This window comes from Streptomyces violascens (genome assembly GCF_014649955.1).
GTDB classification, from domain to species: domain Bacteria; phylum Actinomycetota; class Actinomycetes; order Streptomycetales; family Streptomycetaceae; genus Streptomyces; species Streptomyces violascens.
In genome coordinates, this window is the sequence record NZ_BMUA01000002.1 from 114,900 (window position 1) to 171,174 (window position 56,275).

The 56,275-nt window shown below is 72.3% G+C and carries 52 protein-coding genes, 1 other RNA gene and 2 pseudogenes (1 of these 55 running past the window's edge); 27 read left to right on the plus strand and 28 right to left on the minus strand.

Annotation, left to right across the window (positions count from 1 at the left end):
* The 4 genes and pseudogenes from lanKC to IE206_RS42355 all read left to right on the plus strand — a co-directional run.
* Positions 1-2,451, plus strand: partial view of a class III lanthionine synthetase LanKC gene (lanKC, locus tag IE206_RS05655; RefSeq protein WP_189960902.1) — the 3' portion only. 123 nt of this gene lie to the left of the window's left edge; the window shows 2,451 of its 2,574 coding nt (coding positions 124-2,574); its start codon lies off the left edge, out of view; the stop codon is at positions 2,449-2,451.
* 54 nt (positions 2,452-2,505) lie between these two features.
* Complete coding sequence (locus IE206_RS05660; RefSeq protein WP_189960903.1) at positions 2,506-2,649, plus strand: SapB/AmfS family lanthipeptide; 144 nt, start codon at positions 2,506-2,508, stop codon at positions 2,647-2,649.
* Between the two features lie 101 nt (positions 2,650-2,750).
* The gene (locus tag IE206_RS05665) at positions 2,751-4,406 is read left to right on the plus strand and encodes an ATP-binding cassette domain-containing protein (RefSeq protein ID WP_189960904.1); all 1,656 of its coding nucleotides are present in this window, start codon (positions 2,751-2,753) and stop codon (positions 4,404-4,406) included.
* 1,037 nt (positions 4,407-5,443) lie between these two features.
* Positions 5,444-5,740, plus strand: a pseudogene (locus IE206_RS42355) (ATP-binding cassette domain-containing protein); the annotation flags it as partial.
* A gap of 261 nt (positions 5,741-6,001) precedes the next feature.
* Here the strand turns inward: IE206_RS42355 and IE206_RS05675 are convergent.
* Both IE206_RS05675 and IE206_RS05680 read right to left on the minus strand, forming a co-directional pair.
* Positions 6,002-6,610, minus strand: a complete 609-nt coding sequence (locus tag IE206_RS05675) for a LuxR C-terminal-related transcriptional regulator (protein WP_308433908.1) — start codon at positions 6,608-6,610, stop codon at positions 6,002-6,004.
* A 414-nt stretch (positions 6,611-7,024) separates the two neighbouring features.
* Positions 7,025-7,642, minus strand: a complete 618-nt coding sequence (locus tag IE206_RS05680; protein ID WP_189960905.1) for a TetR family transcriptional regulator — start codon at positions 7,640-7,642, stop codon at positions 7,025-7,027.
* A 235-nt stretch (positions 7,643-7,877) separates the two neighbouring features.
* Here IE206_RS05680 and IE206_RS05685 point away from each other — a divergent pair, with 235 nt between their 5' ends.
* The 4 genes from IE206_RS05685 to IE206_RS05700 all read left to right on the plus strand — a co-directional run bounded on the left by IE206_RS05685 (position 7,878) and on the right by IE206_RS05700 (position 11,792).
* Positions 7,878-9,203 carry a glycosyltransferase family 4 protein gene (locus IE206_RS05685; protein ID WP_189960906.1) on the plus strand — a complete coding sequence of 442 codons (1,326 nt, stop codon included), beginning with the start codon at positions 7,878-7,880 and terminating at the stop codon, positions 9,201-9,203.
* Between the two features lie 73 nt (positions 9,204-9,276).
* Positions 9,277-10,032: a class I SAM-dependent methyltransferase gene (locus tag IE206_RS05690; RefSeq protein ID WP_189960907.1), complete on the plus strand. Its 756-nt coding sequence runs from the start codon at positions 9,277-9,279 to the stop codon at positions 10,030-10,032.
* Complete coding sequence (locus tag IE206_RS05695; protein ID WP_189960908.1) at positions 10,029-11,105, plus strand: prenyltransferase/squalene oxidase repeat-containing protein; 1,077 nt, start codon at positions 10,029-10,031, stop codon at positions 11,103-11,105. Before IE206_RS05690 ends, IE206_RS05695 begins: the two co-directional genes overlap by 4 nt.
* Positions 11,106-11,192: 87 nt before the next feature.
* Positions 11,193-11,792, plus strand: a complete 600-nt coding sequence (locus IE206_RS05700) for a hypothetical protein (RefSeq protein ID WP_189960909.1) — start codon at positions 11,193-11,195, stop codon at positions 11,790-11,792.
* A 43-nt stretch (positions 11,793-11,835) separates the two neighbouring features.
* On the opposite strand, the gene IE206_RS05705 is transcribed toward IE206_RS05700, so the two are convergent.
* The 4 genes from IE206_RS05705 to IE206_RS05720 all read right to left on the minus strand — a co-directional run bounded on the left by IE206_RS05705 (position 11,836) and on the right by IE206_RS05720 (position 15,583).
* Complete coding sequence (locus IE206_RS05705) at positions 11,836-12,846, minus strand: LLM class F420-dependent oxidoreductase (protein ID WP_189960910.1); 1,011 nt, start codon at positions 12,844-12,846, stop codon at positions 11,836-11,838.
* A 103-nt stretch (positions 12,847-12,949) separates the two neighbouring features.
* Positions 12,950-13,807, minus strand: a complete 858-nt coding sequence (locus IE206_RS05710) for a DUF5336 domain-containing protein (RefSeq protein ID WP_189960911.1) — start codon at positions 13,805-13,807, stop codon at positions 12,950-12,952.
* 144 nt (positions 13,808-13,951) lie between these two features.
* Positions 13,952-14,932: an N-acetylmuramoyl-L-alanine amidase gene (locus IE206_RS05715; RefSeq protein WP_226598793.1), complete on the minus strand. Its 981-nt coding sequence runs from the start codon at positions 14,930-14,932 to the stop codon at positions 13,952-13,954.
* Between the two features lie 57 nt (positions 14,933-14,989).
* Entirely contained in the window at positions 14,990-15,583 is a 594-nt protein-coding gene (locus IE206_RS05720) for a class I SAM-dependent methyltransferase (RefSeq protein ID WP_189961384.1), read from the minus strand.
* Between the two features lie 224 nt (positions 15,584-15,807).
* Between IE206_RS05720 and IE206_RS05725 the strand changes: the two genes are divergently transcribed.
* Positions 15,808-17,967, plus strand: coding sequence for an acyl-CoA dehydrogenase family protein (locus IE206_RS05725; protein WP_189960912.1), 2,160 nt, complete (start codon positions 15,808-15,810; stop codon positions 17,965-17,967).
* A gap of 14 nt (positions 17,968-17,981) precedes the next feature.
* Entirely contained in the window at positions 17,982-19,169 is a 1,188-nt protein-coding gene (locus tag IE206_RS05730) for a lipid-transfer protein (RefSeq protein ID WP_189960913.1), read from the plus strand.
* 272 nt (positions 19,170-19,441) lie between these two features.
* On the opposite strand, the gene IE206_RS05735 is transcribed toward IE206_RS05730, so the two are convergent.
* Complete coding sequence (locus IE206_RS05735; RefSeq protein ID WP_189960914.1) at positions 19,442-19,699, minus strand: hypothetical protein; 258 nt, start codon at positions 19,697-19,699, stop codon at positions 19,442-19,444.
* 521 nt (positions 19,700-20,220) lie between these two features.
* Here IE206_RS05735 and IE206_RS05740 point away from each other — a divergent pair.
* The gene (locus IE206_RS05740; RefSeq protein ID WP_189960915.1) at positions 20,221-21,657 is read left to right on the plus strand and encodes an MFS transporter; all 1,437 of its coding nucleotides are present in this window, start codon (positions 20,221-20,223) and stop codon (positions 21,655-21,657) included.
* Between the two features lie 3 nt (positions 21,658-21,660).
* On the opposite strand, the gene IE206_RS05745 is transcribed toward IE206_RS05740, so the two are convergent.
* From IE206_RS05745 to IE206_RS05760, 4 genes are read right to left on the minus strand one after another with little or no spacing between them, the layout of a single operon-like run.
* The gene (locus IE206_RS05745) at positions 21,661-22,293 is read right to left on the minus strand and encodes a response regulator transcription factor (protein WP_189961385.1); all 633 of its coding nucleotides are present in this window, start codon (positions 22,291-22,293) and stop codon (positions 21,661-21,663) included.
* A 35-nt stretch (positions 22,294-22,328) separates the two neighbouring features.
* Entirely contained in the window at positions 22,329-23,582 is a 1,254-nt protein-coding gene (locus tag IE206_RS05750) for a sensor histidine kinase (protein WP_189960916.1), read from the minus strand.
* Positions 23,583-23,611: 29 nt separating this feature from the next.
* Complete coding sequence (locus tag IE206_RS05755; RefSeq protein WP_189960917.1) at positions 23,612-24,337, minus strand: ABC transporter permease; 726 nt, start codon at positions 24,335-24,337, stop codon at positions 23,612-23,614.
* A complete protein-coding gene (locus IE206_RS05760; RefSeq protein WP_189960918.1) occupies positions 24,337-25,254 on the minus strand; it encodes an ABC transporter ATP-binding protein in 918 nt (305 codons plus the stop codon). The genes IE206_RS05755 and IE206_RS05760 overlap by 1 nt, the downstream gene beginning before the upstream one ends.
* Positions 25,255-25,568: 314 nt before the next feature.
* Between IE206_RS05760 and chsH3 the strand changes: the two genes are divergently transcribed.
* From chsH3 to IE206_RS05775, 3 genes are read left to right on the plus strand one after another with little or no spacing between them, the layout of a single operon-like run.
* Positions 25,569-26,423 carry an enoyl-CoA hydratase ChsH3 gene (chsH3, locus tag IE206_RS05765; RefSeq protein WP_189960919.1) on the plus strand — a complete coding sequence of 285 codons (855 nt, stop codon included), beginning with the start codon at positions 25,569-25,571 and terminating at the stop codon, positions 26,421-26,423.
* Between the two features lie 33 nt (positions 26,424-26,456).
* Entirely contained in the window at positions 26,457-27,533 is a 1,077-nt protein-coding gene (locus IE206_RS05770; protein WP_189960920.1) for a Zn-dependent alcohol dehydrogenase, read from the plus strand.
* A gap of 55 nt (positions 27,534-27,588) precedes the next feature.
* Positions 27,589-28,533 (plus strand): 3-oxoacyl-ACP reductase, encoded by a 945-nt coding sequence (locus IE206_RS05775; protein WP_189960921.1) that lies wholly within the window; start codon positions 27,589-27,591, stop codon positions 28,531-28,533.
* Between the two features lie 74 nt (positions 28,534-28,607).
* Here IE206_RS05775 and IE206_RS05780 read toward each other — a convergent pair whose 3' ends face one another.
* Complete coding sequence (locus tag IE206_RS05780; protein WP_189960922.1) at positions 28,608-28,760, minus strand: hypothetical protein; 153 nt, start codon at positions 28,758-28,760, stop codon at positions 28,608-28,610.
* A 54-nt stretch (positions 28,761-28,814) separates the two neighbouring features.
* A complete protein-coding gene (locus IE206_RS05785) occupies positions 28,815-29,948 on the minus strand; it encodes a hypothetical protein (RefSeq protein WP_189960923.1) in 1,134 nt (377 codons plus the stop codon).
* Positions 29,949-30,162: 214 nt separating this feature from the next.
* Between IE206_RS05785 and IE206_RS05790 the strand changes: the two genes are divergently transcribed.
* The 4 genes from IE206_RS05790 (at position 30,163) to IE206_RS05805 (ending at position 34,181) form a co-directional block, all read left to right on the plus strand.
* Positions 30,163-31,215 carry an ABC transporter substrate-binding protein gene (locus IE206_RS05790; RefSeq protein WP_189960924.1) on the plus strand — a complete coding sequence of 351 codons (1,053 nt, stop codon included), beginning with the start codon at positions 30,163-30,165 and terminating at the stop codon, positions 31,213-31,215.
* 93 nt (positions 31,216-31,308) lie between these two features.
* Entirely contained in the window at positions 31,309-32,172 is an 864-nt protein-coding gene (locus IE206_RS05795) for a Nif3-like dinuclear metal center hexameric protein (protein WP_189960925.1), read from the plus strand.
* A complete protein-coding gene (locus tag IE206_RS05800; RefSeq protein ID WP_189961387.1) occupies positions 32,169-32,912 on the plus strand; it encodes a zinc ribbon domain-containing protein in 744 nt (247 codons plus the stop codon). The genes IE206_RS05795 and IE206_RS05800 overlap by 4 nt, the downstream gene beginning before the upstream one ends.
* Complete coding sequence (locus IE206_RS05805; RefSeq protein ID WP_226598789.1) at positions 32,913-34,181, plus strand: bifunctional RNase H/acid phosphatase; 1,269 nt, start codon at positions 32,913-32,915, stop codon at positions 34,179-34,181.
* A gap of 250 nt (positions 34,182-34,431) precedes the next feature.
* On the opposite strand, the gene eda is transcribed toward IE206_RS05805, so the two are convergent.
* Positions 34,432-35,082 carry a bifunctional 4-hydroxy-2-oxoglutarate aldolase/2-dehydro-3-deoxy-phosphogluconate aldolase gene (gene eda, locus IE206_RS05810; RefSeq protein ID WP_189960926.1) on the minus strand — a complete coding sequence of 217 codons (651 nt, stop codon included), beginning with the start codon at positions 35,080-35,082 and terminating at the stop codon, positions 34,432-34,434.
* A gap of 72 nt (positions 35,083-35,154) precedes the next feature.
* Positions 35,155-35,955 (minus strand): peroxide stress protein YaaA, encoded by an 801-nt coding sequence (gene yaaA / locus IE206_RS05815; protein ID WP_189960927.1) that lies wholly within the window; start codon positions 35,953-35,955, stop codon positions 35,155-35,157.
* 368 nt (positions 35,956-36,323) lie between these two features.
* Here yaaA and IE206_RS05820 point away from each other — a divergent pair, with 368 nt between their 5' ends.
* Positions 36,324-37,766: an RNB domain-containing ribonuclease gene (locus tag IE206_RS05820; protein WP_189960928.1), complete on the plus strand. Its 1,443-nt coding sequence runs from the start codon at positions 36,324-36,326 to the stop codon at positions 37,764-37,766.
* Positions 37,767-37,772: 6 nt separating this feature from the next.
* Here IE206_RS05820 and IE206_RS05825 read toward each other — a convergent pair whose 3' ends face one another.
* Both IE206_RS05825 and IE206_RS05830 read right to left on the minus strand, forming a co-directional pair.
* Complete coding sequence (locus IE206_RS05825; RefSeq protein WP_189960929.1) at positions 37,773-38,375, minus strand: hypothetical protein; 603 nt, start codon at positions 38,373-38,375, stop codon at positions 37,773-37,775.
* Complete coding sequence (locus IE206_RS05830; protein WP_189960930.1) at positions 38,372-39,169, minus strand: MerR family transcriptional regulator; 798 nt, start codon at positions 39,167-39,169, stop codon at positions 38,372-38,374. Before IE206_RS05830 ends, IE206_RS05825 begins: the two co-directional genes overlap by 4 nt.
* Before the next feature lie 106 nt (positions 39,170-39,275).
* Between IE206_RS05830 and rnpB the strand changes: the two genes are divergently transcribed.
* Positions 39,276-39,696: RNase P RNA component class A (rnpB, locus tag IE206_RS05835), an RNA gene on the plus strand.
* A gap of 124 nt (positions 39,697-39,820) precedes the next feature.
* Here rnpB and IE206_RS05840 read toward each other — a convergent pair.
* Together IE206_RS05840 and IE206_RS05845 are read right to left on the minus strand one after the other, a co-directional pair.
* Positions 39,821-41,047 carry a cytochrome P450 gene (locus tag IE206_RS05840; protein WP_189960931.1) on the minus strand — a complete coding sequence of 409 codons (1,227 nt, stop codon included), beginning with the start codon at positions 41,045-41,047 and terminating at the stop codon, positions 39,821-39,823.
* A complete protein-coding gene (locus IE206_RS05845) occupies positions 41,044-41,751 on the minus strand; it encodes a cyclodityrosine synthase (protein ID WP_226598788.1) in 708 nt (235 codons plus the stop codon). The genes IE206_RS05840 and IE206_RS05845 overlap by 4 nt, the downstream gene beginning before the upstream one ends.
* 424 nt (positions 41,752-42,175) lie before the next feature.
* Here IE206_RS05845 and IE206_RS05850 point away from each other — a divergent pair, with 424 nt between their 5' ends.
* From IE206_RS05850 to IE206_RS05860, 3 genes are read left to right on the plus strand one after another with little or no spacing between them, the layout of a single operon-like run.
* Positions 42,176-42,370 (plus strand): hypothetical protein, encoded by a 195-nt coding sequence (locus tag IE206_RS05850; RefSeq protein WP_189961435.1) that lies wholly within the window; start codon positions 42,176-42,178, stop codon positions 42,368-42,370.
* Positions 42,363-43,091, plus strand: a complete 729-nt coding sequence (locus IE206_RS05855) for a hypothetical protein (protein WP_189960933.1) — start codon at positions 42,363-42,365, stop codon at positions 43,089-43,091. The genes IE206_RS05850 and IE206_RS05855 overlap by 8 nt, the downstream gene beginning before the upstream one ends.
* On the plus strand, positions 43,088-44,350 hold the full coding sequence (locus IE206_RS05860; RefSeq protein ID WP_226598787.1) for a sensor histidine kinase: 1,263 nt from the start codon (positions 43,088-43,090) through the stop codon (positions 44,348-44,350). The genes IE206_RS05855 and IE206_RS05860 overlap by 4 nt, the downstream gene beginning before the upstream one ends.
* Before the next feature lie 205 nt (positions 44,351-44,555).
* Here the strand turns inward: IE206_RS05860 and IE206_RS05865 are convergent, their stop codons facing one another.
* Complete coding sequence (locus tag IE206_RS05865) at positions 44,556-44,888, minus strand: MazG-like family protein (RefSeq protein ID WP_189960934.1); 333 nt, start codon at positions 44,886-44,888, stop codon at positions 44,556-44,558.
* Positions 44,889-44,996: 108 nt separating this feature from the next.
* Between IE206_RS05865 and IE206_RS05870 the strand changes: the two genes are divergently transcribed.
* Positions 44,997-45,320, plus strand: a complete 324-nt coding sequence (locus IE206_RS05870) for a nuclear transport factor 2-like protein (protein WP_189960935.1) — start codon at positions 44,997-44,999, stop codon at positions 45,318-45,320.
* Positions 45,321-45,376: 56 nt separating this feature from the next.
* Here IE206_RS05870 and IE206_RS05875 read toward each other — a convergent pair whose 3' ends face one another.
* Together IE206_RS05875 and IE206_RS05880 are read right to left on the minus strand one after the other, a co-directional pair.
* Positions 45,377-46,255, minus strand: coding sequence for a PhzF family phenazine biosynthesis protein (locus IE206_RS05875; protein ID WP_189960936.1), 879 nt, complete (start codon positions 46,253-46,255; stop codon positions 45,377-45,379).
* A gap of 84 nt (positions 46,256-46,339) precedes the next feature.
* Positions 46,340-47,110 (minus strand): SDR family oxidoreductase, encoded by a 771-nt coding sequence (locus IE206_RS05880; RefSeq protein WP_189960937.1) that lies wholly within the window; start codon positions 47,108-47,110, stop codon positions 46,340-46,342.
* A gap of 225 nt (positions 47,111-47,335) precedes the next feature.
* Here IE206_RS05880 and IE206_RS05885 point away from each other — a divergent pair, with 225 nt between their 5' ends.
* Positions 47,336-48,673 (plus strand): multidrug effflux MFS transporter, encoded by a 1,338-nt coding sequence (locus IE206_RS05885; protein ID WP_189960938.1) that lies wholly within the window; start codon positions 47,336-47,338, stop codon positions 48,671-48,673.
* Positions 48,674-48,691: 18 nt separating this feature from the next.
* A complete protein-coding gene (locus IE206_RS05890) occupies positions 48,692-49,711 on the plus strand; it encodes a small ribosomal subunit Rsm22 family protein (RefSeq protein ID WP_189961389.1) in 1,020 nt (339 codons plus the stop codon).
* On the opposite strand, the gene ddaH is transcribed toward IE206_RS05890, so the two are convergent.
* Positions 49,712-50,611, minus strand: a complete 900-nt coding sequence (gene ddaH, locus IE206_RS05895) for a dimethylargininase (protein WP_373300869.1) — start codon at positions 50,609-50,611, stop codon at positions 49,712-49,714.
* A gap of 258 nt (positions 50,612-50,869) precedes the next feature.
* Between ddaH and IE206_RS05900 the strand changes: the two genes are divergently transcribed.
* Positions 50,870-51,607, plus strand: coding sequence for a bifunctional DNA primase/polymerase (locus IE206_RS05900; protein ID WP_053723912.1), 738 nt, complete (start codon positions 50,870-50,872; stop codon positions 51,605-51,607).
* Between the two features lie 50 nt (positions 51,608-51,657).
* On the opposite strand, the gene IE206_RS05905 is transcribed toward IE206_RS05900, so the two are convergent.
* The 5 genes and pseudogenes from IE206_RS05905 to IE206_RS42360 all read right to left on the minus strand — a co-directional run.
* Positions 51,658-52,629, minus strand: coding sequence for an SCO2278 family lipoprotein (locus IE206_RS05905; RefSeq protein WP_189961391.1), 972 nt, complete (start codon positions 52,627-52,629; stop codon positions 51,658-51,660).
* Positions 52,517-53,491 carry an iron uptake transporter permease EfeU gene (gene efeU, locus IE206_RS05910; protein WP_189960939.1) on the minus strand — a complete coding sequence of 325 codons (975 nt, stop codon included), beginning with the start codon at positions 53,489-53,491 and terminating at the stop codon, positions 52,517-52,519. Before efeU ends, IE206_RS05905 begins: the two co-directional genes overlap by 113 nt.
* A gap of 9 nt (positions 53,492-53,500) precedes the next feature.
* Complete coding sequence (gene efeB / locus IE206_RS05915) at positions 53,501-54,763, minus strand: iron uptake transporter deferrochelatase/peroxidase subunit (protein ID WP_189960940.1); 1,263 nt, start codon at positions 54,761-54,763, stop codon at positions 53,501-53,503.
* 26 nt (positions 54,764-54,789) lie between these two features.
* The gene (gene efeO, locus IE206_RS05920; protein ID WP_189960941.1) at positions 54,790-55,935 is read right to left on the minus strand and encodes an iron uptake system protein EfeO; all 1,146 of its coding nucleotides are present in this window, start codon (positions 55,933-55,935) and stop codon (positions 54,790-54,792) included.
* Between the two features lie 119 nt (positions 55,936-56,054).
* Positions 56,055-56,270: pseudogene (locus tag IE206_RS42360) on the minus strand (hemin ABC transporter ATP-binding protein); the annotation flags it as partial.
* Between the last annotated feature and the right edge of the window lie 5 nt (positions 56,271-56,275).

Consider the following 56,275-nt stretch of genomic DNA (forward strand, 5'->3'; position numbering starts at 1 on the left):
GCGGCGCGGCGCACCGTCCCCCAGGGCTGGACGGCCCAACTCGCCGGGGACTGGCTGCACTTCAGCCCCGACGGCATACCGGGGCGCAGAGTGCGGCCCCAGCAGGGCTGGAAGATCCACGTCTCGGCCTGTCTGGACAACGCCGAGAAGACCGCGTCGTACGTGTGGGACTACTGCGTCGCACGCGCCATACCGTTCAAGTTCGTGCCCGGACGCCGGCCCCTGCACCTGCGCAACTCCAAGTACGCCGGCCGCGGCTCCAGCGGGAAGTTCGCCACGATCTACCCGGCCGACGAGGCCGAATTCCGGGTGATTCTGGAGGAGTTGGGCGCGCTCCTCGCGGGGGAGCCGGGGCCGTACATCCTGAGTGATCTGCGCTGGGGCGAGGGTCCGCTCTACGTCCGCTACGGCGGGTTCACCAAGCGGCACTGCGTGGACGCCAACGGCACCCTGGTGACCGCGATCGAGAACGGCGACGGGGTGCTCGTGCCCGACCGCCGCGACCCCGCCTTCCACCTGCCCGACTGGGTCGCGCTGCCCGAGTTCCTCGCGCCGCACCTCGCGGCCCGCAACGCGACCACCACCGGCGACCTGCCCTACCGCATCGAGCGCGCCCTGCACTTCTCCAACGGCGGCGGCGTCTACGCCGGGACCGACATCCGCACCGGCGAGAAGGTCGTCCTCAAGGAGGCCAGGCCCCACGCCGGGCTCGCCGCGGACGGCGCCGACGCGGTGACCCGCCTGGAGCGTGAGAAGGCCGCCCTGGAACAGGTCGGCGGGCTCGGCGTCGCACCCGCCGTACGCGACTGGTTCACCCTCGGCGAGCACCGCTTCCTCGTCATGGACTTCCTCGAAGGACGCACCCTCAACTCCTTCTTCGCGCACCGCCACCCGCTCATCGGCGCCGAACCGGACCCGGACGCGGTCGCCGAGTACACCGCGTGGGCGCTGCGCATCCTCGGGGCCGTCGAGGACGCGGTGGCCGCCGTGCACGGGCGGGGGATCGTCTTCAACGACCTGCACATGTTCAACATCATGGTCGACCCCGACGAACAGGGCGTACGGCTCCTCGACTTCGAGGCCGCGCTGCCCGTCGACGACCACCGCGGCCAGTCCATGGCGCACCCCGGCTTCATCGCGCCGCTCGACCGCAAGGGCTTCGACGTGGACCGCTACGCGCTGGCCTGTCTGCGGCTCGCGCTGTTCGTGCCGATGACGAGCCTCCTGGTGATCGACCGGTCCAAGGCCGCCCACCTCGCCGAGATCGCCGCCTCCCAGTTCCCCGGCCTGCCCGTGGGCTACCTCGACGAGGCGGTCCGGGTGATCGAGGGGGAGAGCGCGCCGATGGGCGGGTGCGTGCCCGTCGAGCCGGGCGACTGGCCCGCGAGCCGCGACTCCATGGCGGCGGCCATCCTCGCCTCCGCGACCCCCGGGCGCGACGACCGGCTCTTCCCCGGCGACGTGGCCCAGTTCGCCGACGGCGGCGGCCTCGGCCTCGCGCACGGCGCCGCCGGAGTCCTCTACGCGCTCGCCGAGACGGGCGCCGCCCGCTACCCCGAGGGCGAACAGTGGCTGCTCGCACACACCGCGCCGCCGCCGTCCGGCACCCCGCTCGGCCTGTACGACGGGCTCGCGGGAGTCGCCCTCGTCCTCGACCGGCTCGGCCACACCGAACGGGCCCGCGAGCTCATCGAGTCGGTCCTGGCCGAGAACTGGCAACGGCTCGCCCCCGAACTGCACGGAGGGCTGGCCGGACTGGGCCTCGTACTCGATCGACTCGGCTTCAAAGAACAGGCGTTGGAGGCCTCCGACCTGCTCGCCACCCGCACCGGGGGTGGCCGCCGGGCCGGGCTCCTGCACGGCGCCACCGGCCCCGCCCTGTTCCTGCTCCGCCTGTACGAGTCCACCGGTGATCCCGCGCTGCTGGACCGGGCCGCCGAGGAGCTGCGCCGCGACCTCGACCGCTGTGTGACGAACCCGGCCGGCACCCTCGTCGTCAACGACACCACGCGCACCCTGCCCTACCTGGGCGCAGGCAGCGTCGGCATCGCCGCCGTGCTCGACGACTTCCTCGCGCACCGCCCCGACGAGGCGTTCCGCGAGGCGCGGGACAAGATCCTGCCCGCCGCGCGCTCCCGGTACTACGGCCAGTCCGGCCTGTTCAACGGGCGCGCCGGGATGGTGCTCCACCTGGCGAGGGCCGGGGCGCCGCACGCCTGGCTCGCCGAGCAGATCGACGGACTCGCCTGGTTCGCACTGCCCTACCGAGGCCAACTCGCCTTCCCCGGCGACCAGATGATGCGGCTCTCGATGGACCTCGCGACCGGCACGGCGGGCTGCCTCCTGGCGCTCGGCGCGGCCCTCGCAGACCGGCCCGTCGGGCTGCCCTTCCTGGCGCCCGCCCCCGCCGCCCCACCGGGCGGCCCCACAGACGGCCCCACCCGGGGCTGAAGCAAACCCCGTCCCCACGGACGGCAACGCACATCGCCGACAAAGGAGAAAGCAATGTCCCTTCTGGACCTGCAGAACCTCGACGTTGAACTCGACATCGACGAGGGCGACGGCGGCGGCCACGGCGGTCACGGCGGCGGCAGCTCGCTCAGCCTGCTCCTCTGTGACAGCGTCGCCAGCCTGACGCTCTGCCTGTGATCACCGCCTGTGATCACCGCGTAGTTCCGGTGACGCAGTGAACGACGCGGCCCCGCCCGGCACCGCTCGCCGGCCGGGGCCGCCGCACGCGGGAGGCCGCCTTGCTGTTGCGTGAGACCGTCCGGCAGAGCGCCGGCCCCGGCACCCTGATCCTGCTCCTCAGCTGCGCGTCGGCCGGCGCCGGGCTCGCCCTGCCCGCGGCGCTCGGCCGGTCCCTCGACCTGGTCCTGGCCGGCCGGCAGAGTGAGGCCGGACCCTGGATCACCCTGTGTGTCGTCCTCACCGTGCTCGCCGTCCTGATCGGCGCGTACGAATCCGCCGTCACCGCGACCGCCACCGCCCGCAGCGCCGCCTGGATCCGGCGCCGGGTGCTCGGCCACGTACTGGACGCCGGTACGCAACAGGCTTGCTCCGAGGGCGAGTTGGTGGCCCGTCTCACCGGGAACGCGGTGCAGGCCGCGACCGTACCGGTGTCGATCGCAGGCACCCTCGCGGCCGTCGTCACCCCGGTCGGCGGCCTCGTCGCCCTCGCCCTCACCGACTGGTGGACCGCCCTGGTGGTGCTCGCCGGGATGCCGCTGTTCGCCCTGCTCCTGAAGGTGTTCGTGCGCGGCTCCGGCGCCAGCAGTGCCGGGTATCTGCACACCCAGGGCGAGATCGCGGGCCGCCTGCTCGAAGCGGTGCGCGGCGCCCGCACCATCGCCGCCGCCGGACACCCCGAGCGCGACGCCGAGCGCATCCTGGCCCCGCTGCCCGAACTCTCCGGCCAGGGCCACCGCATGTGGGAGGTCCTCGGCCGCTCCACCGCCCAGGCCGCGATCCTCCTGCCCCTGCTCCAGCTCGCCGTCCTCGCGGTCGCCGGACTGCGCGTCGCGCACGGCGACCTGAGCGTCGGCGGCCTCCTCGCCGCCTGGCGCTACGCGGCCCTCGCCACCGGCACCGGCGCCCTGGTCGGCATGGTCAACACCCTGACCCGCGGCCGCACCGCGACGGCCCGCCTCCAGGATGTGCTGACCGCTCCGAGCGTGACGTACGGCAGCAGTGAACTGCCCTCGGCAGGCGGCGAGTTGACCCTTCGGGGTGTCGTGCACGGGCCCCTGCGCGGAATCGATCTCACGGTGCCAGGCGGTGCCGTCGTCGCCGTCGTCGGGCGGTCCGGCAGCGGCAAGTCGGCGCTCGCGGCCGTCGCGGGCCGCCTCGCCGACCCCGAGTCGGGGACGGTGGCCCTCGACGGCGTGCCCCTGCCCTCCCTCGCGCGGGCCGAACTGCGCAGGGCGGTCGGCTACGCCTTCGCCCGTCCGGTGCTGCTCGGCGGCACGGTGGGCGGCACCATCGCGTACGGTGCCGAAGACCCGGGCGAGGCCGCGGTGCGCGCCGCCGCCCGCGCCGCCTGCGCCGACGACTTCATCCGTACGATGCCCGAGGGCTACGCCACGCCCTGCGCGAGCGCCCCGCTGTCCGGTGGCGAGGCCCAACGCCTCGGCCTGGCAAGGGCGTTCGCTCACCCCGGGCGGTTGCTGATCCTGGACGACGCCACCTCCAGCCTCGACTCCGCCACCGAGCTCAAGGTCTCCCAGGCGCTGCTGCACGGCTCCGGCACCCACCTGATCATCGCCCTGCGGGCGTCGACGGCGGCCCGCGCGGACCTCGTGGTGTGGCTGGAGGAGGGACGGGTGCGCGCGGTCGCACCCCACCAGCGGCTCTGTCGGCTCGCCGCATACCGCGCTGTGTTCGGGGAGGCCGACGCGTCGTGCTGATCGCTCTGCTGAGGCGCCACAAGCGGGTGCTGCTGCGGCTCGCCGGATGGTCGCTGCTCGAATCCGCCCAGACCTTCCTGCTCGGCTTCGCCCTCGCCCGCGCGCTCGACGACGGCTTCCTCGCGGGCCGCGCCGCCACCGGTCTCGGCTGGCTGGCGGCGGCCGCCGTCGCCGTGTTCGCCGGAGCCTGGGGGACGCGCCGGGTGTACGGGGCGGTCGCCGCGTTCGTCGAGCCCGTACGGGACGAACTCGTGCGGGCGGTGGTGACACGCGGCCTTCGCGAGGCGGACGACGCCGCCCTGTCCCGCCTCACCCAGCAGGTCGAGCTGGCCAGGGACACCCTCGCCGGGCTCGTGCTCGTCGCCCGCACCTTCGTCTTCACCGCCGCCGGGGCCCTCTTCGGCCTCTTCGCCCTCGCGCCCGTCCTGCTCCCGGTGATCGGCTGCCCGCTGCTCGTGGGGCTCGCGCTCTTCGCCGCGACGCTGGGCCCGCTCGCCCGCCGCCAGGAGGACTTCCTGGCCGCCGACGAACGCCTGGCGGCCGAACTCGGCCTGCTGGCCGGCGGGTTGAGGGACATCGAGGCATCGGGCGCCCATGATCGCGCGGCCGCGAGCGCCGGGGAACGCATCGACGACGAGTACCGCGCGGCGCGATCGCTCGCGTACTGGGGCGTGGCCCGCACCTTCGCCGTGGGCATCGGCGGGCGACTGCCCCTGGTGCTGCTCCTGGTCACCGCGCCCTGGCTGCTGCGGCACGGGGTCACGGCGGGCGGCCTGGCGGGCGCGCTCGCCTACCTCACCCAGTCGCTGCTGCCCGCCCTCCAGGCCCTGGTCCAGGGCCTTGGCACCTCGGGCGCCCGCCTCACCGTCGTACTGCGCCGGCTGACTGCGGGGGAGGGGGAGCCCCCGGCTGGGGTGCGGCACGAGAGCGGGGCCTGGCCGGTGCGGCTGCGCGGCCTCGTCTTCGCGTACGGGCCCGGCGCGGCCCCCGTCGTCGACCGGCTCGACCTGACCGTACCGGCCGGCGAGCGGCTCGCCGTGGCCGGGCCGAGCGGCATCGGCAAGTCCACCCTGCTCGGGCTGATCGCCGGGGTGCTCCGGCCGGACGCCGGAGAGGTGACGACGGGCTGCGAGCGGGTGCTCGTACCGCAGGAGGCATACGTCTTCACCGCCACCCTCCGCGAGAATCTGGGCTACTTCTCCCCCCAACTCCCCTGTGACGAGGCGCTGTCGGGGTCGGCCGAGGCGGTCGGGGCGGGGCCGCTCCTGGAGCGGCTCGGCGGGCTCGACGCGGTGCTCGACCCCGCCGCGCTCTCCGCCGCCGAGCGCCAGCTCGTCGCACTGGCGCGGGCGCACGTCGCTCCCGCGCCCCTGGTGCTGCTCGACGAGGCGACCTGCCATCTGGACCCGGCCGCCGAGGCACGCGCGGAGCGGGCCTTCGCCGGACGCACCCTCGTGGTCGTGGCCCACCGCACCGGATCGGCCCGGCGCGCGGACCGCGTGCTCCTGATGGACGGGGCCCGCGCCGAACTCGGCACCCACGAGGAACTCCTGGCCCGCTCCGCGTTCTACCGCGATCTCACGGGGGCCGACCCCTCACACCCACCCCTCCCCCTGGGAGATCCGTATCGCGTCGACCCGGTTGCGGGCGCCGGTCTTGCGAGTGATGGCGGCCATGTAGTTGCGCACGGTGCCGTTGGAAAGATGGAGCCGGAGCGCGATGTCGGAGACCGAGGCTCCTTCCGCGGCGAGTGAGAGGACGCTCAACTCCCGCCTGGTGAGCGGCATTTCGGAGGCCCGGAGAAAACTGAAGCCGAGCGAGTCGTCGACGAACCGTTTCCCCTCGGCCACCTGTCTGATGGCGAAGATCAGCTGCTCGGGTGTGCCCCCCTTGTCCACATAGCCGCGTGCGTTGGCATCGGCGGCCCGTTTCAACGGTCCGGGGCGGTGGGCGTCGGCCAGCACCAGGAGTCGGCATTTTCCGGTGCCGGGACGGCAGCCGGTGAGTTCGCCGAGCGGTGCGATTCCATAGGACTCCGAACAGTCCAGGTCGGCCGCGCAGACGTCCGGGCTCAATAATCGCGCCAGCGCCGGGGCGCCGCGCCAAGCGGAATGATGGACCTCCAGGTCGGTTTCGCGTGCGAGGCGTTCGGCCAGTGCCGATCGCAAGAGGCACGCGTCGTGCACGAGAAGTACCCGGATCACGTTTCCCAGCTCCTTCCAGGCTTACCGCTACCGGCGCCTTCGTTGGGCACGCAACGATTCTGGGCGGCGGCTACCCCTGTCATGGCCCGGGCGAACGAATCGGTGGGGGGCACCGGGGGCGCGTACCCGCGCATGCGGGGCGCGCTGCGCGCGGGTGGGGCGCATGCCGGGGGGTCTCCGTCGGCCCCCACATCCCCTTTCTGGGCAGGGGGTTGTGCGTCCTCCCGCCCGCGCGGAGGGGGGAGCGCATCTCTCTGGGAGGGGGTGGTTGTTCGCAAAGTTCCCCGCGCCCCTCACGGGTGCTGCGCCTCGGCGGGGTGACTCGCGTGCCGCGCGTGCGGTTGTTCGGCTGCGGGCCGGTGGGGGCTTGGCGCGCAGTTCCCCGCGCCCCTGGCGGGGTCGGCGTTCGGCGGGCTAGCCCTGCGGCGGGGCCGTCAGGTCGATCAGTTTGCAGACCGTTTCGATGTCGATCTTGACCTGGGCGATCGACGCCCGGCCCGAGAGCCAGGTGATCAGGGCCGAGTGCCAGGTGTGCTCGATGACGCGGACCGCCGAGAGCTGCTCCGGGGTCGGACGGTCGAGCCCCATCGCGTCCAGGATGATCGCCGTGGTCTGGCGCGAGACCGTGTCGACCTCGGGGCTCACCGAGCGGTCCGCGAAGGTGAGGGCCCGGACCATCGCGTCCGCCAGGTGCGGCTCGCGCTGGAGCGCGCGGAAGGCGCGCATGAGGGTTTCGGCCACCCGCTCCGCGGAGCCCTCGCCGGAGGGCGGGTGCTTGCGCAGGGTGCCGTGCAGGTGCTGGAGCTGGTCCTGCATCGTGGCGACCAGGAGATGGATCTTGGACGGGAAGTAGCGGTACAGGGTGCCGAGCGCGACCCCCGCGGCCTCGGCCACCTCGCGCATCTGGACCGCGTCGAAGCCGCCCCGGCTGGCCAGCTGGGCGCTCGCGTGCAGAATGCGACGGCGCCGGGCCTCCTGGCGTTCCGTCAGGGGAGGGGTGGCCGCGGTGGCTGCCTTGACTTCCGCTGTCATGTGTCCCGTTCCGTTTGTCCGGTTCTCTGCCACGGTGTTCGGCGGCCCAGCATGGCAGGGGCCCCGCCGTGGCGCGAATCACCTGATCCGGCTCTTACAGTCGCGCTACCTGCCGGTAGATTCGAAGCTCCTTGAGTGATCAAAGAACGCTCAAGAAGGATCAAGTCTGGAACTTGTTCTAGATTAGCGCGAGCGGTTACGCTCCGGCGAAACGCAGTGATGAAGGGGGCCGCGAGTGACCGCTGAGGCCATAGAGGCAAGCCCCCGCACCGGGGACGCCGGCCGTGAGGGCGAGCGCCCGCTGCGGATCGCGCTCCTCACCTACAAGGGGAACCCGTTCTGCGGCGGCCAGGGCGTCTACGTGCGCCACCTCTCGCGAGAGCTCGCCCGGCTCGGGCACAGCGTCGAGGTCATCGGCGCCCAGCCCTACCCCGTGCTCGACGAGGGCGTCCCGCTCACCGAGCTCGCCAGCCTCGACCTCTACCGCTCGCCCGATCCGTTCCGTACGCCCGCCAAGGACGAGTACCGGGACTGGATCGACCGCCTGGAGGTCGCCACCATGCGCACCGGCGGCTTCCCCGAGCCGCTGACCTTCTCGCTGCGCGCCCGGCGCCATCTGGCCGCCCGGCGCGGCGAGTTCGACGTCGTCCACGACAACCAGACCCTCGGGTACGGGCTGCTCGGCGACGTCGGCGCGCCCCTGGTCACCACGATCCACCACCCGATCACGGTCGATCGACAGCTCGAACTCGACGCGGCGCCCGACTGGAAGCGCCGCGCCTCCGTGCGCCGCTGGTACGGCTTTACGCGCATGCAGAAGCGGGTCGCCCGCAGGCTGCCCTCCGTGCTCACGGTCTCCGGCACGTCCAAGGGCGAGATCGTCGACCACCTCGGGGTGTCCGAGGACCGCATCCGGGTCGTGCACATCGGCGCCGACACCGGCCTCTGGTCGCCGGACCCGGCGGTCGCCGAGGTGCCCGGCCGCATCGTGACCACCTCCAGCGCCGACGTGCCGCTCAAGGGCCTGGTCTTCCTCGTCGAAGCCCTCGCCAAGCTGCGCACCGAGCACCCCGAGGCCCATCTCGTCGTCGTCGGCAAGCGCGCCGAGGACGGCCCGGTCGCCCAGGCCATCGAGAAGTACGGGCTCGGCGATGCCGTCGAGTTCGTCAAGGGCATCACCGACGCCGAGCTCGTCGACCTCGTACGGTCCGCGCAGATCAGCTGCGTCCCCTCGCTGTACGAGGGCTTCTCGCTGCCGGCCGCCGAGGCCATGGCCACCGGCACCCCGCTGCTCGCCACGACCGGCGGCGCCATCCCGGAGGTCGCCGGCACCGACGGCGAGACCTGCCTCGCGGTGCCGCCCGGCGACGCGGGAGCGCTGGCCGCGGGCCTCGCCCGGCTGCTCGGCGACGCGGCGCTGCGCCGCCGGCTCGGCGCGGCGGGCCGCGAACGGGTCCTGGAAAAGTTCACCTGGGCCCGCGCCGCCCAGGGCACCGCCGAGCTCTACCGCGAGGCGATCGAGGCCCAGGGGCGCGTCCCGGCCCGGAAGCCCGCCAGGTGACCGGGCGCCCCGCGCCCACGACTACCGGCCGCTCCGCGGCCACAGGTGATCTCCATCGGAAAGGGCAGACCCCGTGCTGACCGTCGACTTCTCCCGCTTCCCGCTCGCCCCGGGCGACCATGTGCTCGACCTGGGCTGCGGCGCGGGCCGGCACGCCTTCGAGTGCTACCGGCGCGGCGCCCAGGTCGTGGCCCTCGACCAGAACGGCGAGGAGATCCGCGAGGTCGCCAAGTGGTTCGCCGCGATGAAGGAGGCCGGTGAGGCGCCCGAGGGGGCGACCGCGACCGCGATGGAGGGCGACGCGCTCAACCTGCCCTTCCCCGACGAGTCCTTCGACGTCGTGATCATCTCCGAGGTCATGGAGCACATCCCCGACGACAAGGGCGTGCTCGCCGAGATGGTCCGCGTCCTGAGGCCCGGCGGCCGCATCGCGGTCACCGTGCCGCGGTACGGGCCCGAGAAGGTGTGCTGGGCGCTCTCCGACGCGTACCACGAGGTCGAGGGCGGCCACATCCGCATCTACAAGGCCGACGAGCTCATCGGCAAGATGAAGCAGGCCGGCCTCAAGCCGTACGGCACCCACCACGCGCACGCGCTGCACTCGCCGTACTGGTGGCTCAAGTGCGCCTTCGGCGTCGACAACGACAAGGCGCTGCCGGTCAAGGCGTACCACCAGCTCCTGGTCTGGGACATCATGAAGACGCCCGGCATCAGCACCGTCACCCGGCTCGCCGAGCGGGCGCTCAACCCCGTCGTCGGCAAGAGCTTCGTGGCGTACGCGACCAAGCCGCACCTTCCCGTGCTGCCGGGAAAGAGTGCCGCCAAGTGACCTCTCCGGAGCGCACCGAACACCTCGTCCTACCCGGGGTGCTCACCGCCGGGCAGGCCGGGCAGACGGTCGCCGCCCTGCTCGCCGTCCAGCGCGCCGACGGCGCCATCCCCTGGTTCCGCGGCCACCACCTGGACCCCTGGGACCACACCGAGGCCGCGATGGCCCTGGACGCGGCGGGCGAACACGCCGCCGCGGAGCGCGCCTACGACTGGCTCGCCCGGCACCAGAACGAGGACGGCTCCTGGTACGCCGCCTATCACGACGGCGAACACGACCGGGTCACCGACCGGGGCCGGGAGTCCAACTTCGTCGCCTACATAGCGGTCGGCGTCTGGCACCACTACCTCGCCACCGGCGACGACACCTTCCTCGACCGCATGTGGCCCGCCGTCTACGCGGCCGTCGAATGGGTCCTCGCCCTCCAGCAGAGCGGCGGGCAGATCGGCTGGAAGCGCGAGGAGGACGGCAGCGCCGTCACCGACGCGCTGCTCACCGGCAGCTCCTCCGTCCACCACGCGCTGCGCTGCGCGCTCGCCATCGCCGAGCAGCGCGAAGAGCCGCAGCCCGACTGGGAGTTGGCGGCCGGCGCGCTCGCCCACGCCGTCCAGCACCACCCCGAGCGCTTCCTCGACAAGTCCCGCTACTCGATGGACTGGTACTACCCGGTCCTCGGCGGCGCGGTCACCGGGGACGCTGCCAAGGCCCGTATCGAATCGATGTGGGACGACTTCGTGGTGCCCGGCCTCGGGGTGCGCTGCGTGCTGCCCAACCCGTGGGTCACCGGCGGCGAGAGCTGCGAACTGGCCCTCGCGCTCTGGGCGATGGGCGAGTCCGACCGGGCCCTGGAGATCCTCCAGTCCATCCAGCACCTGCGCGACCCCGCGACGGGCCTGTACTGGACGGGCTACGTCTTCGAGGGCAACCGCGCGGTGTGGCCGGAGGAGCTCACGACGTGGACGGCGGGCTCCCTGCTGCTCGCGGTCGCGGCGCTGGGCGGGGACGAGCCGACCACGGCGGTGTTCGGCGGGGACCGGCTCCCCAGGGGTCTGGCGCCCTACTGCTGCGGGTAGGACGACCCGTACGGAGTCGCCCGAGTGGCGCAGTGCGGTGGGCCGGGTGAGGCTGCCGGGGAGGCCGAACATCCCCCGGAGGTCATCGTGCCCAGTACGTTCCCCATCCGCCGCATAGTCGTGGCGGTCGTCCTTTCCTGCACCGTCCTGGTGTCGACGACCGCCTGCGGAGGAGAGACCAGAAGCACCGAGAACACCACGCGGAGCACCACGGAGAAATCCGCCCAGGACGCCGCCCTGGTCGCGGCCACCGCATCGCCGACCCCCTCGGCCGAGCGGCAGAGGCTCGCCAAGACGCGCTTCGTCGCCAACGCGGGGCTCGCGGCGGGTGCCGCCTACCAGTGGATCGTGAAGCCCTTCAAGGCCGGCAAGTTCAAGAAGGGCGCCAAGGGCCGTACGTTCGCACTCGTCAAGGCGGGCCTGGCCGGCGCGTTCACGTACAACCGCCTGAAGGCCGCGACCGAGAACGCCAAGGGCGACCCCCTGCTCTCCAAGGCCCTCGCGCCCCTGTCCTCCGGGATCGACTCCCTCAAGAACATGGGCACGAAGCTCCGCAACGGGGATGCGAGCGATGCGGACGTCAGCCAGTTCGAGAAGGTGATCGGTGGGGTCAAGGACGCGGGGGCGGGCGCCGGGGCGCCGGTCAAGGACCAGGTTCCCTCTGCCGGGCAGCTTGCCGGAGGCTGACCTCCCTGCGTCGTCGCAGCGCAGCGGAACTCGCCAAGGGCGCTCAGGCGTTCAGGTCGGCCAGCACGCGTAGCGTGTTCGGGTCCGGTGAGGTGACCAGCAGGTCCGTCACCGGGCCCTTGCGCCATTGCTCCAGGCGTTCCGCTATGCGCCCGCGCGGGCCCACCAGGGAGATGTCGTCGGCGAAGGCGTCCGGTACGGCCAGGACCGCCTCGTCCCGGCGGCCCGCCAGGAACAGGTCCTGGATGTGGCGGGCCTCGTCCTCGTAGCCCATGCGGGCCATCAGGTCGGCGTGGAAGTTGCGGGCCGCGTGGCCCATGCCGCCGATGTAGAAGCCCAGCATCGCCTTCACCGGGAGCAGCCCCTCGGCGACGTCGTCGCACACGTGGGCCCGCACCATGGGGGCGACCAGGAAGTCCTCGCGCAGCCCCGTCAGCGCGGCGGCGTACGCGTCGGTGCGGGTCGGCGACCAGTACAGCGGGAGCCAGCCGTCGGCGATGCGGGTCGTCTGGGCGATGTTCTTGGGGCCCTCGGCGCCCAGGAGCACGGGGATGTCCGGGCGCAGGGGATGGGTGATGGCCTTGAGGGGCTTGCCCAGGCCCGTACCGTCCGCGCCGCCGTACGGATGCGGGTGAAAGCGGCCGTCGAGCTCGACCGGGGCCTCGCGGCGCAGGACCTGGCGGATGACGTCGACGTACTCGCGGGTCGCGGTGAGCGGGCTCGACGGGAACGGGCGGCCGTACCAGCCCTCGACGACCTGCGGCCCCGAGAGTCCGAGGCCCAGCATCATCCGGCCGCCCGAGAGGTGGTCCAGGGTGAGGGCGTGCATGGCGGTGGCGGTGGGGGTGCGCGCGGCCATCTGCGCGACTGCGGTGCCGAGCCGGATGCGCGAGGTGTGCGCCGCGATCCAGGTCAGGGTGGTGAAGGCGTCCGAGCCCCAGGCCTCCGCCGTCCACACCGAGTGGTAGCCGAACTCCTCGGCCGCGCGGGCCAGTTCGAGGTGGGCGGGGTTCGGGCCGCGCCCCCAGTAGCCGAGTGCGAGTCCCAGGCGCATGTGCCGTCCCCTCCCAGTGATCTGACGATCTGTCAGGGGACTGTAAGCGCAACGGCCCCCCGCCCGGAAGAGGGGCGGGGGGCCGTCGTGGTGGGCGGGCGGATCAGCCGCGCTGGATGCCGGTGGTGTCCTGCAGGACGCCACGGCGGCCGTCCTGCGTCTGGGCGACCAGGCCGGGACCGCGCTGGTCGACGGCCAGGTACCAGGTGCCCGGGGCGAGTTCGGCGATCGGGGTCGGCGAGCCGTCCTCCGCGTACAGCGGGCGGGCGACGGGGACCGCGAACCAGAACGGGGCGAAGTCGCCGGCCGGGGCGGCAGCGGCGGGCTGCGCCTGGCTGTCCTTGTTCAGGTCCGCGGCCGGAGCCGGGGCCTGCGCGCCGAACGGCTGGGCCTGGGCCTGCGGCTGGCCGCCGAGGCTCGGGTCGCCGGGCTGCGCGGCGTACGGCTGCTGGGCGCCGGGGTAGCCGTAGCCACCGGCCGGCTGGGGCGCGCCCGGGTAGCCGTAGGGCTGCGGGGCGGCCGGGCTCGGGGCGCCCATGAGCGGCGCCTTGAGCGCGCCGACCAGCGGCGAGGCCACGGCGGCCGCGGCGAGCGCCAGCGTGGCGATCAGGCCGAGGATCATGCCGGCGCCGGAGCCGTGCGCGTCGATGATCGTCCAGAACGCGGTCCACGCGGCGAAGACGGTGAACGCGACGCCGAACTGCGTGAGGTCCAGGCCCGCGACCTTCTTCGGCTGCGGCAGCGAGCGGCCCACGACCACCAGGACCGCACCGATGATGCCCGCCAGGTACATGCTCATCAGGAGCGAGAGCGAGTCCCAGGCGTTCGGCGCGTCCACGCTCGGGCAGAACTGGCCGGAGCAGCTCGGAGCGGACGTGAGATTCAGGAACGAGGCGATGAACAGCACCACCGCTGCACCGATCACCACGCCGTCGCCTCGTGTGAGGGAGCGGATGTTCACGTAAAAGTCCTCTTTTATGTCGTCTCGTCGGGGCGGTCATCGCTGCCGCCGGTGTACGTGCACACGGCGTGAAGCTCTAGGTGGTTCCCCCTGTGCGGAAGAATCTATCGTCTGGCTCTGCGGGTCGTACGGCGGGTCGGGAGCCTACCCGCCCAGGAACGCCATAATGCCGTCGGCGATGCCCTGGGCCGCCTTCTGGTGCCACTCCGCACTCTTGAGCAGCGCCGAATCCCGGGAATCGCGCATGTTGCCGCACTCGATGAACACCTTCGGAACCTTCGACAGGTTGAGGCCGCCGAGGTCGCTGCGGGTGTCCAGGGCGGTGCCGTCGCCCACGTAGTTGGAGGCGTTCATGCCCGTGTCCTGGACGAACTTCCCCGCGATCCGCACACCGAGTTCACGCGAAGGCCCCACGATCGGGGCGGTGTCGGCGGCGCCGCCCTTCACCTTCGCGGGCAGGATCACATGGAAGCCGCGCTGGCCCTCGTCCGCGCCGTCCGCGTGCACCGACACGACGGCGTCCGCCTTCGCCTGATTCCCGATCCGGGCCCGCTCGTCCACACACGGGCCGAATGTCCGGTCGCCGTCGTGGGTGAACACGACCTTCGCGCCCTGCTTTTCCAGGATTGCCCTGATGCGGTGCGACACATCGAGTGTGAACTCGGCCTCCGTATAACCGTCGTTGGTGTCGGTGCCGGTGGTGTCGCATTCCTTCTTGTTCGTTCCGATGTCCACCGGCTCATTGATCTCTTGTGTATGCCGGAAATTATTCGGATTGTGACCCGGATCGATGACGACGGTCTTTCCGGCGAGCGGCCCGGCGCCGGATCCGTTCTTGGACGCGGCGGGCGCCGAGGCGGAGCCGGGGGCGCCGCCCGGGGTGGAGGAGGCCGTCACGGTCACCGTCGCCGTGCCGGCCCCGGGCGGCGCCGACGGCGCCGAGCGGCTCGGCAGGGGGAGCACCTTCGGCGGCTTGTTGTCCTGGCTGCCGGGGCTGCTCATCGCCTGCCAGACCAGCCAGCCCGCGAGGGCGGTCGGCGCAAGCGCCGCGAGGGCGACGAGAGCCCGGCCGCGCACACGGCGCGCCCGGCTGTCCGGATTCGATGACTCGCTGTCGTACGGCACGGGAGCGATGCTAGCGGCGGGGACCTGTCAAGCCCGGGCACTCCGCGCCGCGAAGTGTCACAGCGCGGCGGACGTCCGGCGCAGCACCCGCAGCGAGTCGGTCGCCGAGACCTCGGTGAACGCGCCGGACGCGAGGGCCCGCAGGTAGATGCGGTACGGGGCCTGGCCGGTGAACTCGTCCACCGGGTCCGGGAAGACGTCGTGGATGGCCAGCGTGCCGCCCTCGGCGAGCTTGGGCGCCCAGCCCTCGTAGTCGGCCGTGGCGTGCTCGTCGGTGTGCCCGCCGTCGATGAACACGAAGCCGAGCTGCCCGCCCCACACCCGCGCCACCTGCGGCGAGCGCCCGACCACCGCGATCACGTGGTCCTCGAGGCCCGCCGCGTGCAGCGTCCGGCGGAAGGTGGGCAGCGTGTCCATCCGCCCGACCTCCGGGTCGACGACGGTGGGGTCGTGGTACTCCCAGCCCGCCTGCTGCTCCTCGCTGCCGCGGTGGTGGTCGACGGTGACCGCGACCGTGCCGCTCTCGCGGGCGGCCTCGGCGAGCAGGATCGTGGAGCGCCCGCAGTAGGTGCCCACCTCCAGGAGCGGAAGGCCGAGCGCCCCGGCCGCGGCCGCCGCCTCGTACAGCGCCAGGCCTTCCCGTACGGGCATGAAGCCCTTGGCCGCCTCGAAGGCGGCCAGGATCTGAGGCTTGGGAGTGGCCACGGCCCGGCTCCTTTGGGTCGTAGGTGTGTGGGCGGTCCATGGTGCCGTACGCCGCCGGGGCCGCCCCCGGCGGGCGGGGCCCCGAAGGTCACGTCGATCTGACCTTCCGTCAGATTGAAACGTGTTCTACTCTTGCGCCGTTCCGGGACCGGCGACGGGTGAGGGCGTCCATGGGCATCGCGATCACGCAAGAACAACGGGAGCTCGCGGAGGCGGTACGCGGCTGGCTGGCGCGGGCCGTGCCCGTCGAGGAGGTGCGCAAGCTCCTGGACGCGCCCGAGGCCGCCGGGGCCCGCCCGCTGTTCTGGGACGGGCTCGCCGAACAGGGGCTGCTCGGCATCCACCTCGGCGAGGAGTTCGGCGGGGGCGGCCTCGTCGAGCTCGCGGTCGTCCTGGAGGAGGCCGGGCGCGGTCTGCTGCCGGGCCCGTATCTGCCCGGGGTGCTCGCCGCCGAGCTGCTGCGCCGCGCCGGGCGGCACGACGCCCTTGTCGGGGACATCGCCGAAGGCCGCAGGACCGCGGCCGTGGCACTCGGCGCGGGCACGCTCGCCGCCGTCGGCTGCGAGGGCGGCTGGCTGCTCGACGGGACCGCACCGCCCGTACTGGCCGCGGGCCAGGCCGAGTTGGTGATCCTCGCGGCGAAGGCGCACGACCGCACGCTCTGGCTCGCGGTGGACGCCGACGCCCTGCACATCCGTACCCACACGAGCACCGACCCGACCCGTCCCACCGCCGAGGTGCGGGCCGAGGGCGTCGTGGTGGACGCGGGCCGGGTCCTGGACGTGGACTCCGCGCTCGTCCGCGACCTCGCCGCGCTCCTGTTCGCCGCCGAATCCTGCGGCACGGCGGCCCGCGCCCTGGAGATCGCGGCCGAGCACGCCAAGGTCAGGGAGCAGTTCGGCCGCCCCATCGGCCAGTTCCAGGCGGTCAAGCACCTCTGCGCGGACATGCTCGTACGCTTGGAGCAGGCCCGCGCGCTGGTGTGGGACGCGGCCCGCGCCATGGACGAGCCCGCCGAGGTGCGGGGCCTGGTCGCCTCCCTCGCCGCCACGGCCGTCGACGCCGCCTGCTCCTGCGCCAAGGACTGCATCCAGATCCTCGGCGGCATCGGCTTCACCTGGGAGCACGACGCCCACCTGTATCTGCGCCGCGCCCTGGTCGCCCGCCAGCTCCTCGGCGCCGGGGACGCCCACCGGCTGCGGGCGGTCCGCCTCGCGAGCGGCGGCGCCCGCCGCGAGCTGCGGATGGAACTGCCGCCGGAGGCCGAGAACTTCCGCGGCCCCGCCCGAGCGGTGATCGAGGGCGTACGGGACCTGGACCCGGCCGCGGTGCGCCGGGCCCTGGCACCCACGGGATACGCGGCTCCGCACCTGCCGGCCCCGTACGGACTGGGCGCGGGACCCGTTCAACAACTCGTCGTCCAGGAGGAGCTGCGGCGATCCGGGGTCAAGGTGAGCGACCTCGGGACAGCCACCTGGGTGGTCCCCTCCCTCCTCGCGTACGGGACCGGCCCCCAGCAGGACCGCTTCCTCGGCCCCACCCTGCGCGGCGAGCTGCTGTGGTGCCAGCTGTTCTCCGAACCCGGCGCGGGCTCCGACCTCGCCTCGCTGCGCACCAAGGCCGAGCGCACCGACGACGGCGGCTGGCGGATCACCGGCCAGAAGGTGTGGACGAGTGCCGCGCAGTGGGCGGACTACGGCATCCTGCTGGCCCGCACCGACCCCGCGGCCCCCAAGCACAAGGGCCTCACGTACTTCCGGATCGACATGAAGCGGACGAGCGGCATCGACGTCCGCCCCCTGAAGGAGATCACCGGGGACTCCCTCTTCAACGAGGTGTACTTCGACGGGGCGCTGCTGCCCGCCGACGCCGTCGTGGGCGAGGTGAACGGCGGCTGGCGCGTCGCCCGCAACACCCTGGGCAACGAACGCGTCCACATGGCCGACCAGTTGACCTTCGACACCGGCCTCGAAGCGCTGATCGCCCGCGCCGGGGAACTGGACGGCGCGTACCGGGCGCGGATCGGCGCCCTTGCCGCCGAGGCGCACGCGCTGGCCTGCATCGGGCTCCGTACGACGATGCAGCAGGCCTTGGGCCTGGAACCGGGAGCCGGGGCCAGCGTCCGCAAGCTCGTCCAGACCCCGCACCAGCAGAAGATCGCCGAGCTCGCCCTGGAACTCCTCGGCCCCGAGGGCGCGGTCGCCGAGGGGCCCGGCGAGCGGGCCGTGCACGGCTTCCTCATGTCCCGCTGCCTGACCATCGCGGGCGGCACCACCCAGGTCCAGCTCAACGTCGTCGCCGAGCGCATCCTCGGCCTGCCCCGAGACTGAAGGGTTCCCCTGCCGTGAAGAGTTACATCGTCGGTGTCGGCATGACCAAGTTCGAGAAGCCGGAGTCCCGGGACTGGCAGTACTGGGACATGGCGAAGGAGGCGGGGAGCGCGGCGCTGGCGGACGCGGGCATCGACTACGGCCTGGTGGAACAGGTCCCGGTCGGCTACTGCTTCCAGGCGTCGACGGCCGGTCAACGAGCGGTGTACGAACTGGGGTTGACGGGCGTTCCGGTCTACAACGTCAACAACAACTGCGCCACGGGTTCGAGCGCACTGATGCTGGCGCGGCAGTTCGTGGAGGGCGGCATCTCGGACTGCGTCCTGGCGCTCGGCTTCGAGAAGATGAAGCGGGGCGCGCTGGGCGGCGGCTCGGACGGCGGAGACTTCGCGACATCGCCCGTCGCCCGTCACTACGGAATCATGGCGGCCCACCACGGCTTCGAGATGAGCCCGCCCACCGCGCAGATCTTCGGCAACGCGGCCCGCGAACACATGGAGCGGTACGGGACGACCGCGGCGCAGCTCGCCGCGGTCGGCGCCAAGAACCACCGGCATTCGGTGAACAACCCCAACGCGCAGTTCCAGGACGCGTACTCGGTGGAGGAGATCCTGGCGGCGAAGGAGATCCACCGCCCGCTGACGAAGCTGCAGTGCTCGCCGACGTCGGACGGAGCGGCGGCGGCGGTGGTGGTCTCGGAGCGCTTCGTGGACCGAAATGGCCTGGGCGGAAAGGCAGTTGAGATCGCGGGCCAGTCGATGACGACGGACACGGAGGAGTCCTTCGCCTCGGGGAGCTGTATCGACGCGGTGGGGGCGCCGATGTCGCGGGCGGCGGGGCGGGCGGCGTTCGCTGCGGCGGGCCTGGGCATCGAGGACGTCGATGTGATCGAGCTGCACGACTGCTTCTCGATCAACGAGCTGCTTACGTATGAGGCTCTGGGGATGTGCGGGGTGGGGGAGTCGGGGAAGCTGGTCGAGTCCGGGGCGACGACGTACGGGGGCCGGTGGGTGGTGAACCCGTCCGGGGGGCTGATCTCGAAGGGGCATCCGCTGGGGGCGACGGGGCTTGCGCAGGCGGCGGAGCTGGTGTGGCAGTTGCGGGGGTCGGCGGGGGTGCGGCAGGTGCCGGGGGCGCGGGTCGGGCTGGCCCACAACATCGGGCTGGGCGGGGCGGCGGTGGTGACGCTGTTGCGCCGGTGATTTTTCCCCACCCCGCCCCTTCCCGCTGTGACATTCTGCGGCTCCGCCGCGTGGCCTCCGGGGGTGGGAATGGAGTGAAGCCGGTTTTCCCGGGCCCCGCCCCAGACCCCGTTCGCGCCTCAAGGGCGCTCGTCCTCAAACGCCGGACAGGCTGAAGATGCCGGTGCTGTCGGGTCGATCCCGCTAGGGGCGCGGGGAACTGCGCGACCAGCCACGCACGGTCCGCGGACGAAAGGGGGTTCAGGGGCGCGGGGAACTGCGCGGTGGGGACCTTACGAGCGGCCGAGGAGTTCGCCCGCGATATTGCCGATGAGGCCCCCCTCCATTTCCTCTTCGGGATCCATTTTGATCCTGCCGTGCTTACGGTCGGAGGTCTCGTGCCGCCCCTTGTCGGCAGTAGGCTCCGACCGGACGGTCGAACCGTCGGCCGAGGGCTTTGGCGGAGAAGCTGCGGAAGCGCCATTCATTCCGATCACGGCCAGTAGGACAGGGGTGGCGATCGCAATGGTCAGGGCTCTGCGTACACGCACGGTTTTCTCCTCATCCAGGACAACAAGTCGCCGCCAAGCTACCCCGGCATTCACCCTGAATAACCGCTCATCGAACTAACCGCTCGTACGGCCGAATTCGGCGCCTTGAAACGTGGCTCCGCCCCGGTGCGGGCGCCGACTTGGCCCGTACCGGGGCGGCGATGCGATGCAGGTGTTTTCTCTGCCCTGAGTGGCTGTTAGACGAGCAAGGCCTTCAGGAGAGCGCCTACGACGTGGACAAGCCCGACCACGACAGCGCCAAGGATGGCAAGAATGGGCACAGTGTTCTCCCTGCTGTGAAATGGAGCGTGACACCGGATCGGTGGCTCGGTCGAGCCACCCCTGTAACTGCCTGACCCATTGAATGGACACGCCTGGATTCACCCGCCCGTGGAAGACGAATTGTCGCCTCCGCCCCCTTGGGAGTGAACTGACCCGCTCCGGGATTTCGGGAAGGGCGGGCCGAGGTGGAGGCCCGGAGTGGGGAAAAGGCGTGTAACGGGTGCCCGCCCCGTGCGACCATGACCCGCATGGCCCACGCGTCCGCAGACACCCACATATCCACCCCCACCCCAACCTCCCGCACCTGGCCGGTCGTTCTGGCCGCCTGCGCGGGGCAGTTCCTCGTCGTGCTGGACGTCTCCGTCGTCAACGTCGCCCTGCCCTCCATGCGCACCGGCCTCGGCATGAGTGCCGGCGGGCTGCAATGGGTGGTCAACGCGTACGCCATCGCCTTCGCCGGGTTCATGCTGCTCGGCGGTCGCGCGGGCGACCTGTACGGGCGCAAGCGGATGTTCCTCGTGGGGCTCGGGCTGTTCACCGCGGCCAGCCTCGGTGGAGGGATCGCGCAGGAAGGCTGGCAGTTGCTGCTCGCCCGCGCCGCTCAAGGGCTCGGGGCCGCCGTCCTCGCGCCCGCCACCCTCACCATCCTGACCGCCGCCGTCCCGGAGGGCGCGGCTCGCACCCGGGCCATAGGGACGTGGGCCGCGGTCGGCGCGGGCGGCGGCGCGGCGGGCGGGCTCGTCGGGGGCGTGCTCACCGACGTCCTGTCGTGGCGCTGGGTGCTGCTCATCAACGTGCCCGTCGGCGCCCTCGTCCTGCTCGGCGCCGCGCTCTGGATCACCGAGTCCCGGGCCGGCCGGCACCACCGGCTCGACCTCCCCGGCGCCGTCCTCGTCACGGCCGGCCTCGCCACCCTCTCGTACGGCATCGTGCAGACGGAGGCGCAAGGTTGGGGTGCCGTCGCGACCCTTGTTCCGCTCGTCGGTGGGGTGGTTCTGCTGCTGGCGTTCCTGGTCGTCGAAGCCCGCACCGCCGTGCCCCTCATGCCCCTGCGGCTCTTCCGGCTGCGGGCCGTCTCCGCCGCCAACGCCGTGATGTTCGTGTGCGGATCCGCGATGTTCTGCACCTGGTTCTTCATGACGCTGTACGCCCAGAACGTGCTCGGCTACACCCCGCTGGGCGCCGGGCTCGCGCTCATACCCAGTTCGCTCAGCGTCGTCCTCGGCTCGAAGCTGGCGCCGCGCATCATGCCGCGGACCGGCGCGCGGAACCTGACCGTGCTCGGTGTGCTCGTGACCGCGGCCGGGTTCGGGTGGCAGTCCATGATGCGGGCGGACGATCCGTACTGGATGTCCATCCTCGTGCCCGGCGTCCTCATGATGACCGGCGCCGGGCTCGCCACAACCCCCCTTGCGGCGCTGGCCACTTCGGGGGCCGAGCCCGGCGAGGCCGGGCTCGTGTCGGGGCTCATCAACACGTCCCGGACGATGGGCGGGGCGCTGGGCCTTGCCGTGCTTTCCACGGTCGCCGCGTCCCGGACGGGCCTCGTGCAGAGCCCCGAATCCCTCACCGCCGGGTACGCGCTCGCCTTCCGCGTCGGCGGGTTCGTGCTGCTCGGCAGCGTCGTACTCGCCCTGGTGTGGCTGCCCCGGGCCGCCGGTCCCGGCCGGCGCTGAGGGCTACAGCCAGCCCTGCTGGCGGGCCGACCGTACCGCCTCCATGCGGTTGCGGGTGCCCGTCTTGCCGATCGCGGACGACAGGTAGTTGCGGACCGTCGACTCCGACAGGTGCAGCTTGCCCGCGATGTCGGAGACCGTCGCCCCGTCCACCGAGGCGTTCAGGACGTCGCGTTCGCGGGCGGTCAGCGGGCTCGGGCCCGCGCTGAGGGCGGCGGCCGCGAGCGCCGGGTCGATGACCGTCTCGCCGCGCAGGACCCGGCGGACCGCCTCCGCGAGATCCTCGACCGGGCCGTCCTTGACGAGGAACCCGGCGGCGCCGGCCTCCATCGCGCGGCGCAGATAGCCGGGCCGGCCGAACGTGGTGAGGATCAGGACCCGGCAGTCCGGGACCTCCTCGCGCAGCGCGGCGGCCGCGTCCAGGCCGCTCATGCCCGGCAGTTCGATGTCCAGCAGGGCCACGTCGGGGCGCGAGACCAGCGCCTCGGGGACGATCCTGTCGCCCGCCGAGACCTGCGCGACGACCTCCATGTCCTCTTCGAGGCCGAGCAGCAGGGCGAGCGCGCCGCGCATCATTCCCTGGTCCTCGGCGAGCAGCACTCGTACGGATTTGGCAGGTCGGTGATCCTGGGGCATCTCGTCCACGGGGAAAGGGTATGTGCGGCCGGACGTCAGTGGTGGCCGGGGGCGCTGGTCAGCTCGTCGTCCAGGGCCGCGTCCGCGGGGTCCACCGGGAGTTCGGCGCTCACCTGGAAGCCGTTGCGGGGGGCCGGGCCCGCGGTCAGCGAGCCGCCCGCCGCGGCGAGGCGCTCGGTCAGGCCCTTCAGGCCCGTGCCGCCGATCCGCGGGGTGGGGGCGGGAGCCGCGGGCGCGCCCTTGCCGTTGTCGGTGACCGTCAGGGTCACCCGCTCCGGCGTGCCCTCGACCACGATCTCGCAGCGGCTCGCGGCACTGTGGCGCACGACGTTGGTGACCGCCTCGCGCACCACCCAGCCGAGCAGCGCCTCGGCCTGTGCGGGCAGCGGCGGCCCCGACTGGCGTACCAGCGGCTCCACTTCGGCCGCGCTCAGCGCCGAGCGGGCCCGGTCGAGCTCGGTGGCGAGGCTGCCCTCGCGGTAGCCGGTGACGGCCTCGCGGATCTCGGTCAGGGCCTGGCGGCCGACCGACTCGATGTCGGCGACCTGGCCGAGCGCCGCGTCCAGGTCGCGCCGGGCGATCCGGCGGGCCGCCTCGGACTTCACCACGATCACGGACAGGGTGTGGCCGAGCAGGTCGTGCAGATCGCGGGAGAAGCGAAGCCGCTCCTTCTCGACCGCGGTACGGGCCAACTCCTGCCGGGTGTCGCGCAGTTCGCGGACCGTCTCGGAGAGGGAGAGCAGGGCCGAGATCACCAGGCCCGACAGGAACGTGCCGTACGCGATGGTCATGTTGTCCCAGGGGTCGCCCGTCTTGATCCCCGAGATCACCCCCACCGAACCCGCAAGCGTGATGATCACGAAGCCGAGCCGCCGGTCCCGCACGGCCGCCCCGGCGGCCAGCGAGGCCAGCGGGAAGAACAGCAGCCAGACGCCGCCGTAGCCGATCCCCATGGCGTAGGTGACGGCGGCGAGCGCGCCGAGCAGGACCAGGGTCGCCCGCTCCTCGCGCCGCTGCTTGTCCAGGGCGCGGAAGGCGACCTGCGCGTACAGGACGGCGAAGGCGAGGATGCCGAGGCCGCCCAGCCAGGGCAGGGCCACCTTGCCCTTGGCGACCTCCACGACGGCGCCGGTGCCCATGAGCAGCCACGGCAGGAAGGTGTAGCCGTTGGCGGGCGGCCCGGGGAACTCGTCGGCCTTCTCGCCCCGCGGCGGCAGCTTCGGCAGCAGTGATGGCAACGTGTTCTCCCCGTACTGACGTTTCGGCTGGTGGTGCGTCCCGTGCTTCATGCGCTCGCCTGTCCCCGGCGTCGGTGCGCTCACGCGGTCCGCGCGGACCGACGGTAGGAGACCACGGCGTACGAACCGAAGACCACCAGCCAGGCTGCCATCAGTGCGATGGTGGCCGCACCCGGGGCGTGGCCCTGCGAGGTGGCCCAGCCGAGGTCGGCGAAGCGGTGCGTCGGAGTGTACTCGGCGATCCTGCGCAGCCAGCCGGGGAAGGCCGAGACCGGGAACCACAGGCCGCCGAGGATCGCGAGCCCCATCAGGCAGGCCACGTTGACCACTCCGGTGGCCTGTGCGGAGAGCCGGTAACCGTTGCCGAGGCCGAGCATCGTGAAGGGCAGCGCCCCGATCCACAGGAGCAGCGTGAGGGCGCCCCACTGCCAGGCGTCCAGGCGCACGCCGTTGACCAGCGCGCCGGACAGGAACACGGCGAGGATGCCGGGCAGCACGGTCACCGAACCGCTGATCGCCCGCCCGGTCACCACCCGGGTCGGCGGGAGCGGGGCGATCCGCATCTGCCGCAGCCAGCCGATCGACTTGTCCGAGGCGACCCCGGTACCGACGCCCAGGGCCGCGCCGAGCGCGCCGTACGCCGCCATGCCGATCATCGACGAGATCTTCCAGTCGGCGTCGTCGTTCTGGCCGCCGCCGATGTTGGTGAAGAGCAGATACATCAGCACCGGCATCCCGATGCCGAAGGTCACGAAGGAGGCGTCACGGAGCGTGCGCCGCATCTCCAGCTTGATGTACTCGAACATCAGACGGTCTCGCTTTCGCGTGCGGTGAGGGAGAGGAAGGCGTCTTCGAGGCTGGCGGGGGCGACTTCGAGGCGGCGTACGGCCCCCATCGCGGCCAGCGCGACGACGGTGGCGTCCGAGTCGTCGCTGCGCAGGCGGGCCCGGTCGCCGTGGATCTCGACGGCGGCCACGCCGGGCAGCAGGGACAGGCCCTCGGTCGGCATGCCCGCGAGGTCGAAGGAGACGAGGCTGCCGCCGGCCGCCCGCTTGATGGTCTCGCCGGGCCCGTCGGCGACGATGCGGCCCCGGTCGATGACGACGATGCGGTCCGCGTTGTCGTCGGCCTCTTCGAGGTAGTGGGTGGAGAACACGACCGTGTTGCCGCGGTCGGCGTACGTGCGCATCGACTCCCAGAACGCGCGACGCGCCTCGACGTCGAGCGCGGCCGTCGGCTCGTCGAGCAGCAGCAGTTCGGGGTTTCCGGCAAGGGCCATCGCGAACCGGACCCGCTGGGTCTGGCCGCCGGAGAGCTTGTCGACCCTGCGGTCCGCGAACTCGGTGAGTCCCGCCAGCGCGAGCGCCTCGGCGACCGGCATCGGCTTCGGGTACATGCTGCCGATGAAGAACACCAGCTCGCGCACGGTCACCCGGGGGATCGGGCTGCCCTCCTGGAGCATCGCCCCGACCAGCCCGGCCCGTACCGCCTGCTCCGGGGTCCGCCCGAAGATCCCCACCTCGCCCGCGTCGGGCTCGTTCAGGCCGAGCAGCAGGCTGATGGTGGTGGACTTGCCGGCCCCGTTGCGGCCGAGCAGCGCCACCGTCTCGCCGCGCCCGATGCTCAGCTCGGCGCCGTTCACGGCCCGGACCGCCCCGTAGGACTTGACCACCCCGCTGAAGCGGACCGCGTTCGCGTCGCTCTGTGTCGTCGTCTGCGTCATGGGAGAAACGCTACGGAGCGAGCGGGGGGTCGCCCCAGATGCGCATGTACGGAGCCGGCCAGGACAAATGTCCTGGCCTACCCCCGCCGAAAGGTGCACGGGGCGGCCCCGCCAGTGGATCTGACGCCACGTCAGGAGCCTTCACAACTGCCGGGGCGTGCGCTATACCTAGGGGCCATCGGCCTAGAACGCGTTCTAGAACGAAGGACGGGTCCTCGGTCCGGTCCAGTACGACCTCGGTGCGGCCGACGGTGCGGACGGCCGCACCGAGGTCTTTTCCCGTGCCCGCACAACGCTCAAGGAGCAGCATCCACATGCCCATTGATGCCGCGAAGGCGGTCGCCGCCGAGCCCCGGTCCACCGAGATCGCCTGGGACCACAAGGACGTACAGCTCTACCATCTGGGGCTCGGGGCGGGCGTCCCTGCTGTCGATCCCGACGAGCTGCGCTACACCCTGGAGTCCCGGCTGCACGTGCTGCCGTCCTTCGCGACCGTCGCGGGCGCCGGCATGGGCGTGGTCGGCGGGCTCTCCGCGCCGGGCATCGACGTGGACCTCGCGGCGGTGCTGCACGGCGGCCAGGCCATCACCCTGCACCGCCCGATTCCCGTACGGGGCAGGGCCACCTCGACCTCGAAGGTCGCCGCCGTCTACGACAAGGGCAAGGCCGCCATCCTGGTCCTGCGCACCGAGGCCGCCGACGCGGACGGGCCGCTGTGGACCAGCGACGCGCAGATCTTCGTGCGCGGCGAGGGCGGCTTCGGCGGGGACCGGGGGCCCTCCGCCCGCGTCGAACAGCCCGACCGGGCCCCGGACCACACCGTCGAGTGCCCGGTCCGCGAGGAGCAGGCGCTGCTCTACCGGCTTTCGGGGGACTGGAACCCGCTGCACGCCGACCCCGACTTCGCCAAGCTCGCCGGCTTCGACCGGCCGATCCTGCACGGGCTCTGCACGTACGGCATGACGCTCAAGGCCGTCGTGGACACGCTGCTCGGCGGCGACGTGACCCGGGTGTGTTCGTACGCCACCCGCTTCACCGGGGTCGTCTTCCCGGGCGAGACCCTGCGCATCCGGATGTGGTCCGGGCCCGGCCGCGTCCAGGTGTCGGTGACGGCCGTCGAGCGGGACGACGCGCCGGTCCTCGCCGACACGGTCGTCGAACACAACTGAGCTTTCTTATCCGGTACTTGAGGGGAGCCCGCCATGCGCGCAGCCGTACTGCACGAGATAGGCCAGGACAAGCTCGACGTGGTCGACGACATTCAGGCGACCGGCTTCGGCCCCGGGAAGGTCAAGCTCCGCGTCCGCGCCACGGGCCTGTGCCACTCCGACCTCTCGGCGATGAGCGGCGTGCTGCCGCAGCCCGCGCCGTTCGTGCCCGGCCACGAGGGGGCCGGGGAGGTCATCGACGTCGGGGACGGCGTGACCGGCCTCAAGCAGGGCGACCGGGTCCTGATGTGCTGGCTGCCCGCGTGCGGTCAGTGCCCGTCCTGCAAGCGGGGCCAGACCCATCTGTGTCTGGCCGGCTTCATGAACGCCGGGACGCCCAACTTCAGGCGGGCCGGCGGCGACGTGTTCGGCTTCGCGGGCACCGGCACCTTCGCCGAGGAGGTCGTCGTCGCGGCCGGCTGCGCGGTCCCGATCCCGGACGACGTGCCGTACGAGATCGCGGCCCTGATCGGCTGCGGCGTGACCACCGGGCTCGGCGCGGCCATCAACACCGCGAAGGTGGAGGCGGGTTCGTCCGTGGCCGTCATCGGCTGCGGCGGGGTCGGCATCTCCACCGTCCAGGGCGCCCGGGTGCAGGGCGCGGCCCAGATCGTCGCGGTGGACCCGGTCGCGTCCCGGCGCGAGGCGGCGCTCAGGTTCGGCGCCACCGAGGCGGTCTCTCCCGAGGAGTTCGCCGACGCCAGGCAGCGCGTCACCGCCGGCGAGGGCTTCGACTACGTCTTCGAGGTGGTCGGCCGCTCCGCGACCGCCCGCACCGCGTACGAGAACACCCGGCGCGGCGGCACCCTGTGCGTGGTCGGCGCGGGTGCCATGGACGACTTCTTCCAGGTCAACATGTTCGAGCTGTTCTTCGACGAGAAGCGCGTCCTGCCGTCCATGTACGGCGGCGGCGACGTGCTGCGCTCCTACGAGCGGGCCATCGCGCTGTGGCGGGCGGGCCGCATCGACCTGGAGAGCCTGATCACCCACCGGGTGCAGCTCGCCGGGATCAACGACGCCCTCGACCAGATGCGCAGCGGCGAGGCCCTGCGCACCTGCATCGAGATCTGATCCATCCGACCGATCCACCGTCTGATCCATCCCACCGCGAGAGGATCCAACCGGCATGGCAGTACTGCCACTTGAAGGTCTGTCCGCGATCGTCACCGGGGCCGGGCGCGGGCTCGGCCGGGCCGAGGCGCTCGAACTCGCCCGGCTCGGCGCGGCCGTCGTCGTCAACGACTTCGGGCAGCCCGGGCGGGACGGCTCGGGCCAGGCGTCGAAGGGCCCCGCCGAGGAGGTCGCCGCCGAGATCCGCGCCGCGGGCGGGCGGGCAACCGCCCACACCGGGGACGTCGCGGACCACCAACAGGCCCGGGAACTGGTCCAGTTGGCGATCGACACGTATGGAAAACTCGACATCCTGGTCAACAACGCGGGCATCCTGCGGGACCGGATGATCTTCTCGATGAGCGAGGCCGAGTGGGACTCGGTGATCCATGTGCACCTCAAGGGGCACTTCAACACCACCCACTTCGCGGCGGCGCACTGGCGCGAGCGGTCCAAGGCGGCGGGCGGCCCGGTCTACGGCCGCATCGTCAACACCTCCTCGGAGGCCTTCCTCGCGGGTTCCGCGGGACAGCCCAACTACGCGGCGGCCAAGGGCGGCATCGTCGGCCTGACCACCTCGACCGCGCTGGCGCTCGGCAAGTACGGGGTCACGGCGAACGCGATCTGCCCGCGGGCCCGTACGCGCATGACGGAGGACGTGTTCGCGGGCTTCGCCGAGCCGGGGGAGGGGCAGCTCGACCCGCTGGCGCCCGAGCACGTCTCGCCGCTCGTCGGCTATCTGGCATCCCCCGCGGCCGCCAAGGTCAACGGGCAGCTCCTGGTGGTGCACGGCGGCATGGTCGCGATCGTCGAACGGCCGCGGGTGGCCGCCAAGTTCGACACCGCGAAGGAGGTCTTCTCGTACGAGGAACTCGACGAGCTGATCTCCCCCTACTACGAGGACCGGCCCCCGAACGAGACCTTCGCGGCGGCCGAGGTGCTCGGACTCAAGCACGGCTGAGGCGCTGCCGGGCATGCGGAAAGGGCGAGGCCCCCGGGGTGAACCACCCCGGGGGCCTCGCCCCTTTCACGTGCTCAGGCGTTGCTGCCCGCGGTCTCCTCGCGCCGGTGGCGTCCGTGGGCCGGCGTCATCGAGTCCTCCGTGGAGGCCGCCCCGCCCCGGTGCCTTCCGTTGCTGTCGGTCCCGGTACCCGTCTCCTGCGGACGGGTGTCGGTCTGGTTGGACATGAGCTGTGGTCACCCCGTAGTCGTCTTCACTGTGCCTCGTACAGGGCGCCGATTCTAACGATCTCCCGCCGGCGGCCGACGGCCGGTCAGAGGTGCCTGCCCCAGCGGTACGGGCTTGGCCGCGGCGGGCTTGGCGGGCGCCGGCGGCGGGGTGGGCGGGGCGGGTGCCGGGTCCGGCGGCGCGGGCAGGTCGAGCAGCGCGCACGGGGTCGTGTCCGTGACGTACGGCAGCCGCAGCGCCCCCTCCGGTGTCCACAGCCCGGCCCCTGCCAACCACCCTTGTGGCGCCGCCAGTTGATGAAGGTGGCGGCCCGCCGGGCGCCAGATGCCGACCCAGGTGCCGCCCGCCGCGTCGATGCGCAGGGCCACCGCGCAGGACTCCGGCGTGAGGACCTGGCCCGGCTGTATGGCGAACGGGGTGACCGCGGCGTCCGCCAGGCGCAGGCATTCCGGGAAGCGGATGGGGAGCGCGGAGCCGAGCACGCCCCAGCCGAGCCGGTCGTGGCCCGGGGCGTCCGAGCGGATCATGAGGAGCCCGCTGTCGGCGTCGGCGAGCAGCAGCCGGTCGTTGCTGTCCTCGGTGATCTGGAGCAGCTCGGTGACCTCGCCGCCGCGTTCCAGGTCGACGGCGACGGCCTTGGTGCGGCCGTCCAGCTCGCGGTCCAGGGAGAGCATCCGCCCGGTCCGGTCCAGCCACGCGCCGCCCGAGCAGCGCCCCTTGATGCGGGCGACCGGCTCGGGGCCGAACGCGCCGCCCGCCACCAGCCACAGCGCCGTGCCGTCCGGGCCCGCCGCGAGCGCGTAGGCGCAGCTGCCGTCCGGGGACGGCGGGAGCAGGGTGAGCTCGCCCTCCCCGGCGTCGATTGCGCCGAGCGGCAGCTCACCGGTCGCGGGTCCGGTGGGGTAGAGCAGCGCGAAGGCGTGCCGGTCGGCGACCCTGCGGTGGATGAGCACCCGGCCGTCCGCCATGGGCAGCACCCCGGCGTCGGGCTCCTCCGGCTGGTTGCCGGGGAGCGGCACCGCGTAGGGCTCGGGGCCGTCGAGCGTCCAGCGCTCGGGGAACCAGGCCGCCCCGGACCCCGCGTCGCGCACCAGCCTCGCGGCGTACGAACCGTTCGCGGTGATCGCGAATCCGGTACTTCTGACCGCGCCGCCCTCGGCAGCGGTCTCGATGGCCAAAGCCGTCATCAGATGGCTCACCTCCGGCCCCCGAAGCTAGTTTTCGCACTTCCAGCCGAACAACGCGAGACCACTCGCTTCACACCAAAGGGTGGCTGTCGGGCGATTCGCCTGTGCAGGGGGAGACGGATGTGCAGGAACGATTTATGTAAGGTTAGGCGTACCTAAGCCACGTTGGCCGGACATTTGCGGTCGGCGACCCCCCGCTGTACAGGAGCCTGTGATGTCCCTACGCCGCCGCGGCACCGCCGCCGTAGCCCTCGCCGTGGCCGCCGGACTCTCCCTGGCGGCCTGCGGAAGCAGCGACGGCGGGGACAAGCCGTCGGCGGCGGCCTCGGGCAAGGCGGACGCGGGCGGCAAGAAGTCCGTCGCGCAGGGCGGCAAGGACTTCGCGGCGGCGGCCGACAGGACGGCCAAGATGGGCACCGACGCGGAGCCCGGCCAGTTCCCGCGCACCGTCAACCACGCCATGGGCGCCACCGCGATCAAGGCCCGGCCCCAGCGCGTCGTCGTCCTGGACGTCGGCGAGTTCGACAACGTGGTGTCGCTCGGCATCCAGCCCGTCGGCTACGCCCCCACCGAGGGCGACGAGGGCATCCCGAGCTACCTGAAGAAGGGCGCGGGCGACCCGAAGAGCGTCGGCACGATCAACAGCCTCAACCTGGAGGCGATCGCCGCGCTCAAGCCCGACCTCATCCTGGGCAGCCAGCTGCGCGCCGCCGACAAGTACAAGGAACTCTCCAAGATCGCCCCGACGGTCTTCTCGATCCGACCCGGCTTCCCGTGGAAGCAGAACTATCTGCTCAACGCCGCCGCCCTCGACAAGAGCGCCGAGGCGAAGGCGAAGCTCGCCGCGTACGAGACCAAGGCCAAGCGGCTCGGCACCGACCTCGGCGCGAGCAAGCCGACGGTCACGATGCTCCGCTACATGCCGGGCAAGGTCCGCCTGTACGCGAAGGCCTCCTTCATCGGCACGATCCTGGACGACGCCGGCATCCCGCGCCCCAAGAACCAGCAGGCCGTCGACCTGGCGACCGAGGTCGGCCCGGAGACCATCGACCGGGCCGACGCCGACTGGATCTTCACCGGCGTCTACGGCGACCCGAAGAAGTCCAAGCGGGACAGCGCCGAGTCGAACCCGCTGTGGAAGAACCTGAAGGCCGTCAAGGCCGGACAGGCCAAGGACGTCAAGGACGAGACCTGGTACCTCGGGCTCGGCGTCACCGCCGCCGACTCCGTCCTGGACGACCTGCACGGCTTCCTCGTCAAGAGGTAGTCCCCGGTCGCCGACCGGCAGGAAGTCGCCTGCCGGCGGGCACCGGCACCGGCGGCCGACCGGCGGGGTGCGCAGCGCAGGTAACCTGTCTCCGTGCCCCGTCTGTCTGAAGTCATCGCCGCGCTCGACGCCCTCTGGCCGCCCGAGCGGGCCGAGGGGTGGGACGCCGTCGGCACCGTCTGCGGCGACCCGGACGCCGAGATCCACCGGGTCCTGTTCGCCGTCGACCCCGTCCAGGACATCGTCGACGAGGCCCTGAAGCTGGGCGCCGACCTGATCGTCACCCACCATCCGCTCTATCTGCGCGGCACCACCACGGTCGCCGCCGGCCACTTCAAGGGCCGTGTGGTGCACACCCTGATCAAGCACGACATCGCCCTGCACGTCGCGCACACCAACGCCGACACCGCCGACCCGGGCGTGAGCGACGCCCTCGCGGGCGCCCTCGACCTGCGGGTCGTACGGCCCCTCGTGCCCGACGCGAGCGACCCGTCGGGCCGCCGCGGCCTCGGCCGGGTCTGCGAGCTCGACCCCCCGATGACGCTCGGCGAGTTCGCCGCCCGCGCCGCCGCCCGGCTCCCCGCCACCTCGCAGGGCATCCGCGTCGCGGGCGACCTCGAAGCGACGGTGCGTACGGTCGCGGTCAGCGGCGGCTCCGGCGACAGCCTCTTCGACGCCGTACGCGCCGCGGGAGCCGACGCCTTCCTCACCGCGGACCTGCGCCACCACCCGGTCTCCGAGGCCACCCAGGCCGCGTCCTCGTCTTCCGGTCGGCTCGGCCTGGTCGACGCCGCGCACTGGGCCACCGAGTGGCCCTGGTGCGAGCAGGCCGCCGCCCAGCTCGACGAGATTTCCGACCGCCACGGCTGGGACCTGAGGGTCCACGTCTCGAAGACGGTCACCGACCCGTGGTCCGCCCACCACACCTCCCCTTCTATTGATGGAGCCCCCAACTGAACGCCGCGCCCGCCGACCAGATCCGCCTTCTCGACGTACAGGCGCTGGATGTCCGCCTGTCGCAGCTCGCCCACAAGCGGAAGTCGCTGCCCGAGCACGCCGAGATCGAATCGCTGAACAAGGACCTCACGCAGCTGCGTGACCTCCTGGTCGCCTCGCAGACCGAGGAGAGCGACACCGCCCGCGAGCAGACCAAGGCCGAGCAGGACGTGGACCAGGTGCGCCAGCGCGCCGCCCGCGACCAGCAGCGCCTCGACTCGGGCGCCGTCTCCTCGCCGAAGGACCTGGAGAGCCTGCAGCGCGAGATCGCCTCGCTCGCCAAGCGCCAGGGCGACCTGGAGGACGTCGTCCTCGAAGTCATGGAGCGCCGCGAGTCCGCCCAGGAGCGGGCCGCCGAGCTGACCGAGCGGGTCTCCTCCGTACAGGCCAAGGCCGACGACGCGACCGCCCGCCGCGACGCCGCGCTTGCCGAGCTCGACACCGAGGCCGCCTCGGTGACCAAGGAGCGCGAGATCGTGGCCGGTTCCGTCCCGGCCGATCTGCTCAAGCTGTACGACAAGCTTCGCGAGCAGCAGGGCGGCGTCGGTGCGGCCCGCCTCTACCAGCGCCGCTGCGAGGGCTGCCGCCTGGAGCTCAACATCACCGAGGTCAACGAGGTCAAGGCGGCCGCTCCCGACGCGGTCCTGCGCTGCGAGAACTGCCGCCGCATCCTGGTGCGCACCTCGGAATCGGGTCTGTAAGTGCCTTCTGTGCCGTCCGCGGGGCGTCAGTTCGTCGTCGAGGCCGACGGCGGCTCCCGGGGCAACCCGGGTCCCGCCGGCTACGGCGCGGTCGTGCTCGACCCGTCGACCGGCGAGACGCTCGCGGAGGCCGCCGAGTTCATCGGCGTCGCCACGAACAACGTCGCCGAGTACAAGGGGCTCATCGCGGGGCTGCGCGCCGCGCGGGAACTCGACCCGGCGGCGCGGGTGCGGGTCCGCATGGACTCCAAGCTCGTCGTCGAGCAGATGTCGGGCCGCTGGAAGATCAAGCACCCCGACATGAAGCCGCTGGCGGCCGAGGCCGGGCGCATCCTGCCGTCCTCGCAGGTGTCGTACGAGTGGATCCCGCGCGAGCGGAACAAGCACGCCGACCGGCTCGCCAACGAGGCGATGGACGCGGGCAAGCGGGGTGCGCAGTGGTCGCCGTCGGCGTCCACCGCGGACCTCTCCGCCTCGGCCGACGTGGGCGCGGCCCGGGTGGTCGGCGACGCGGCGGCGGGCGCGGCCAGGGCGCGGGCGGCGCTGGCGCAGGGAAGGGAATCCGGGACGTCGGCTTCGACTCCCGTACCGGGCAAGGCGGTTGAGGCGGCGCCGACCGTGGGCTGGGGGGCGTCGGCGGATCTGGGCGCGCCTGCCACGTTCGTACTGCTCCGTCACGGTGAGACGGCGCTGACGCCCTCGAAGCGGTTCTCGGGGAGCGGCGGAACCGACCCCGAGCTGTCGGCCGTCGGGCGCGGCCAGGCCGAACGGGTCGCCGCCGCGCTCGCCGAGCGCGGCACCGTCCAGGCGATCGTGTCGTCCCCGCTGCGGCGGTGCCGCGAGACCGCGGCGGCCGTGGCGGCCCGGCTCGGGCTCGACGTCCACATCGAAGAGGGCCTGCGCGAGACGGACTTCGGGGCGTGGGAGGGGCTGACCTTCGCGGAGGTCCGCGAGCGGTACCCGGACGACCTCGACGCCTGGCTCGGCTCCGCGAAGGCGGCTCCGACCGGCGGCGGCGAGAGCTTCGCGACGGTGTCGCGGCGGGTCTCGGCGGCCCGGGACCGGCTGATCGCCGCGTACCCCCGGTGCACGGTGCTCGCGGTGACCCATGTGACCCCGATCAAGACCCTGGTGAGACTGGCCCTGGGGGCGCCGCCGGAGTCCCTGTTCCGGATGGAACTCTCGGCGGCGTCGTTGTCGGCGGTGGCGTATTACGCGGATGGCAATGCGTCGGTGCGGTTGCTGAACGACACGGGGCACCTGCGGTAGAGCTCTTGCTGCCGGGGTGCGGGCCCGCCGGGATGTTCGCGCAGTTCCCCGCGCCCCCGGCGGCGTCGACCCTGGCAGGGCGCATTACCAGCCTGTCCGGCGTTTGAGGACGAGCGCCCTTCAGGCGCGAACGGGGTCTGGGGCGGAGCCCCAGGGGCCTTCAACCCCCGGAGGGTTTCGGGAAGGGGCGGGGTGGGGGCCTCCGGGGTCTGGGGCAAAGCCCCAGCGCACCCTGGTGGCACCCGGTACCTCAGCGGGCTCGCAATGCCGCCGCCTCGCGGGCCAGGGCTTCGACCCGGGGCCAGTCGCCGGTGGCGATCGCGTCCTGCGGCAGCATCCAGCTTCCGCCTACGCAGCCCACATTCGGCAGCGCCAGATAGGCGGACGCCGAGGCGGGGGAGATGCCGCCGGTCGGACAGAAGCGGGCCCGGGGGAGCGGGGCCGAGAGGGACGTGAGGTACGCCGTGCCACCCGCCGCCTCGGCCGGGAAGAACTTCATCTCCGTCACGCCCTGTTCGAGCAGCGCGACGACCTCCGACGCCGTCGAGACCCCGGGCAGAAACGGGACGCCGGACCCCCTCATCGCGTCCAGGAGGGCGGGAGTCCAGCCGGGGCTCACCAGGAAACGGGCCCCCGCGTCCACGGCATCGGCGGCGCCGCCCGGCGATATCACCGTGCCCGCCCCGACCACCGCCTCCGGCACCTCGGCCGAAATCGCCCGGATCGCGTCGAGCGCGGCCGGCGTGCGCAGGGTCACCTCGATCGCCGCGAGCCCGCCCGCCACCAGCGCCCGCGCGAGCGGCACGGCGTCGGCGGCGTCGTCGATCACCACGACGGGGAGGACGGGGGCGAGATCCAGCACGGAGGCGTGAGCAGGGGAGGGCGCGGCGGAGGACGTCATGCGCCCATCCTGCCGAGGGTGTGCGGAGTACGCAACGCGCGTTGCATATGCTGCAACAGCTGCCGCTCCGGGTCAGTGAATCTGCGTCACGACCACGTCCAGGGCCCAGGCGCGGCCCGCCTTGGCGGGCGGCTCGCCCTCGACCACGTAACCGAGGTCCCGCAGCGCCGCCACGAGCTCGGCGGGGTCGGCGGGGTGGGCCCCGGCGGTGAGGAGGTCGCGCACGAGCCGGCCCTTCGTCGCCTTGTTGAAGTGGCTGACGACCGAGCGCTTCTCCACGCCGTCGACGAGCTGGGAGTGCAGCACCCGCACGGTGGCCGTGCGGCCCGCGACGGCGCCCTTCGGCTTCCAGGCGGCGGCGTACGCGGAGGAGCGCAGGTCCAGGACCAGGCCCTCGCCCGCGGCCTCCGTCATGACCGGGTCCATCACGGTCCGCCAGTGCGCCCCGAGCGCGCCCAGGCCCGGCAGCTTCACGCCCATCGAGCAGCGGTAGGAGGGAATCCGGTCACCGGTGTGGACGGCGCCCCACAGCCCCGAGAAGACGAGCAGCGCCTTCGCGGCGCGGCGCTTGGCGGCGGCGTCCAGGGTGGCGAGGCCGAGGGCGTCGTACAGCACGCCGGTGTAGATCTCGCCGGCCGGGCGGGTGCCGGCGGTGCGCAGCTCGACGTTCTTGGCGACCTCGCCCCGCAGGCCCTCGCTGAGCCCGAGCACCTCGCGGGCCTTGTCCTCGTCGCCGGTGCACAGCTCGACGAGCTCGTCGAGGACGGCCGCGCGGGCGTCGGCGAGGCCCGGAAGGGACAGCGACTCCGCCTTCAGCGGTGCCCCGCGGCCCGAAGCGGCCTTTCCTTCGGAGGGCGGCAGCAGCACCAGCACGGCGATTCTCCTTCTTGTACGTACGGGGAGGGGGTGCGGCCCCCGCGCCAGAGTAACCCTGGCCCGCTCCCACCCCGCCCCTTCCCCGAACCCGCCGGGGGTCGGGAAGGAGAAGGTCCGTTCCTGGGGCTCGGCCCGGACCCCGTTGGCACCTGAAGGGCGCTCGTCCTCGAACTCCCCCAAGGCTTCAAGGGGCAGGGGGACCCCCACGACAGGCTGAAATGCCCCGCTGCGGGCCGGCACCGAGCCTGCCAGGGGCGCGGGGAACCGCGCGAAAGCCCCGGCGGGCTCGCACCCGAACACCGCCCCAAGCGGACCGAGGCGAGCGAAAACATGCCTCACCCCCCACCCCCTCGTACGCTCGGGGCATGCCCCGCCGCCACCTGCACGTGACCGGCGCAGCGGAGGCCCCGCTGCGTACCGCGCTCGCCGCGCTGCGTACCGCGCTCGACGTTCCCCCGGAATTTCCGGCCGACGTCCTCGCCGAGGCGGAGCGCGCGGCCGCCGCGCCCCGCCTGCCCGCCCACGACGCGACCGGCATCGAGTTCTTCACCATCGACCCGCCCACCTCCACCGACCTCGACCAGGCCATGCACCTGGAGCGCAGGCCGGGCGGCGGATACCGGGTGCACTACGCGATCGCCGACGTCGCCGCGTTCGTCACCCCCGGCGGCGCCCTGGACGCCGAGGCGCACCGGCGCGTGACCACCCTCTACTTCCCCGACGAGAAGACTCCGCTGCACCCCGCCCTCCTCTCCGAGGGCGCCGCGAGCCTGCTCCCGGACCAAACCCGGCCCGCCCTGCTCTGGCAGATCGAACTCGATGCGGACGGCGCGATCACCACCACCGACGTACGCCGCGCTCTCGTCCGCAGCCGGGCCAAACTCGACTACGAGGGCGTCCAGAAGCAGATCGACTCCGGCACCGCGCCCGACGCCCTCGCCCTGCTCCGCGACATCGGCACCCTGCGCGAACAGCAGGAAGTCGCCCGCGGCGGCATCTCGCTCAACGTCCCCGAGCAGGAGATCGTCGAGCACGACCACCGCTACGACCTCACCTACCGGGCCCCGCTGCCCGCCGACGGCTGGAACGCCCAGATCTCCCTGCTCACCGGCATCGCCGGCGCCCGGCTGATGCTGGCGTACGGCACCGGAATCCTGCGCACCCTGCCCAGCGCCCCGGACGGCGCGGTCGCGAGGCTGCGCCGCTCGGCGAAGGCGCTGCACATCGACTGGCCGCACCACGTCCCGTACGCCGCCGTCGTCCGCTCCCTCGACCCGCGAGAGCCGCACCACGCCGCCTTCCTCCAGGAGTGCACGACGCTGCTGCGCGGTGCCGGGTACACCGTGTTCACCGGCCACGCCGAGCCCGAGCTCGCCGTCCACGCCGCGGTGGCCGCCCCGTACACCCACTGCACGGCCCCGCTGCGCCGCCTCGTCGACCGGTACGCCGGTGAGCTCTGCCTCGCCGCGGTGGCGGGCCAGGATCCGCCGGACTGGGTCGCCACCGCGCTCGAAGGGCTCCCGAAGGAGATGGCCGCGGGCACGACCCGGGCCAACACCGTGGAGCGCGAGTGTGTGGACATCGTCGAGGCGGCCCTGCTCAAGGACCGGGTGGGCGAGGTGTTCGACGCGACGGTCGTCGACGTGAAGGAACAACGACCGGCCGTCGGCACCGTCCACTTGACCGACCCGGCAGTGGTGGCCCGCATCGAGGGCGGCGACAAGCCCCTCCCGCTCGGCGAGCGCCTCAGAGTCCGCCTGACCCAGGCCGACCCCGGCACCCTGAAGGTCCTGTTCGCCCCCGCGTGAGCGGACCTACGCGACGACGGCCCGCAGCGCCTTCGCCAGCTCGCCCGGCTCGTCCGCGTGGAACCGTACGACCGTCACCTCACGCCGTTTTCCCAGGAGCTGTACGTGGGTGATGGGCTCGGTCAGCTCCACCGTCAGGGAGGTCTGGGAGCCGACGGACAGTTCCAGGACGTCGTCCGGCACCGTTCCGCCAGCACCCTGGAACTTCAACTCCCTGCGGATTCGGGCTATTTGGGCCAGCGGTATGACCAGGTCCACCCGGGCGCCCGCGCGCACGCGCAGGGTGTCCGGGGTCAGCACGTGCGGCCGGGTCACGGCCGCGGCCTGCATGCCGAGGACCAGGACGACCGTGTACAGGTCCAGGACCAGCAGCACCGCGTGCAGTGCCGGCCAGTCACGGACCAGGAACGACAGCCCGATCGTCTCGACCACGCACACGAAGGTCAGCCCGTACACCGTCGCCGCCTGCGGGCTTGCGTACCCGAACGCCCGGTCCACCGGGCCCACTTGATGGCGACGGCGGGCGATCCACAGCCCGAAACTCTTCAGTACCTGTGCCTCGTGCGCGGCCAGTCGTCGGACCGGCTCCGGCAGGACGTCACGTTTCATTCCGCCACCCCGCCCTTCTCCGATTTCTTTGGATTCTCCGAGACCAGCAGCATCGCCCGGCGTACCGCCTCGGCCTGCGCGGGAGCGAAGTCGGCGAGGAAGGCCTTGAGGAAGGTCTGGTCGGCCGGGGTCGTGGCCGCCGCGATCTGCGCCGTCAGCTCGGGCGGGAGGCAGTCGGCGAGCGCTCGCGCGGCTTCGTCCACCCGGGGGTCCGCGACGTCGGCGTCGGCCAGCGCGTCGAGCAGGGCGTACACCTCGTGCGCGCGCTCGGCGGCGCCCGGTGCGGCGGCCACGGACCGTACGGCGGCCATCAGGCGGTCCCGCTCCTCGGGGTCCGCGGCGGTCTCCATGAGGGCGAGCAGTTCGCGGTCCTTGGCGGCCATGGGGGAGGTCGTCTCCCGCGTACCCAACTCGGCGAAGAAATCGGCCAGTTCGGGGGAGAGCTCGTCGTCCGTCGTCAGACGGCCCGCCCTCGCGCGGGCGAGCAGCGTGGCCAGGCGGGCCCGGCGGGCCCGGATCTCCGCCTCCTGGCGGGCCAGGTCCGCGTCCAACTCGCCCAGCACGTCGATCAGTTCGTGCCCCGCGTCGTCGGCGATCACGTCCCGCACCTCGTCGAGGCCGAGGCCCAGCTCGGTCAGCCGCCGGATGCGGGCGAGCGCGACGGCGTCCCGCACCGAGTACTGCCGGTAGCCGTTGGCGAGCCGGGCCGGTTCCGGCAGGAGGCCGAGGTGGTGGTAGTGCCTGACGGCCCGCGTGGTCACCCCTGCCAGCGCGGCGATCTCCGAGATCCTCATGGCTCCAGTAGAAACGTTGACGCTGCGGCAGGGTCAAGTGATCCTTTCGGCGGGACCGGCGGGCGTCGTGCCGCCCCGCGCCGGGTAGCATGGTCGGCACGGCAGACGAGCCGGGCGGGCGGCCGCGTGGAGATCCTCTGGATCTTCCCGAGGAACGTCCGGGCTCCACAAGGCAGGGTGGTGGCTAACGGCCACCCGGGGTAACCCGCGGGACAGTGCCACAGAGAACAGACCGCCCGGGCTGCGCTCTTTTAGAGAGGGCGGTCCCGGGTAAGGGTGAAACGGTGGTGTAAGAGACCACCAGCGCCTGAGGTGACTCAGGCGGCTAGGTAAACCCCACCCGGAGCAAGGTCAAGAGGAGCCGCCGTGAAACGCGGCTCTGCGCGGACGATCGAGGGCAGCCTGCCCGAGTCCGCGGGTAGACCGCACGAGGCCGGCGGCAACGCCGGTCCTAGATGGATGGCCGTCGCCCCGACGACCGCGAGGTCCCGGGGTACAGAACCCGGCGTATATGCCCGACTCGTCTGTCGCCACTCTCGGCAGAGGCCCCTGACCAGGTGAAACACCAGGTCAGGGGCCTTTTCGTGGCTTCGGGGCCGAGTTCTGCGCGAGGGCGGGAGCCGTGGCGGCCCGGCGGTCAGCGGGGGCCGGTCACCACAGGACGGGCAGCCTCTCGGGGATGCGCTTCATGAAGCCGGTGCGCCACACGAGCTGCTCGATGGGGACGGCGAGGTCGAGGCCGGGCATCCGGTCGAGCAGCACCTCGATGGCGATCTGCGCGTGGCGCTTGCCGAGGGCGGTCGCCGGGCAGTAGTGGCCGCCGCCGCCGAACGACAGGTGACCGTTTGCGTTGGGGCGGTCCAGGCGCACGGTGTGCGGGTCCTCGAACTCCTGCGGGTCGTGGTTGGCGGCCTCGACCAGGACGAGGACCAGTTCCCCCTTCTGGATCTCGACGTCGCCGAGCAGCATGGTCTCCGTCGCGATGCGCGGCAGCCCGTCGGCGATGGACAGGTTGATGCGCAGCAGCTCGTCCACCGCCGCCGGAATCAGGGACGGGTCGGCCACGAGCCGCGCCTTGAGCTCCGGGTGCTGGACAAGAGAGACGATCGCCATGGTGAGGAAGCCCATGACGGAGATGACTCCGGCGCCGAACATGGTGACGCCGACCGTGGCGAGCATCTCGTCCGTGAGGTGCGCGTAGTCGGGGTCGTCGCGCAGGGCCGCGAGTTCGCCCAACAGGCCGCCGGTTTCCGGGTCGTTGAGGCGCCGCACCATGTGCGCGATGTCGCGGTCCCAGTTCATCGCCGCGGCGGGGATCTCGCGGGGGGAGTTCATGAACGCGATGTGCAGCGAGTCGTACAGCTTCCCGGAGTCCGCCTCGGGGATGCCGAGGATGTAGGTGTGCAGCGCTGTGGAGTACGGCACGGTGAAGTCGTACCGCAGATCACTGGGCGCACCGGCGGCCATCAGGCGGTCCGCGAGGTGGCGGGCGCGCTCGTACAGCCAGTCCTCAAGCCCCGGCGACTTGGGGTTCAGGGCTTTCATCACCGCTTTGCGGAGTCCGGCGCCGGTGATGTTGCCCATGTTGTTGACGACCTCGGGCGGGATCGTCAGCGCGTACTGCCGGGGCGCACCGGGCGCGGAGGTCTCGGCGAGCGAATACCGGTCGTCGTCGAGGACCTGACGGCACAGCGGATAGGAAGACACCAGCCACGCTTCCGCCCCGGCGATGGTGCGGACCTTCTTGACCGGCTCATGGGCCAGGAGCTGCGCGATCTGGGGAGGCAGGGCGGTGCCGTTGGCGTCGAACGGGAACCGCGTCAGCTGGTCGTGGTCCACGGGGCAGCCCGGCGCGGTGGGGTTGAGGGCGGTGGTCATGCGGGCTGCTCCTGGGTGTCGGCGGGGTTGATGATGGCGTGGCCCTGGTTGCGGGAGGCGCGCAGCCCGTAGCCCCGCGCGTAGAGCAGCTCCGCGAGGGGGAGCGCCTGGTGGTAGCAGTTGAGGGAGCTGGGAACGTCGAGGATGGCCGGGGTGTCGAGGAACAACGGCACCTCGGCGCAGACGTACTTGATGCACACCTCACGCTGCCGGTCGGTGGGCGGCTGCCCGTTCAGCTTGCCGGCGAGGAAACGCGCGGCGAGCTGATCACAGACCTCGCGGAACTCGGGATCCGCGGTCAGCAGGTCGTCGAGCCGGGTACGGATGCGCTGGTAGGCGGGGATCTCCAGGAGTGCGGACATGGGGCGTCCGCGCAGGCGCTTCCCCTCGGGGTCGAGGAATCCCACGGCGCCGGTCACCTTGGCGCGGACACCACGGAGGTTCTTCACCGCCTTGCGCTGCGCCTCCACCGGGGGATAGCCGAGAGCTTCGAACATCTCGGCGACATGCAGGTCCGTCCAGATCAGATCGACCTGACGGAAATGCTCCAGACCCCAGTTGGCGAGGTCGAGGACGCGTTCGTGCGTGAAGTAGCCGTTGCCGGACGAGATACCGATGACGGCGTGATCGCCCTCGTCGTGGATCACCTGGCAGTGCGGGGTGTACGGGTGCACGGCGAAAACGCCAGCTATGGCAGTCGTCAACGTCAATTTCCCCTGGCGCCGCAAGTCCCAGCAGGGCCCGATGCCCTGGGTGTGGCGGCGCGGGACCGACGTTAGCGTGATGACAGCGTGTTGATCTATCCCTACCAGCCAGTCATCTTCGGATTTCGTTGTTCGGTTGGCCGGATCTCACCTGCTGCGCGGACGCCCGGGGCCTCCCTGTGCCGGTGGCCCGCGCCTTCCGCCCGACGCCGGGTCACGCGCCTTCCGCCCGGCGATCTCACGGCACCGCACCCCTCCCACCTGCCCATATCACCCCACGTCATCACCCGCTCATCCTCCGTGTGGCGGAACGGGACCCGCGGTCGTACCGTGATCTCTGCGGTACCGACCGGAAGCCCGCGCTCCATTCGAGGCGGCGGGGATGCCGCACAGTTCGGCTCGGGGACACACGAGGTGAAACGCCGTGTCTTCCTTTCACTTTCCCGTGATGCTGGCGCTCGCAGCGTGCGCCTTCTTCCTCTGCCGCAAAGGAGGCACGAAAATCTCCCACGCGCTCGTCTGCGCCGGGTTCGGGTTCTATCTCGCCGATACGGCCGTCGCCCCCTCGGTGCACACCGCGCTCAACTCCGTCACCGGCATGCTCGGGCAGCTTGGCTGAGCGCGCGGGTCCCGGCCGCCGCCGCGTGCGGCGGCTCCTCCTGGCCGGCTGCCTCGTCGCCGTACTGACGGGCTGCGCGGACATGGAGGGGCTGCACCGTGACGGGGCGGCGGCGAGCGTGGCCCCGCCGGAACCGCTGTGGCCGCAGTCCCGGCCCTCCCCGGCCGGCCCCGAGCAGCAGCGCGGCCGGCCCTTCGCCGTGCCCGGCATCGCGAAGGTGGCCTCCGGCGACATGCGCGACGCCGACCCGCTCGCCGTCGTCAAGGCCGACCTCACCGCCACCGAACGCGAGGACCGGGGCACCGGCCGGCTCGTGGACCGCCGGGCCGCCGAGCGGGTCGCGGGCTGCGTCCGGGCCGCCGGGTGCGGGGTGCGCGAACCGGTGCTGCGGGACCTGACCGACGACGGACGGGCCGAGCTGATCACCGCCGTCGACATCGACGGCCGGGCCAGCGAGATGCGGGTCTACCACGTGGTCGACGGCAGCGTGACCCGGGTCTTCTCGCGGCGCGCGGTCCTCGAAGGCGTCGAACTCGCCGCCGGGCACCTCGCCATCCGCGAACCCACCTCCAACGACCGGTTCGTCTACGTCTCGCACTACGGCTGGGACGGCAGGATGATGGCCCTCATCGAGCTCAAGCTCGACACCTGCCGCGCCCTCAAGCAGACTTCCGGCCTCCCCTGCGTCACGCCGTCGCCCGCACCCGGCGGCCCCTCGTGACGGCCTGGCAGGAGCGGCTGCGGCCGGGCTGGACGTACGGCCTGCGCTGGAAGATCGTGCTCACCGTGGCCGGGGTGGCCTGCGCCGTCGCCGCGATCCTCGGCGTTCTCGTGCACAACGTTCTGACCCGCCAGCGGGTGGACGAGGTCCGCAAGGAGGCGCGGCAGAGCCTGGACGCCGCGCTCAAGGAGTACGCGTACGGCACCGAGACCACCGACGGACACGCCGCCATCCTCGACTCCGTTCAACTCCCGGGAGAGCTGCGGGAGTTGGCGATGAGCGGCGAGCGCGGGCTGATGGTCGGCAAGCAGGACGGCAAGGCGGTCATGTGGGCGGCGGCCCCGGCCGGCGGGCACGTCCTCGCGGTGTCCATCCCGTACGCGGGCACCCGCGACCACCTGCGCCAGATGGACACCGCGATCCTCGGCTCCGCGCTGCTCGCGGCGGGCAGCGTCACGCTGGCCGGGACCTATTTCGCCGGGCGGATCAGCCGGCGGCTGCGGCACACGGCCACCGTCGCGCGCCGGATCACCGAGGGCGACCTCGACGTGCGCACCGGCATCCCGCCCGGAGGCAAGGCCGCCGAACGCGACGCGGTGACGGCGGTCGCCGTCGCCCTGGACTCGATGGCGGCCTCTCTGCAACGCCGTCTGGAGTCGGAGAAGCGCTTCACCGCCGACGTCGCGCACGAGCTGCGCACCCCGCTCACCGGGCTGCTGGCCGCCGCCGGGCTGCTGCCCGAGGGGCGCCCCAAGGAGATGATCAACGACCGGCTCAAGGCGCTGCACACCCTCACCGAGGACCTCCTGGAGATCTCCCGCCTCGACGCGGGCGCCGATCAACCCGAGCTGGCCGAGCACGAGTTGGGCCCGCTGGTGGAGCGCGCGGTCCGCGCCACGGCGCTGGACTGCGAGGTCCACGTCGTAGGCGACGCGACCGTACGCACCGACCGGCGCCGGCTCGACCGGATCCTCGCCAACCTCGTCGTCAACGCCCACCGGCACGGAGCGCCCCCGGTGACCCTCACGGTGAACGGCCCGGTCGTCGAGATCCGCGACCACGGACCCGGCTACCCCGCCGAACTGATCGACAGCGGCCCCCAACGCTTCCGCACCGGCGACCCCGGCCGGGGAAGGGGCCACGGCCTGGGCCTGACGATCGCGGCGGGCCAGGCTGAGGCCCTGGGCATCGCCCTGCGCTTCTCCAACGCCCCGACGGGCGGCGCGGTGACAACCCTGCGCTTGCCGGAGGCGCCCTGAAGAGGCGCGGGGCCCTGACATGTGCGGCTTCGCCGCGTGGGCGCGAGCGGTGGTGCCGGGTGCCCTACAGGGGCGCGGGGCTGTGACATGTGCGGCTTCGCCGCGTGGGCGCGAGCGGTGGTGCCGGGTGCCCTACAGGGGCGCGGGGAACCGCGCGACCAGCCCCCACCGGCCCGCGGATGAATACTCGCACCCCGCAAAGGGCTCAGCCGCTGCCGAGCGACCGCCGGGCCACCTTGGCGAGGTGGGCATCGAAGACCCCTTCCGCGTCGGGAGTAAGGGTGGTCAAGGCAACCATCGCCGTGACAATGACGTCGCAGAGCTCGGCCTGGACATCCTGCCAGCTGTGCGAAACCCCCTTGCGAGGGTTCTGCCCGGTCGCCCCGATGACCGCCTGTGCGACCTCCCCCACTTCCTCCGACAGCTTCAGCATCCGCAGCAGCGTCTGCTGCTCGGGCGGTACGGGGCTCTGCTCGGTGAGCCAGGCGTGCAGCGCGGTGACCGTGGGCCAGGGGGAGTTCCAGGTGGCGTCGTCCATGCGTCCACGGTGCCATCCGGCGGAGCACCGATGGCGCACCGGGGCGAGGTGGGATGTCCTGGGGTCCTGGGGGGGCGAAGCGTTCCGTACCGACCGGGAGAGAAGACCGTGACCATCGCCCTCGACAAGCTGACCGAACCGGCCGTCCGCGCCTTCGTCGGCGCGCTCAACTCCGGTGACCGCGAGGCCTTCGCCGCCGCCCTGACGCCCGGGGCCACCATGTCCGACGACGGTTCGGACCGCGACGTCGCCGACTGGACCGAGCGCGAGATCTTCTCCTCCGGCGGCCACATGGACATCGAGAAGCAGACGCACGACGGGCTCGGCCTGGTCGCCAACTACCGCAACGACACCTGGGGCGAGATGCGCACCTCCTGGCGCTTCACCGTCGACGGAGGCAAGGTCAGCCGCTTCGAGACCGGCCAGGCCTGACCCGCCCCGGGTTCACGCGCCCCGTGCGACAGCCGCCAGGCCCGACCCGCCCAGGGTCAGGAAGGGATCCGCGCACCCGTCCCGCTCACCCCCACCCGCGTGTCACCCGCACGCAGCGTCACGGTCAGCACGCCGGGGCGCCCCAGGTCTTCACCCTGATGGAGCGTCAGCTCCGACTCCTGGGCGACCAGGCCGAGTTCACGCGCGTACGCCCCGAACGCGGCCGCCGCCGCGCCCGTCGCCGGGTCCTCGACGATCCCGCCGACCGGGAACGGGTCGCGGACGTGGAAGACCGACTCCGAGGCGCGCCACACCAGTTGGACGGTGGTGAGGTCGAGGCGGTGCATCAGCGCCGTGAGCCGGTCGAAGTCGTAGGAGAGGTCCGCGAGGCGCTCGCGGGTGGCCGCGCCGAGGACGAGATGGCGGGCTCCGGCGAAGGCGATCCGGGGCACGATCGCGGGGTCGAGGTCCCCGGCCGGCCAGTCGAGGGCGGCCAGCGCCTCGGCGAGATCCTTCTCGTCGACGGGCTCCGAGTGCGGCTCGACGCTGGTCAGAGTGGCGCGCAGGCCCCCGCTCGCCGCGTTCTCGGCGACGGTCACCGGGACCGTACCGGCCGGGGTCGCGAAGGTCAGCTCCCCGGTGCCGATCCGCTCGCCGAGCGCGATCGCCGTCGCCACCGTGGCGTGCCCGCAGAACGGCACCTCGGCCTGCGGGCTGAAGAACCGCAGCGTGAAGGCCCGCCCCGGCTCGCCGAGCCCCTCCGGCGGCGCCGTCAGGAACGCCGACTCGCTGTAGCCGAGCTCGGCGGCGATCTCCTGCATCCCGGCGTCGTCGAGGCCCGAGGCGTCCAGGACGACCCCGGCCGGATTGCCCCCGGCGGGGTCGGCGGAGAAGGCGGTGTAGCGGAGGATCTCGGGCTGCGCGTTGTTCGTCATGACCGCCTCAACTGCCCTGCTGGACCGCCTATTCCGGCCACCCGGGAACGGCTCGGCCCCGGCTTGAAACGGGGCGGCCCGGTCTCAGCCCCGGCCGATGTACGGCATCGCCGTCGCCAGCACCGTCGCGAACTGGATGTTCGCCTCAAGCGGCAGCTCCGCCATGTGCAGCACCGTCCGCGCCACGTCCGCCGCGTCCATCACCGGCTCCACCGCCAGCTCCCCGTTGGCCTGCGGAACCCCGGTCTGCATGCGCTGCGTCATCTCGGTCGCCGCGTTGCCGATGTCGATCTGCCCGACGGCGATCCGGTACCGGCGCCCGTCCAGGGACAGCGACTTGGTGAGCCCCGTCATCGCGTGCTTCGTCGCCGTGTACGCCACCGAGTTGGGCCGTGGGGCGTGCGCCGAGATCGAGCCGTTGTTGATGATCCGGCCGCCCTGCGGATCCTGCTCCTTCATGGCCCGGAACGCCGCCTGCGCGCACAGGAACGCGCCGTTCAGGTTCACGTCGACCACCGAACGCCAGGCCTCGTACGACAGGTCCTCGACCGGCACCCCGCCGGGCCCGAACGTCCCCGCGTTGTTGAACAGCAGGTCCACCCGCCCGTAGGCATCCCGGGTCGCGGCGAACAGCGCCCCGACCTCATCCGCAGAGGTCACATCCGTGCGGACGCAGAGCACGTCGGCGTCCTTGCCGGCCAGCGCCGCGGTCTCCTCCAGGGCCTCGGCACGGCGCCCGGCCAAGGTCACCGACCAGCCCGCGCCGGCCAGCGCGAGCGCCACGGAACGGCCGATGCCGGACCCGGCACCGGTCACGACGGCAGACTTCTGGGGCTTGGGCGAGGTGATGTCCATGAGCCCGGAGCGTACGGGAGGGGCTCGTGCGTGAGACGGCTCGTCCGCGATGTGGAGCCGTCTGCCACTCATGGGGGAGCCGCCCGCCCTTCACGGGGGAGCCGCTTGCCGCTCATGGGGGAGCCGTGTGACCCGTCCCTCCTTTCCCGTTCCTCCCGAGTGGTCCCGTCACCCGGGTCCGGCTGAGAACATGGTTATTCGATTCAACTTTCAGGAGTGAAAGCGATGCCGGAGCGCGGGGGCCAGGACACCCAGGGCCACATAACGACCACGGCCGACGCGAAGGCGCCCGGTGCCGCCGCGACCGCCGCCGTCCGCCGCACGAGTCTCCTGGTCACGCTGGTGCTCGGCGGGCTCACCGCGCTCCCGCCGCTCTCCATGGACATGTACCTGCCGGCTCTGCCCGAGGTCACCGACGCGCTGCGCTCACCCGCCGCGACCGTCCAGCTCACCCTCACCGCGTGCCTGGCCGGCATGGCGCTCGGCCAGCTCGTCGTCGGGCCGATGAGCGACAAGTGGGGCCGCCGCCGGCCGCTGCTCATCGGCATGGTCGTGTACGTCCTGGCCACCGTGGTCTGCGCCTTCGCGCCCAACGTCGGACTTCTCATCGGCTTCCGCCTTTTGCAGGGTCTGGCCGGCGCCGCGGGCATCGTGATCGCGCGCGCCGTGGTGCGCGACCTCTACGACGGCGTCGAGATGGCCCGCTTCTTCTCCACCCTGATGCTGATCTCCGGCGTGGCCCCCGTGGTGGCCCCGCTGATCGGCGGACAGGTGCTGCGGCTCACCGACTGGCGAGGCGTCTTCGTCGTGCTGACCGTGATCGGCGTGCTGCTCACCGCCGTCGTGTGGAAGTGGCTGCACGAGACGCTGCCCGCGGACCGGCGGCACTCCGGCGGCGTCGGCGAGGCCCTGCGCACCATGGGCGGCCTGCTCAGGGACCGGGTCTTCACCGGCTACATGCTCGCGGGCGGTCTCGCCTTCGCCGCGCTGTTCGCCTACATCTCCGCCTCCCCCTTCGTGGTGCAGGAGATCTACGGCGCCTCCCCGCAGACCTTCTCCCTGCTGTTCGGCCTGAACTCCGTCGGCCTGGTCGTCGTCGGCCAGATCAACGGCAAGCTGCTCATCGGCCGGGTCAGCCTGGACAAGGCGCTCGGCTTCGGGCTCGCCGTCATCACGCTGGCGGCAACCGCGCTGCTCCTCATGACGTCCGGGGTGTTCGGCGAGGTGGGCCTCGCGCCGATCGCGGCCGGCCTGTTCGTGCTGATGTCGGCGATGGGTCTCGCCATGCCGAACACCAACGCCCAGGCCTTGATGCGCACGCCGAACGCGGCCGGTTCCGCCTCCGCGCTGCTTGGCACGTCCTCGTTCCTGGTCGGCGCGGTCGCATCGCCGCTGGTCGGCATCGCGGGCGAGGCGACGGCCGTGCCGATGGCGGTCGTCCAGCTCGCCTCGGCCGTCGCGGCCCTGCTCTGCTTCCTGCTCCTGTGCCGGCCCTGGCAGCGCAGGGGCGAGTCCCCCGCCGCGGCGGCCGGAGCGTCCGGAGACCCGGCGCGGCAAAAGTAGACTCCCCCGGTGAACCCGGTGAACCACTCCCTCCCCGTCCCGGACGTCCTGCGCTCGGCGCTCGCCGGGCTGCTCGACGGTCTTCCCCCCTCGCAGGCCACGGGCGCCGTCGACCGGCTGATCGGCCACTACCGCGGCGTCGTCCCCACCCACGCCCCGGTGCTGCGCGACCGCTCCGACGTCGCCGCCTACGCCGCGTACCGGATGCCCGCCACCTTCGAGGCGGTGCGCTCCGCGCTCGACGCGTTCCGGGACGCGTCGAGGTCGTGGACGCCCGCCACGCACACCGACATCGGCGGCGGCACCGGCTCCGCGAGCTGGGCGGTCGCCGAGGCCTGGGAGGACGCGGACACCCCCGTGGCCACCACCGTCCTGGACTGGGCAGAGCCCGCGCTCGCCGTCGGCCGCGAACTCGCCGAGGCCTCCGGGCTGCCCGGCCTGCGCACCGCCCGCTGGGAGCGCGCCCGCATCGGCTCGGCCCTCACCCTGGAGCGCGCCGACCTCGTCACCGTCTCGTACGTCCTGAACGAGCTCACCCCCGACGACCGCCGCACCCTGATCGACACGGCGGCCGCGGCAGCCACCGGCGCCGTCGTCATCGTCGAACCCGGCACCCCCGACGGCTACGCCCGGATCATCGAGGCGCGCGACCGGCTCATCGCGGCGGGCCTGCGCGTCGCCGCGCCCTGCCCGCACAGCGCCGCCTGCCCCATCGAGCCCGGCACCGACTGGTGCCACTTCTCGGCCCGGGTCAGCCGCTCCTCGCTGCACCGCCAGATCAAGGGCGGTTCACTGGCGTACGAGGACGAGAAGTTCAGCTACGTCGCCGCCACCAGGTTCACCCCCGAACCCGCCCCGGCCCGGATCGTCCGGCGGCCGCAGATCCGCAAGGGGCAGGTGCTGCTCGACCTGTGCACGGCCGAGGAGCAGCTGCGCCGCGAGACGGTCAGCAAGCGGCACGGGACGCTGTACCGGGCGGCCCGGGATGCCGAGTGGGGCGACCCCTGGCCGCCCCACTCCGCTCAGTCGCCCTCCTAGTCAGGAACGGATTTCCTGGGTGCAGCACTTCACGCTGCCGCCGCCCTTGAGCAGCTCGCCCAGGTCCATGCCGATCGGCTCGTACCCGCGGGCCCGCAGCGGGCCGAAGAGACCGATGGCACCCTGGGGGAGCAGGACGTGGTGCCCGTCGCTCACCGCGTTGAGCCCGAGCGCTGCCGCGTCCGGCTCCTCGGCGATCAGCGCGTCCGGGAACAGCCGGGCCAGCACGGCCCGGCTGCCGGCGGAGAAGGCCGGCGGGTAGTACATGATCTCGTCGGCCGAGTCGTCCAGGACGCACAGGGCCGTGTCCAGGTGGTAGTAGCGCGGGTCGACGAGATCGAGCCCGATGACCGGGCGGCCGAAGAACTCCTGGGCCTCGTCGTGCGAGAGCGGACTGGACCGGAAACCGCGTCCGGCCAGGAGATACGAGTCGGTGACGGCGAAGTCGCCCTCGCCCTCGTTGATGTGCGAGGGCTCGTGGACGGTGGTGAAGCCGTGCGCCCGGAACCAGTCGAGGTGGACCTCGGCCTCCGCCGCGCGCTCGGGATGCGCGAAGCGGGCGCCAAGGACCCGGTTGTCGATCACGGTGGCCCCGTTGGCGGCGAAGACCATGTCGGGCAGCTCGGGGCGCGGGTCGAGCAGCTCGACGGTGTGGCCGAGCGAGCGGTAGCGGTCGCGCAGGTCCTCCCACTGGGCCAGGGCCAGCGGCAGGTCGACCGGCTTCTCGGGGTCCATCCAGGGATTGATGGAGTACGTGACCTTGAAGTGTGCCGGTGGGCACATCAGATAGCGCCGGGGTCGGGCGGTTCTCTGCGTACGGACGTCACGGGCTTCACGAGGCAATGAGGGCTCCTCACGGGCGACTTGGGCCGCACGAGTGCGCGGCCGCGTGCAGCCCATGGTCCGCCGTGACGGGCGTCCGCGCAGTGAACCGTCCGGGTATTTTTGCCCGGCCCCACCCCTGGGGGCCGCGGGCCGCCGAATCGACCCGCCCTGCTCACGTCGACGCCGTCCGATGGTCACGGGCGGGTCATGTCACACACCCCGGATGTCCGGTGCGGTCACCCGGGGAGCAGGATGGTGGGACGATGTTCCTCGTGGACAAGAGTCCCTAGTGGATGAAAGTCCCTCGGGGTCGACGGTGAGGTGAGGGGATAGATGGGCGCTGAGTTCGGCCGTTCCCGCGGCGAGGAGAGCAAACTGTCCCGCTGGCTGCGCAGGCGGCCCAAGGACGCTCCGGGCGCGGACCAGGGCCGGCTCGGCCTGCTGCTGGCCGTGGCCGCCGCAGACCTGCCCCTGGCGCCCGCCGCGTACCCCGTCGGCTACTCGTGTTCCTGCGAGCGGATGGGCTGTCCCACGCCCGCCCGCCACCCCGTCTCCTTCGCCTGGCAGACGCAGTCCACCACCGACCGCGCGCAGATCGAGCGCTGGGCGCTCGGGCAGCCCGAGGCCAACTTCATCACCGCGACCGGCATGGTCCACGACGTGCTCGACGTACCGCTCGAAGCGGGGCGCGAGGCGCTGGCCCGGCTCCTGTCCGAGGGGATCGACGTCGGGCCCGTCGCCGAGGCCGCCGGTGACGGCGACCACGGGCGCATGCTCTTCTTCACCGCGACCCGGGGCACGCCCGAGGACGAGGACGAGTGGTGGCCCTGTGAGCTGGACTGCCACCCCGAGACGATGGACGAGCACCCGGGGCTGCGCTGGCACTGCCGGGGAAGCTACGTCCTCGTGCCGCCCGCGCGGCTGCCGGGGGAGCTCGAGGTGGGGTGGGTCCGGGGGCCGGAGCACGCGCTGGTGGATCCGCTGACGTTGCTGGAGGCGTTGACGGATGCGTGTGCGCGGTATGCGGGCGATGCGGGGCCCCACGCGGCAGCCTGGCCGCTGGGCAGGTAGCCCGGCCCTGCCGTTCGGCTGCCTGGGGCGGACCCCCGCCCCGCGGAGCGCTACTCCCCCTTCACTCCCACCAGCCCCTGCACCCGGTTCGCCACGACGACGGGGCCCTGGGGCGGGACCAGGGCCAGTTCGTTCGAGATCCACTCCCTTGTCAGGGAGGACGTGACCTGGCCGGTCAGCAGGGCCTTCTCGTCGGGGGAGATGTCCAGGCGGACCCCCTTCGCGGCGGTCTGGCGCTCGAAGTGGCGGGCCGCGAAGAAGACCAGGGCGCGGTCGTCCGCGGTGCGCAGGCCCAGCGGGGCGAAGTCGCCCCCGGTCAGGGGCTGGTCGAGGAACTGGCTGATCCGGCCGGACCGTACCGCGTTCTTCTGGCGGGCGTCGCGCCAGCCGCTGGTGTGCTCGCCGGCCGCGAACACGGGCGGCTTGCCGTCCTGGAGGTAGGAGGCGTAGTCCGCGCTCAGGTCCTTGGGGGCGACCGCGAGCGAGGGGTCGTCGGGGCGTACCGGCTCGGCCCAGCCGTCCTTGTCCGTCTTGAAGGCGGGGACGTCCTTGACGCCCAGGATGGACAGGTAGGCCAGCTTCCACACCTGCTCGGGGCCGTTGCGTATGAACAGCAGCAGCCAGCGGGTGTCGTTCGGGCCCTTGTCGTCCTGGTCGCGGTTGGAGTCGGTGTCGGCGACGAACCAGCGCGGCCAGCCGGCCTGCTTGGGGATCGTGTACGTGGCGTCCGTCAGCCGCAGTTCCGAGTGCCGGGCGTTGCCCGCCGGATTCGTCACGTGTGCCGCCGTGAAGCCCGCCTGCGTGGTGGCGCCGAACGCGCCGGTGACCCGGCCCGCGTCCAGGGCCGGGTCGTACGCCTTGTCCGCCTTGTTGTAGGCGTCGGTGAACGCGGTGAGCGCCTCGGCGGCCTCAGCCTTCGTCGCCGACGGTACGACTTCCCGCTCCCCGTGCACCGTCACGCAGCCGCTCGCGGTCACCGTCAGTACGGTCGCCGTCGCGAGCCCCGCCGTCAGCCGACTCACCCTGCTCATGAACCGCCTTCTGCCCCTCGACCCTCGTAGTCCCCACGGACTTCCGGAACCCTACCGGGGCGAAGAAGAACACGAGCGTGGGGATCAGGTACAGGACCCAGACCGAGACCTGGACGACGGTCGGGTCGGGCTGGAAGTTGAAGACGCCCTTGAGCAGGGTGCCGTACCAGCTGTCCGGCTCGATCGTCGAACTGATGTCGAAGGCAAGCGAGTTGATGCCCGGCAGGAAGTCCGCCTCCTGGAGGTCGTGCACCCCGTACGCGAGGACGCCCGCCGCGACGACCACCAGCATGCCGCCGGTCCAGGTGAAGAACTTCGCCAAGTTGATCTTCAGGGCGCCGCGGTAGAACAGCCAGCCCAGGAACACCGCGGTGGCGAGGCCAAGGAGGGCGCCGATCATCGGCTGGAAGGTGCCGTTGTCGGAGCCGGCCGCGTGCACCGAGGTCCACACGAACAGCGCGGTCTCCAGGCCCTCCCGGCCGACCGCCAGGAACGCGGTCGCGACCAGCGCGCCGGTGCCCATCCGCAGCGCCGAGTCGAGCTTGCCCTGGAGCTCGGTCTTCAGGTGCCGCGCGGTGCGCCGCATCCAGAACACCATCCAGGTGACCAGGCCGACGGCGATGATCGACAGCGAACCGCCGAGCGCCTCCTGGGCCTTGAACGTCATCTCCTGGGAGCCGAATTCGAGCCCGGCGCCGAACGCGAACGCCACGAAGACGGCCACCGCCACGCCGATCCACACGGGCTTCAGGGCGTCGCGGCGGTCGGTCTTCACCAGGTACGCGACCAGGATGCACACGACCAGGCTTGCCTCGAGTCCCTCGCGCAGGCCGATCAGATAGTTGGCGAACATGTCTTCCTCTCAGCCGAAGAGTCCCCGGCCCCACCAGTCGTCCTTGTCGCGGACGCCCGGCGGGACCGCGAAAATCGCCGAACCAACGTGCTGGATGTATTCGTTGAGCGCGTCATGGCGGGCCAGGGAGCGCTGGAGGGGCAGGAAGCCCTTGCGGACGTCACGCTGGTAGGCCAGGAAGAACAGGCCCGCGTCCAGGCGGCCGAGGCCGTCCGTGCCGTCCGTGAAGGAGTAGCCGCGGCGCAGGATGCGTACGCCGTCGTTGGAGTCGGGGTGCGCGAGGCGGACGTGCGCGGTCGGCTTCATCGCCTTCAGGAACGGCTCGTCGCGCTCCTTGGCCTTGCCGACCGGCGCGCCCTCGCCCTTGTCGCGGCCGAAGACGTCCTCCTGCTCCTGGAGCGAGGTGCGGTCCCAGGTCTCGATGTGCATCCGGATGCGGCGGGCCACCAGGTAGGAGCCGCCGGTCATCCAGTCGCTGCCGTCCTTCGCGCCGACCCACACGTGGTCGTCGAGGGCCTTGGCGTCGGTGCCCGAGATGTTCCGGGTGCCGTCCTTGAAGCCCATCATGTTGCGCGGGGTCTGCGCGTCCGGCGTCGTCGAGGACGTCTTGCCGAAGCCGAGCTGCGACCAGCGGATGGCGACCTTGCCCATGCCGATGCGGGCCAGGTTGCGGATCGCGTGCACCGCGACCTGCGGGTCGTCCGCGCAGGCCTGCACGCACAGGTCGCCGCCGCTGCGCGCCGCGTCCAGGTTGTCGCCGGGGAACTGCTCGATGTCGACGAGCGCCTCGGGCCGCTTGGCCTCAAGGCCGAAGCGGTCCTTGGCGAAGAGGGAGGGGCCGACGCCGAACGTCAGGGTCAGCCGGCACGGCTTGAGGCCGAGCGCCTCACCGGTGTCGTCCGGCGGCGCCTCGGCGAGCCCGCCGTAGGCGCCCTCGCCGACCGGCTTGCCCTCGGTCATCGCGGCGGCCGCCGCCGTCCAGTCCTTGAGGAGCTGGACGAGCTCGGCGCGGTCCTTCGTCGTCACGTCGAACGAGGCGAAGTGCAGCCGGTCCTGGACGGCGGTGGCTATGCCGGCCTGGTGGGCGCCGTGGAAGGGCACCGCGGCGCCCGTGTCCGCGGCGGGCACCGCGTCGCTGCCGCCGTCCTTGACGACGGCCACGGCACCACCGGCCGCGGCCGCGCCGAGCGCGAGCCCTGCGCCGCCCCACCCGAGGAGTGCCCGGCGCGACGGGGCCCTGCCGGGGCCGGCGGTCTCGGTCGTTTCACTCATGACGGATCTCCTCCTGGCTCCGGGCGTTACTTGGTGACGGCGGCGGCGAGCTTGGACAGCGGCTCGGCGAGCGCGTTCACCGTGTCGGAGAGCTGCTTGCGGTCGCTCGCGCCGACCTTGTCGTACGCGGTGAAGTCGTAGGAGTTCTTGTCCGTGCGGTACTTGTCGAGCAGCGTGTTCAGGGCCGCGAACTGCTTGTCCAGCTCGGTGGCGAGCGCCGGGTCGTTCTTCGAGGCGACCGGCTTGAGCAGCTCGTACGCCTTCTGCGCGCCCTCGACGTTGCCCTTGAAGTCGGACAGGTCGGTGTGGCTGTAGCGGTCCTCCTCACCGGTGATCTTCCCGGTGGCGACCTCGTCGAGGAGTTCCTTGGCGCCGTTGGCCATCGAGGTCGGGGTGATCTCGGCGGTGCCGACCCGCTTCTGCCAGTCCGCCAGGTCCTTGTCGAGCTCGGTGGCGAGGTCCTTCTCGTCCTGGCCGATCTTGTTGTCGGCCCAGAGCGACTTCTCCAGACGGTGCCAGCCGGTCCACTTCTGGCCCTTCTCCAGGCCGTCCTCGCGGGTGTCCGTCTTCGGGTCGATGTCGCCGAAGGACTCGGCGACCGGCTCGGTGCGCTCCCAGCCGAGGCGCGAGGGGGCGAACGCCTTCTTGGCGGCCTCCACGTCGCCGGCCCGCACCGCGTCGGTGAAGACCTTGACCTTGGGCAGCGTCTCGTCGGCCTGCTCCTGCGCGTACTTGCGGTACTCGGCGACGGCCGTGTCCAGCTGCGGGTTGCGCTTGACGGCGGTGCCGCCGGTGACGTCGACCTTCTGGCGGATGCCGTCGCCCTTCATGCCGGGCTTGCAGGCGACCTCGTAGGAGCCGGCCTTGACCTCGGCGGTGAGCTGCTGCTTCAGGCCGGGGCCTATGTTCTCGCGCTCGGCGACGATGCGGTCGTCCGGGAAGAGCAGGTAGACCTCGGTGACCTTGGAGCCCTTGTTCTCGATGTCGAACTTGACGTGCCCGGCCGGGAACTCGGTCTTCGAGAGCTTGCAGGAGCTGTCGGTGGCGGTCACCTGGATCGCGTCACCGGCGCCGCCCGACTTGGCGTCGCTCTTGTCGGCGCAGCCCGTGACGGCGGTCAGTGCCGCGACGGCAGCTGCGGCGGTGACTACGGAGGTACGGACGGGTCGCATGCGGGCTCCACGCTGGGTTCAGGGTCGACGGGTCGACTGAGGCGGACCTAACTTAACCGAGCCTTACCTGGCCGATACCCACTGGGTGCGTGATTCAGCTCTCACCGGTCACGGCAGGGTCACGGATCACGCCGGGGCACCAGCAGTGGCGTGCCCCTGCGGGGATGCGCGAGCACCTCCACGGGCTGCCGGCAGACCCGGCCGATCAGCTCCGCGTCAAGCACCCCGCGATCCGCCCGTCGTGCAGTACGGCGACCCGGTCCGCGTGCGCCGCCGCAAGGCCAAGGTCACGAAGGGACGACCACGACGGCGCCCCGGGCCTGAACCTCTCGACAGGCAG

What these genes read in the sequence shown, in the direction of transcription:
- IE206_RS05770 (WP_189960920.1), top strand. Translation starts at nt 26,457, where the DNA reads ATGCGCGCAGCCGTACTGCACGAGATAGGCCAGGACAAGCTCGACGTG.
- IE206_RS05885 (WP_189960938.1), top strand. Translation starts at nt 47,336, where the DNA reads ATGCCGGAGCGCGGGGGCCAGGACACCCAGGGCCACATAACGACCACG.
- efeB (WP_189960940.1), bottom strand. Translation starts at nt 54,763, where the DNA reads ATGAGTGAAACGACCGAGACCGCCGGCCCCGGCAGGGCCCCGTCGCGC.
- efeU (WP_189960939.1), bottom strand. Translation starts at nt 53,491, where the DNA reads ATGTTCGCCAACTATCTGATCGGCCTGCGCGAGGGACTCGAGGCAAGC.
- IE206_RS05820 (WP_189960928.1), top strand. Translation starts at nt 36,324, where the DNA reads ATGCCCCGCCGCCACCTGCACGTGACCGGCGCAGCGGAGGCCCCGCTG.
- IE206_RS05705 (WP_189960910.1), bottom strand. Translation starts at nt 12,846, where the DNA reads ATGCGCCTGGGACTCGCACTCGGCTACTGGGGGCGCGGCCCGAACCCC.
- IE206_RS05660 (WP_189960903.1), top strand. Translation starts at nt 2,506, where the DNA reads ATGTCCCTTCTGGACCTGCAGAACCTCGACGTTGAACTCGACATCGAC.
- IE206_RS05720 (WP_189961384.1), bottom strand. Translation starts at nt 15,583, where the DNA reads ATGCCCGTACGGGAAGGCCTGGCGCTGTACGAGGCGGCGGCCGCGGCC.
- IE206_RS05900 (WP_053723912.1), top strand. Translation starts at nt 50,870, where the DNA reads ATGGGCGCTGAGTTCGGCCGTTCCCGCGGCGAGGAGAGCAAACTGTCC.
- IE206_RS05840 (WP_189960931.1), bottom strand. Translation starts at nt 41,047, where the DNA reads ATGACCACCGCCCTCAACCCCACCGCGCCGGGCTGCCCCGTGGACCAC.
- IE206_RS05745 (WP_189961385.1), bottom strand. Translation starts at nt 22,293, where the DNA reads ATGCCCCAGGATCACCGACCTGCCAAATCCGTACGAGTGCTGCTCGCC.
- IE206_RS05830 (WP_189960930.1), bottom strand. Translation starts at nt 39,169, where the DNA reads ATGAGGATCTCGGAGATCGCCGCGCTGGCAGGGGTGACCACGCGGGCC.
- IE206_RS05880 (WP_189960937.1), bottom strand. Translation starts at nt 47,110, where the DNA reads ATGGACATCACCTCGCCCAAGCCCCAGAAGTCTGCCGTCGTGACCGGT.
- IE206_RS05740 (WP_189960915.1), top strand. Translation starts at nt 20,221, where the DNA reads ATGACCCGCATGGCCCACGCGTCCGCAGACACCCACATATCCACCCCC.
- IE206_RS05790 (WP_189960924.1), top strand. Translation starts at nt 30,163, where the DNA reads ATGTCCCTACGCCGCCGCGGCACCGCCGCCGTAGCCCTCGCCGTGGCC.
- IE206_RS05785 (WP_189960923.1), bottom strand. Translation starts at nt 29,948, where the DNA reads ATGACGGCTTTGGCCATCGAGACCGCTGCCGAGGGCGGCGCGGTCAGA.
- ddaH (WP_373300869.1), bottom strand. Translation starts at nt 50,611, where the DNA reads ATGGGCTGCACGCGGCCGCGCACTCGTGCGGCCCAAGTCGCCCGTGAG.
- IE206_RS05825 (WP_189960929.1), bottom strand. Translation starts at nt 38,375, where the DNA reads ATGAAACGTGACGTCCTGCCGGAGCCGGTCCGACGACTGGCCGCGCAC.
- IE206_RS05680 (WP_189960905.1), bottom strand. Translation starts at nt 7,642, where the DNA reads ATGACAGCGGAAGTCAAGGCAGCCACCGCGGCCACCCCTCCCCTGACG.
- IE206_RS05755 (WP_189960917.1), bottom strand. Translation starts at nt 24,337, where the DNA reads ATGTTCGAGTACATCAAGCTGGAGATGCGGCGCACGCTCCGTGACGCC.
- chsH3 (WP_189960919.1), top strand. Translation starts at nt 25,569, where the DNA reads ATGCCCATTGATGCCGCGAAGGCGGTCGCCGCCGAGCCCCGGTCCACC.
- eda (WP_189960926.1), bottom strand. Translation starts at nt 35,082, where the DNA reads ATGACGTCCTCCGCCGCGCCCTCCCCTGCTCACGCCTCCGTGCTGGAT.
- IE206_RS05865 (WP_189960934.1), bottom strand. Translation starts at nt 44,888, where the DNA reads ATGGACGACGCCACCTGGAACTCCCCCTGGCCCACGGTCACCGCGCTG.
- IE206_RS05775 (WP_189960921.1), top strand. Translation starts at nt 27,589, where the DNA reads ATGGCAGTACTGCCACTTGAAGGTCTGTCCGCGATCGTCACCGGGGCC.
- IE206_RS05780 (WP_189960922.1), bottom strand. Translation starts at nt 28,760, where the DNA reads ATGTCCAACCAGACCGACACCCGTCCGCAGGAGACGGGTACCGGGACC.
- IE206_RS05875 (WP_189960936.1), bottom strand. Translation starts at nt 46,255, where the DNA reads ATGACGAACAACGCGCAGCCCGAGATCCTCCGCTACACCGCCTTCTCC.
- IE206_RS05750 (WP_189960916.1), bottom strand. Translation starts at nt 23,582, where the DNA reads ATGAAGCACGGGACGCACCACCAGCCGAAACGTCAGTACGGGGAGAAC.
- IE206_RS05725 (WP_189960912.1), top strand. Translation starts at nt 15,808, where the DNA reads ATGGGCATCGCGATCACGCAAGAACAACGGGAGCTCGCGGAGGCGGTA.
- efeO (WP_189960941.1), bottom strand. Translation starts at nt 55,935, where the DNA reads ATGCGACCCGTCCGTACCTCCGTAGTCACCGCCGCAGCTGCCGTCGCG.
- IE206_RS05760 (WP_189960918.1), bottom strand. Translation starts at nt 25,254, where the DNA reads ATGACGCAGACGACGACACAGAGCGACGCGAACGCGGTCCGCTTCAGC.